Annotated in this window: 41 protein-coding genes and 1 riboswitch (1 of these 42 running past the window's edge); of the genes, 27 read left to right on the forward strand and 14 right to left on the reverse strand. The window is 75.2% G+C overall.

What is annotated here, in order from left to right:
* Nucleotides 1-447: 447 nt before the first annotated feature.
* The 4 genes from ABZ714_RS26795 to cobM all read left to right on the forward strand — a co-directional run bounded on the left by ABZ714_RS26795 (nucleotide 448) and on the right by cobM (nucleotide 3,548).
* Nucleotides 448-927, forward strand: coding sequence for an STAS domain-containing protein (locus tag ABZ714_RS26795; RefSeq protein WP_358827902.1), 480 nt, complete (start codon nucleotides 448-450; stop codon nucleotides 925-927).
* A gap of 140 nt (nucleotides 928-1,067) precedes the next feature.
* Entirely contained in the window at nucleotides 1,068-1,283 is a 216-nt protein-coding gene (locus tag ABZ714_RS26800) for a hypothetical protein (RefSeq protein ID WP_358827903.1), read from the forward strand.
* A 229-nt stretch (nucleotides 1,284-1,512) separates the two neighbouring features.
* Nucleotides 1,513-2,802 (forward strand): precorrin-6y C5,15-methyltransferase (decarboxylating) subunit CbiE, encoded by a 1,290-nt coding sequence (gene cbiE, locus ABZ714_RS26805; protein ID WP_358827939.1) that lies wholly within the window; start codon nucleotides 1,513-1,515, stop codon nucleotides 2,800-2,802.
* Nucleotides 2,799-3,548: a precorrin-4 C(11)-methyltransferase gene (gene cobM / locus ABZ714_RS26810; RefSeq protein ID WP_358827904.1), complete on the forward strand. Its 750-nt coding sequence runs from the start codon at nucleotides 2,799-2,801 to the stop codon at nucleotides 3,546-3,548. Before cbiE ends, cobM begins: the two co-directional genes overlap by 4 nt.
* Before the next feature lie 280 nt (nucleotides 3,549-3,828).
* Here the strand turns inward: cobM and ABZ714_RS26815 are convergent, their stop codons facing one another.
* The gene (locus ABZ714_RS26815; RefSeq protein WP_358827905.1) at nucleotides 3,829-4,947 is read right to left on the reverse strand and encodes a cobalt-precorrin-5B (C(1))-methyltransferase; all 1,119 of its coding nucleotides are present in this window, start codon (nucleotides 4,945-4,947) and stop codon (nucleotides 3,829-3,831) included.
* Nucleotides 4,948-4,994: 47 nt separating this feature from the next.
* On the opposite strand from ABZ714_RS26815, the gene ABZ714_RS26820 reads away from it, so the two are divergent.
* Nucleotides 4,995-5,756: a cobalt-precorrin-6A reductase gene (locus ABZ714_RS26820; RefSeq protein ID WP_358827906.1), complete on the forward strand. Its 762-nt coding sequence runs from the start codon at nucleotides 4,995-4,997 to the stop codon at nucleotides 5,754-5,756.
* Nucleotides 5,757-5,863: 107 nt separating this feature from the next.
* On the opposite strand, the gene ABZ714_RS26825 is transcribed toward ABZ714_RS26820, so the two are convergent.
* From ABZ714_RS26825 to ABZ714_RS26835, 3 genes are read right to left on the reverse strand one after another with little or no spacing between them, the layout of a single operon-like run.
* Nucleotides 5,864-7,381 (reverse strand): precorrin-2 C(20)-methyltransferase, encoded by a 1,518-nt coding sequence (locus tag ABZ714_RS26825; protein WP_358827907.1) that lies wholly within the window; start codon nucleotides 7,379-7,381, stop codon nucleotides 5,864-5,866.
* On the reverse strand, nucleotides 7,378-8,049 hold the full coding sequence (locus ABZ714_RS26830) for a precorrin-8X methylmutase (RefSeq protein ID WP_358827908.1): 672 nt from the start codon (nucleotides 8,047-8,049) through the stop codon (nucleotides 7,378-7,380). Before ABZ714_RS26830 ends, ABZ714_RS26825 begins: the two co-directional genes overlap by 4 nt.
* Nucleotides 8,046-9,341 (reverse strand): cobalamin biosynthesis protein CobG, encoded by a 1,296-nt coding sequence (locus ABZ714_RS26835; protein ID WP_358827909.1) that lies wholly within the window; start codon nucleotides 9,339-9,341, stop codon nucleotides 8,046-8,048. Before ABZ714_RS26835 ends, ABZ714_RS26830 begins: the two co-directional genes overlap by 4 nt.
* Before the next feature lie 115 nt (nucleotides 9,342-9,456).
* Nucleotides 9,457-9,534, forward strand: a riboswitch (cobalamin riboswitch).
* 52 nt (nucleotides 9,535-9,586) lie between these two features.
* Here ABZ714_RS26835 and cobN point away from each other — a divergent pair.
* From cobN to ABZ714_RS26875, 8 genes are all read left to right on the forward strand, one after another.
* On the forward strand, nucleotides 9,587-13,180 hold the full coding sequence (gene cobN / locus ABZ714_RS26840; RefSeq protein WP_358827910.1) for a cobaltochelatase subunit CobN: 3,594 nt from the start codon (nucleotides 9,587-9,589) through the stop codon (nucleotides 13,178-13,180).
* Between the two features lie 215 nt (nucleotides 13,181-13,395).
* Nucleotides 13,396-13,623, forward strand: coding sequence for a hypothetical protein (locus ABZ714_RS26845; protein WP_358827943.1), 228 nt, complete (start codon nucleotides 13,396-13,398; stop codon nucleotides 13,621-13,623).
* A gap of 229 nt (nucleotides 13,624-13,852) precedes the next feature.
* Nucleotides 13,853-15,160 (forward strand): hypothetical protein, encoded by a 1,308-nt coding sequence (locus tag ABZ714_RS26850; protein WP_358827940.1) that lies wholly within the window; start codon nucleotides 13,853-13,855, stop codon nucleotides 15,158-15,160.
* 41 nt (nucleotides 15,161-15,201) lie between these two features.
* Nucleotides 15,202-15,726, forward strand: a complete 525-nt coding sequence (locus ABZ714_RS26855; protein WP_358827911.1) for a hypothetical protein — start codon at nucleotides 15,202-15,204, stop codon at nucleotides 15,724-15,726.
* Between the two features lie 204 nt (nucleotides 15,727-15,930).
* Nucleotides 15,931-17,361: an MFS transporter gene (locus ABZ714_RS26860; RefSeq protein WP_358827912.1), complete on the forward strand. Its 1,431-nt coding sequence runs from the start codon at nucleotides 15,931-15,933 to the stop codon at nucleotides 17,359-17,361.
* A 367-nt stretch (nucleotides 17,362-17,728) separates the two neighbouring features.
* A complete protein-coding gene (locus ABZ714_RS26865) occupies nucleotides 17,729-18,862 on the forward strand; it encodes an acyl-CoA dehydrogenase family protein (protein WP_358827913.1) in 1,134 nt (377 codons plus the stop codon).
* A complete protein-coding gene (locus ABZ714_RS26870; protein WP_358827914.1) occupies nucleotides 18,859-20,373 on the forward strand; it encodes an amino acid adenylation domain-containing protein in 1,515 nt (504 codons plus the stop codon). The genes ABZ714_RS26865 and ABZ714_RS26870 overlap by 4 nt, the downstream gene beginning before the upstream one ends.
* Nucleotides 20,374-20,720: 347 nt before the next feature.
* Nucleotides 20,721-20,993, forward strand: a complete 273-nt coding sequence (locus ABZ714_RS26875) for an acyl carrier protein (RefSeq protein ID WP_358827915.1) — start codon at nucleotides 20,721-20,723, stop codon at nucleotides 20,991-20,993.
* A 65-nt stretch (nucleotides 20,994-21,058) separates the two neighbouring features.
* Here the strand turns inward: ABZ714_RS26875 and ABZ714_RS26880 are convergent, their stop codons facing one another.
* Genes ABZ714_RS26880 through ABZ714_RS26905 form a run of 6 tightly spaced genes read right to left on the reverse strand, consistent with a single transcriptional unit; the run spans nucleotide 21,059 to nucleotide 27,193 of the window.
* Nucleotides 21,059-22,849 (reverse strand): gamma-glutamyltransferase, encoded by a 1,791-nt coding sequence (locus ABZ714_RS26880; protein ID WP_358827916.1) that lies wholly within the window; start codon nucleotides 22,847-22,849, stop codon nucleotides 21,059-21,061.
* A gap of 23 nt (nucleotides 22,850-22,872) precedes the next feature.
* Nucleotides 22,873-23,811 (reverse strand): PhzF family phenazine biosynthesis protein, encoded by a 939-nt coding sequence (locus ABZ714_RS26885; protein ID WP_358827917.1) that lies wholly within the window; start codon nucleotides 23,809-23,811, stop codon nucleotides 22,873-22,875.
* Nucleotides 23,808-24,686 carry an LLM class flavin-dependent oxidoreductase gene (locus tag ABZ714_RS26890; protein WP_358827918.1) on the reverse strand — a complete coding sequence of 293 codons (879 nt, stop codon included), beginning with the start codon at nucleotides 24,684-24,686 and terminating at the stop codon, nucleotides 23,808-23,810. Before ABZ714_RS26890 ends, ABZ714_RS26885 begins: the two co-directional genes overlap by 4 nt.
* 20 nt (nucleotides 24,687-24,706) lie before the next feature.
* Entirely contained in the window at nucleotides 24,707-25,726 is a 1,020-nt protein-coding gene (locus ABZ714_RS26895; protein WP_358827919.1) for a hypothetical protein, read from the reverse strand.
* Complete coding sequence (locus tag ABZ714_RS26900; RefSeq protein WP_358827920.1) at nucleotides 25,723-26,190, reverse strand: VOC family protein; 468 nt, start codon at nucleotides 26,188-26,190, stop codon at nucleotides 25,723-25,725. The genes ABZ714_RS26895 and ABZ714_RS26900 overlap by 4 nt, the downstream gene beginning before the upstream one ends.
* A gap of 31 nt (nucleotides 26,191-26,221) precedes the next feature.
* Nucleotides 26,222-27,193, reverse strand: a complete 972-nt coding sequence (locus ABZ714_RS26905; RefSeq protein ID WP_358827921.1) for a class I SAM-dependent methyltransferase — start codon at nucleotides 27,191-27,193, stop codon at nucleotides 26,222-26,224.
* Between the two features lie 831 nt (nucleotides 27,194-28,024).
* On the opposite strand from ABZ714_RS26905, the gene ABZ714_RS26910 reads away from it, so the two are divergent.
* Both ABZ714_RS26910 and ABZ714_RS26915 read left to right on the forward strand, forming a co-directional pair.
* Nucleotides 28,025-34,522 (forward strand): amino acid adenylation domain-containing protein, encoded by a 6,498-nt coding sequence (locus ABZ714_RS26910; protein WP_358827922.1) that lies wholly within the window; start codon nucleotides 28,025-28,027, stop codon nucleotides 34,520-34,522.
* Nucleotides 34,519-38,460 carry an amino acid adenylation domain-containing protein gene (locus ABZ714_RS26915; RefSeq protein WP_358827923.1) on the forward strand — a complete coding sequence of 1,314 codons (3,942 nt, stop codon included), beginning with the start codon at nucleotides 34,519-34,521 and terminating at the stop codon, nucleotides 38,458-38,460. Before ABZ714_RS26910 ends, ABZ714_RS26915 begins: the two co-directional genes overlap by 4 nt.
* A gap of 36 nt (nucleotides 38,461-38,496) precedes the next feature.
* Here ABZ714_RS26915 and ABZ714_RS26920 read toward each other — a convergent pair whose 3' ends face one another.
* Nucleotides 38,497-39,150, reverse strand: a complete 654-nt coding sequence (locus ABZ714_RS26920; protein WP_358827924.1) for a hypothetical protein — start codon at nucleotides 39,148-39,150, stop codon at nucleotides 38,497-38,499.
* Between the two features lie 133 nt (nucleotides 39,151-39,283).
* Here ABZ714_RS26920 and ABZ714_RS26925 point away from each other — a divergent pair, with 133 nt between their 5' ends.
* From ABZ714_RS26925 to ABZ714_RS26940, 4 genes are all read left to right on the forward strand, one after another.
* Nucleotides 39,284-39,973, forward strand: coding sequence for a response regulator transcription factor (locus ABZ714_RS26925; RefSeq protein ID WP_358827925.1), 690 nt, complete (start codon nucleotides 39,284-39,286; stop codon nucleotides 39,971-39,973).
* 335 nt (nucleotides 39,974-40,308) lie between these two features.
* Nucleotides 40,309-41,799 (forward strand): HAMP domain-containing sensor histidine kinase, encoded by a 1,491-nt coding sequence (locus ABZ714_RS26930; RefSeq protein WP_358827926.1) that lies wholly within the window; start codon nucleotides 40,309-40,311, stop codon nucleotides 41,797-41,799.
* Nucleotides 41,796-42,413, forward strand: a complete 618-nt coding sequence (locus ABZ714_RS26935) for a hypothetical protein (protein ID WP_358827927.1) — start codon at nucleotides 41,796-41,798, stop codon at nucleotides 42,411-42,413. Before ABZ714_RS26930 ends, ABZ714_RS26935 begins: the two co-directional genes overlap by 4 nt.
* A 117-nt stretch (nucleotides 42,414-42,530) precedes the next feature.
* Nucleotides 42,531-43,577, forward strand: a complete 1,047-nt coding sequence (locus ABZ714_RS26940; protein WP_358827928.1) for an ArsR family transcriptional regulator — start codon at nucleotides 42,531-42,533, stop codon at nucleotides 43,575-43,577.
* A gap of 41 nt (nucleotides 43,578-43,618) precedes the next feature.
* Here the strand turns inward: ABZ714_RS26940 and ABZ714_RS26945 are convergent, their stop codons facing one another.
* Nucleotides 43,619-44,962 (reverse strand): DUF6596 domain-containing protein, encoded by a 1,344-nt coding sequence (locus ABZ714_RS26945; RefSeq protein WP_358827929.1) that lies wholly within the window; start codon nucleotides 44,960-44,962, stop codon nucleotides 43,619-43,621.
* Nucleotides 44,935-45,354, reverse strand: a complete 420-nt coding sequence (locus tag ABZ714_RS26950; protein ID WP_358827930.1) for a YciI family protein — start codon at nucleotides 45,352-45,354, stop codon at nucleotides 44,935-44,937. The genes ABZ714_RS26945 and ABZ714_RS26950 overlap by 28 nt, the downstream gene beginning before the upstream one ends.
* Before the next feature lie 481 nt (nucleotides 45,355-45,835).
* On the opposite strand from ABZ714_RS26950, the gene ABZ714_RS26955 reads away from it, so the two are divergent.
* From ABZ714_RS26955 to ABZ714_RS26975, 5 genes are all read left to right on the forward strand, one after another.
* A complete protein-coding gene (locus tag ABZ714_RS26955; protein ID WP_358827931.1) occupies nucleotides 45,836-46,702 on the forward strand; it encodes a thiopeptide-type bacteriocin biosynthesis protein in 867 nt (288 codons plus the stop codon).
* Between the two features lie 430 nt (nucleotides 46,703-47,132).
* On the forward strand, nucleotides 47,133-50,405 hold the full coding sequence (locus ABZ714_RS26960) for a lantibiotic dehydratase (RefSeq protein WP_358827932.1): 3,273 nt from the start codon (nucleotides 47,133-47,135) through the stop codon (nucleotides 50,403-50,405).
* Entirely contained in the window at nucleotides 50,387-50,560 is a 174-nt protein-coding gene (locus ABZ714_RS26965; RefSeq protein WP_358827933.1) for a hypothetical protein, read from the forward strand. The genes ABZ714_RS26960 and ABZ714_RS26965 overlap by 19 nt, the downstream gene beginning before the upstream one ends.
* A 128-nt stretch (nucleotides 50,561-50,688) precedes the next feature.
* Nucleotides 50,689-51,888: a lanthionine synthetase LanC family protein gene (locus ABZ714_RS26970; protein WP_358827934.1), complete on the forward strand. Its 1,200-nt coding sequence runs from the start codon at nucleotides 50,689-50,691 to the stop codon at nucleotides 51,886-51,888.
* A 192-nt stretch (nucleotides 51,889-52,080) separates the two neighbouring features.
* Entirely contained in the window at nucleotides 52,081-53,301 is a 1,221-nt protein-coding gene (locus ABZ714_RS26975; protein WP_358827935.1) for a glycosyltransferase, read from the forward strand.
* A gap of 76 nt (nucleotides 53,302-53,377) precedes the next feature.
* On the opposite strand, the gene ABZ714_RS26980 is transcribed toward ABZ714_RS26975, so the two are convergent.
* Nucleotides 53,378-54,679 (reverse strand): hypothetical protein, encoded by a 1,302-nt coding sequence (locus tag ABZ714_RS26980; RefSeq protein WP_358827936.1) that lies wholly within the window; start codon nucleotides 54,677-54,679, stop codon nucleotides 53,378-53,380.
* A 158-nt stretch (nucleotides 54,680-54,837) separates the two neighbouring features.
* On the opposite strand from ABZ714_RS26980, the gene ABZ714_RS26985 reads away from it, so the two are divergent.
* The 3 genes in view from ABZ714_RS26985 to ABZ714_RS26995 are tightly spaced (at most 59 nt apart) and all read left to right on the forward strand, a layout consistent with a single transcriptional unit that may run on beyond the window.
* The gene (locus ABZ714_RS26985) at nucleotides 54,838-55,833 is read left to right on the forward strand and encodes an ABC transporter substrate-binding protein (RefSeq protein ID WP_358827941.1); all 996 of its coding nucleotides are present in this window, start codon (nucleotides 54,838-54,840) and stop codon (nucleotides 55,831-55,833) included.
* A gap of 59 nt (nucleotides 55,834-55,892) precedes the next feature.
* Nucleotides 55,893-57,023, forward strand: a complete 1,131-nt coding sequence (locus ABZ714_RS26990) for an iron ABC transporter permease (protein ID WP_358827942.1) — start codon at nucleotides 55,893-55,895, stop codon at nucleotides 57,021-57,023.
* A protein-coding gene (locus ABZ714_RS26995; protein ID WP_358827937.1) for an iron ABC transporter permease crosses the window boundary here: on the forward strand, nucleotides 57,020-57,671 show its 5' portion. The gene runs 353 nt beyond the window's last position; the window shows 652 of its 1,005 coding nt (coding positions 1-652); it begins with the start codon at nucleotides 57,020-57,022; its stop codon lies off the right edge, out of view. The genes ABZ714_RS26990 and ABZ714_RS26995 overlap by 4 nt, the downstream gene beginning before the upstream one ends.

The following is a 57,671-nucleotide window of genomic DNA, read 5'->3' on the forward strand; positions in this document are numbered from 1 at the left end:
AAGGTGGCGTCGAAGACCCAGTCGGGGTCGTACGGGAAGACCTCGGTGCGCTCGTAGGCGCGGACGCGGTCCGCGGACCGCGGACGGCCTACGCCTGCCGTCGGCCACTCGAAGCATCGATTACCGGCCAACATCTCCCCTGCGCCCGCCCCCGCGTTTGCCCCCGCGGGGGAAGGGCACACGCGCAACACGTGCTTCGGAATGCAGGCACGACGCCCGATACGCGGTGCCCGACTCCGTCGGCCCGTCCGTCGGCGCATGCCCACGCTTCCCCCTTCGCGCGTGGCCGTGCCCGTCCCGGCGCCGTACCGCCCGGCCTCGTCCGAGGAGCAGTTCCATGAGCACATCCGTCCCCCACGTCCGACGACCCGGCCGTTCCCGGTGCCACGTCCCCGGCACCACCGCCGCCGCCCTGCCGTGCCGGCGCGTCCTCGCCCGGGACTCCGGGTGACCCCGCCGCGCCGCCGGTTCGGTCATCGCACCGTCTTCACCGGCCCGGCGGGCGACGGCACCGCCTGGGCCGAGGTCCGGCTCTGGGGCGAGGTGGACCTGGAGACCGGGGCGGAGCTGGACGCCCTCCTCGATCTCTGTCTCGCCTGCCGTCCGGCGGGCATCCGGATCGACGTCACCGCCGTCGGACTGCTGGACTGCGCCGGGCTGCGCCATCTGGAGCGGGTGGCCGAGACGGCGGCCCGGGCCGGGGTCTCCCTCGTCCTCGGCGGCACCCCGCAGCCCCTGGTCGCCCGGCTCCTGGCCCTCACCGGCACCCGGCTCGCCCGGCCGGACGCGGCCCAGGAAGCCACCGTCCCGGGCCGCCACCCGGGAGAGGGCCGCCGGGAGCGGCTGCTCCGGTTCTCCATGCTCACCATCGCGGGCTCCACCGTCCTCGGCTCGCTCCTCTTCGCCACCCTCGCCCAGACCGGCTGACCACCGCTCACCCCGCATTCCCCATGCGCCTCGTCCGCCCCGGCCCTCCCGGCTCGGGCGGACGAGGCGTGTCCGGGCCCGGAACGGGTAGCCGCCCCTTGGAAGGACGCGAATCGACGAGACGACAGAGGAGTCCGATCGTGTACGCCTCCAAGTTCCTGACCCGTTCCGGCGCCCACCCTCTCGCCACGGTCCTCGCCCTCACCAGCGTGATCTGCGGAGTCCTGGGCTTCTTCCTGCTCACCCCGCTGCTGGGACCGCTGGCCCTGCTCACCGGCTACCTGGCGCTGCGGCAGCGGGGCTCGCACGCCGAGCCCCGGCCCGGGCGGGCATCGTCCTGGGCGCCGCCGTACTGATCCTCTACGCGGTCCTGCTGGCCGCCCGCGCCTGACCCGCCCGGCCCCGGACCCGGACGCGCTCCGACCTCGGACGACGCCATCGGGACACCCGGCAGGACCCTGATCGCCGACGCCCCGTAAAGTGCCTCTCCGTCGCCCTTCCCGAGCCCGAGGTACCGCGTACGTGACGTCCGATCCAGCCGCACCGGCCGCCGCCGCGCCCGACCTCGACCCCGCTCCCGTGACCGTGACCGTCGTCGGGATCGGCGCCGACGGCTGGGCCGGACTGACCGCCCCGGCCCGGGCCGCGCTCGGCGGCGCCGAGGTCGTCATCGGCGGACCGCGACAGCTCGCTCTGCTGCCGGGCGAGTGCGCCGGGGAGCGCATGGCCTGGCCCTCGCCGCTGCGGCCCGCCGTACCCGGACTGCTCGCCGCGCACACCGGCCGCCGGATCGCCGTACTGGCCAGCGGCGACCCCATGTTCTACGGGATCGGACGCGCCCTCACCGAGATCCTCGGCGCCGGGGCCGTACACGTACTGCCCCATCCGTCCTCCGTCTCCCACGCCTGCGCCCGGCTCGGCTGGCCGCAGGAGGACGTCGAGGTCGTCACCGTCGTGGGCCGCCCGGTGGCCCGGGTCGCCGCCGCCCTGCACCACGGGCGGCGGCTGCTGGTGCTGAGCGCCGACGCCACCACCCCCGACGCGGTCGCCGCCCTGCTGCGGGACCGGGGCTTCGGACCGAGCCGGATCCGGGTCCTGGAGCGGCTCGGCGCGCGGGAGGAGCGGATCACCGGCCCCGTCACGGCCGACGACCGGCCGTCCGGCACGGCACCCGGCGATCCGCTGAACATCGTCGCCGTCGAGTGCGAAGCGGCCCCCGGCGCCCTCCGGCTCGGCGCCGTACCCGGGCTCCCCGACGACGCCTACGAGCACGACGGCCAGCTCACCAAGCGCCATGTCCGGGCCGCCACCCTCGGCGTCCTCGCCCCGGCGCCCGGCGAACTCCTGTGGGACGTCGGCGGCGGCTCGGGCTCGATCGCCGTGGAGTGGGCCAGGACCCACCCCGCCTGCCGCGCCGTCGTCGTCGAACGCGACCCGGCGCGCGCCGCGCGGATATCCCGCAACACCGACCGGCTCGGCGTCCCCGGGATACGGGTGGTGACCGGCGCCGCGCCCGCCGCGCTCACCGGACTCCCGCGCCCGGACGCCGTCTTCATCGGCGGCGGGCTGACCGCCCCCGGGCTGTTGGCCGCCTGCTGGGAGGCGCTGCCCGTCGGCGGCCGGCTGGTCGCCAACACCGTCACGCTGGAATCCGAGGCCCTGCTCGCCGACGCCTACCGCCGCCACGGCGGCGAACTGGTCCGGCTCGCCGTGGCCCACGCCGTCCCCGTGGGCGGCTTCACCGGCTGGCGGCAGACGATGCCCGTCACCCAGTGGTCCGTCCGGAAACCCGAGGGCCCGGCCCCGGCCCCGGCCGCCCCCGGATCCGCCGACCCCCTCGATCCCCCCGCAGCGACCGCAGGAGCCGACAGATGACCGTGTACTTCATCGGAGCCGGGCCCGGCGCCGCCGATCTGATCACGGTGCGCGGCGCCCGGACGCTCGCCGCCTGCCGGGTCTGCCTCTACGCGGGCAGCCTCGTCCCCACCGAGCTGCTGGCCGAATGCCCGCCGGACGCCCGGCTGGTGGACACCGCCCGGCTGGATCTGGACCGGATCACCGAGGAGTTCGTCCGCGCCCACGAGGCCGGGCACGACGTGGCCCGGCTGCACTCCGGCGACCCGTCGGTGTTCAGCGCCGTCGCCGAGCAGATGCGGCGGCTCGACGCGGCCGGGATCCCGTACGAGGTCGTCCCCGGGGTCCCCGCCTTCGCCGCCGCCGCGGCGGCCCTGAAGCGGGAGCTGACCGTGCCCACGGTCGGCCAGACCGTCGTCCTCACCCGGATCGCCCAGCGGGCCACCGCCATGCCGGACGGCGAGGACCTGGACACCCTGGGCCGCAGCGGGGCCCTGATCGTGCTCCACCTGGCCGCCTCCTACGTGGACCGGGTGGTGGCCGAACTGCTGCCGAGGTACGGCGCCGACTGCCCCGCCGCCGTGGTGGCCTACGCCTCCCGCCCCGACGAGCTGATCATCCGCGGCACGCTCGACGAGATCGCCGGGAAGGTGAAGGCGGCGGGTGTCGTCAGGACCGCGGTCATCATGGTCGGGCGGACCCTCGGCGCCGAGCACTTCCGCGACAGCCACCTCTACTCGCCCGAACGGGACCGGCACGACTGCTGACCCGGCCCGGGTGCGGGCCGAGGGCGTGTCCGGAAAGTCCCGCCCGGCCCGCGGCGTCCGGCCCGCGCACTCGGCCCCGTAGCGCTTCGGGCACGGGAGGGGCCTCCGGCGTTGCCGGGGTTCCCGAGTACGTCCGGTACGAGGGAGACCGCCCCCTGGCTCGGCCGGGGGGACCCGACCTCCGGGCGGGCGGCGCTGTTCTCCGGACACGGGCCGAGCGGCCCGCCGCCGTGACCCCCGTACGTCCGTAAGGCCGGGACCCGGGTGCTCGTACGGCCGCTCAGAGCACCGGACTGCGGCCCACGACCGTTCCGGCCCGGTCGATACAGATCACATCGACCGCGACCGGCGCCCCCCGCAGTACCGCCCTGGCCTCGTCCCGGGCCTTCACCGCCACCAGATCGCCCAGCGGCACCCCGGCGGCGCGGCAGAGCTGGAGGGCGGCGAGCCCCGTATTGGCGTCCGCGATCTCCGCCGTCAGCGCCTCGTCGGCACCGCCGGACCGGGCGAGCGCCGCGAGAAAGCCCTTGTCGACCTGGGAACGGGCGGAGTGGAGATCGAGATGGCCCGCGGCGAGCTTGGAGAGCTTGGCGAACCCGCCGCAGATCGTCAGCCGGTCCACCGGATGGCGGCGGACGTACTTCAGTACGGCGCCCGCGAAGTCGCCCATGTCGAGCAGGGCGTCCTCGGGCAGCCCGTACTCGGCGACCACCGTCCGCTCCGACGTCGAACCGGTGCATCCGGCGACATGGGTCCGGCCCGCCGCCCTCGCCACGTCCACCCCGCGCCGGATCGAGTCGATCCACGCCGAGCAGGAGTACGGCACCACGATCCCCGTCGTCCCCAGGACCGAGAGCCCGCCGACGATGCCCAGCCGGGGGTTCCAGGTGGAGCGGGCGATCTCCTCGCCGTGGTCCACCGAGATCGTGATCTCCACATCGCCGTCGCCGCCGCAGCGCGCGGCCACCTCGGCGACATGGTCGCGCATCATCCGCCGGGGCACCGGGTTCACGGCGGGCTCGCCGACCGGCAGCGGCAGCCCCGGCCGGGTCACGGTCCCCACCCCGGGACCCGCCCGGAACACCACCCCGGACCCGGCGGGCAGCCGCCGTACCGTCGCCCGGATCAGCGCCCCGTGGGTGACGTCCGGATCGTCACCGGCGTCCTTCACCACCCCCGCCATGGCCCGGCCGTCCCCCAGCTCCTCGACCGCGAGGGCGAACGACGGGGTCTGCCCCCGGGGCAGGGTGATCGTCACCGGGTCGGGGAAGTCGCCGGTGAGCAGCGCCGTGTACGCGGCGGTCGTGGCGGCCGTCGCGCAGGCGCCGGTCGTCCACCCCGGCCGCAGACCGGTGTGCTTGAGTTGGGCGTCGCGGCCCCCCTCGGCCTTGCTGTTCATGAGGGGCTCACAGGAAAGGGCGACGCCATGCCGGAAACGGGACCGAAGTGCACATTCTGATTCTGGGCGGTACCACCGAGGCCCGCCGTCTGGCCGAGCTGCTGACGGCCGTCGATCCGCCGTCGGGGCCACGGGTCACCAGCTCCCTGGCGGGACGGGTGGCCACCCCCCGGCTGCCGCCCGGCGAGGTCCGGATCGGCGGCTTCGGCGGCGCCGACGGTCTCGCCGACTGGCTCCGTGAGCACACCGTGGATCTGCTGGTCGACGCCACCCACCCCTTCGCCGGAACGATCAGCTTCAACGCGGCCCTGGCGGCCGCCACCGCCCATGTTCCCCTGCTGGCGCTGCGGCGCCCCGGCTGGGGTCCGGTCGACGGCGACGACTGGCACGAGGCCGGATCGCTCGCCGGGGCCGCCGCGCTGCTGCCGGGGCTCGGCCGCCGGATCTTCCTCACGACCGGCCGGATGGGGCTCGCGGCCTTCGCCCACCTGGACGACCCGTGGTTCCTGGTCCGCTCGGTCGACCCGCCCGAGCCGCCGTGCCCGGCCCGGACCGAGGTCGTGCTCGACCGGGGCCCCTTCACCCTCGACGGGGAACGGGCCCTGCTGCGGGATCACCGGATCGACGTCCTGGTCACCAAGGACAGCGGGGGAGCGGCCACCGCGCCCAAACTGACGGCCGCCCGCGAGGCGGGGCTGCCGGTGGTCGTGGTCCGCAGACCGCCGGTGCCCGCGGGGGTGCCGGTCGTGCCCGGTCCGGCCGAGGCCGTCGAGTGGATCCGTACGGCGTACGGACCCCTGACGCGCTGAACCGGCCCCGCCGGGCCCCGCCGGCCGGCCTGCCGCCCCGAAGGCGGCCGGGCCGACGGCGGCGGGGTCCGGGGACAGCGGGCCGACAGCCGTCCGGCTCCGAGGGCTCACGCCTCCGGATAGCGGCGGGGCGTCCAGACGACCTCCTCGCCGTCACCCCGCCGTACCACCCGGGTCTGCGACGAGCCGACGAGCAGGATCGTCCGCATATCGACCTCGGCCGGGTCCAGCTCCGCGAGCCGGACGATCCGCACCCGCTCACCCGGGCCGCCGACGTCCCGCGCCACGACCACCGGCGTTTCCGGGGCCCGGTGCTCCAGCAGCAGCTCACGGGCCTTCGCCACCTGCCAGGTACGGCTGCGGGAACCCGGGTTGTAGAGCGCCAGCACCAGATCGGCCCCGGCCGCCGCGCGCAGCCGCTCCGCGATCACCTCCCAGGGCTTCAGCCGGTCCGACAGGGAGACCGTCGCGTAGTCGTGCCCCAGCGGCGCACCGGCCCGGGCGGCGGCCGCGTTGGCGGCGGTCACCCCGGGCAGCACCCGGACCGGGACGTTCGCGTACTCCGGCGCCGACGCCGCCTCCAGCACCGCCGTGGCCATCGCGAAGATCCCCGGATCGCCCCCGGAGACCACCGCCACCCGCCGGCCCGACCCGGCCAGTTCCAGGGCGAACTCGGCGCGCTCGGCCTCGACCCGGTTGTCCGAGCCGTGGCGGCGCTGCCCCGGACGGACCGGCACCCGGTCCAGATAGGTGGTGTAGCCGACCAGATCGTCGGCGGCGGCCAGCGCGCCCCGGGACTCCGGCGTCAGCCAGAGCGGCCCGGCGGGCCCGGTACCGACCACGACGACTTCCCCGGCGGAACCGTTCGGCTCGTGCGCCCCGGCCGTCCCCGGCTCCGGGCGGACCGCGTCCACCCGGCTCGGCAGTACCGCCACCGAGAAGTACGGCACCGACTCCGGGTCCACGCCGGCGAGATCCGCCAGCCGCTCCCCGGCCATCGTGGCCCGCTCCGCGTACCGGGCGTCCGCCAGCCTGCCCGCGCCCTCCAGCGCCGTACGCACCTTGGCGAACGTCCGGCCCAGCTTCATCACCACGGCCGCGTCGGTCGCGGCGAGCCGGGCCGTCAGCTCCTCCTCGGGCAGGGTGCCCGGCAGGATCGTCAGCACCTCCTCGCCCTCGACGAGCGGCGTCCCCAGCCGGGCCGCCGCCGCCGACACCGATGTCACCCCGGGGATCACCTCGGTGTCGTAGCGGTCCGCCAGCCGCTTGTGCATATGCATGTAGGAGCCGTAGAAGAGGGGATCGCCCTCCGCGAGGACCGCGACCGTACGGCCCGCGTCGAGATGGACGGCGAGCCGGGCCGCCGCCTCCGTGTAGAAGTCCTCCATCGCGCCCCGGTAGCCGCCGGGATGGTCCGTGGTCTCCGTGGTGAGCGGATAGACCAGCGGCTCCTCGACATGGTCGGCGCGCAGATGCCGGGCCGCGATGGAGCGGGCGATGGACCGCCCGTGCCGGGCGCTGTGATAGGCGATCACATCGGCCTCGGCGATCACCTCGACCGCCCGGACCGTCATCAGCGACGGATCGCCGGGACCGAGCCCGACCCCGTACAGCTTGCCGCTCATTCTTCCTCGCTCGCGATCGCGTTGAGGGCCGCGGCGGCGATGGCGCTGCCGCCGCGCCGGCCCCGGACCACCAGGTGTTCCAGCCCCGAGGGGTGGGCGGCCAGGGCCTCCTTGGACTCCATCGCGCCGACGAAGCCGACCGGGACGCCGATCACGGCGGCGGGCCTGGGCGCGCCCTCCTCGATCATCTCCAGCAGCCGGAAGAGGGCGGTCGGCGCGTTGCCGACGGCGACCACGGAGCCTTCGAGCCGGTCCCGCCACAGCTCCATGGCGGCGGCGCTGCGGGTGGTGCCGAGCTTCGCGGCCAGCTCCGGAACGGCCGGGTCGGAGAGCGTGCAGACCACGTCGTTCCCGGCGGGCAGCCGCTTGCGGGTCACGCCGCTGGCGACCATCTGGACGTCGCAGAGGATCGGCGCGCCGGCGAGCAGGGCGGCGCGGGCGCTCGCCACCGCCCCGGGCGAGTAGGCGATATCGCGTACCAGGTCGACCATGCCGCAGGCGTGGATCATCCGGACCGCGACCCGGCTGACGTCGGCGGGCAGATCCGCCAGGTCCGCCTCCGCGCGGATGGTGGCGAAGGACTGACGGTAGATGGCCGCCCCGTCCTTCTCGTAGTCGTACGGGGTCACGGTGTTCTCGCTGCTCTCGGTCGTCGTCGTACGGGTCATGGGGCGATCGCCGCCAGGGCGGCGGCGAGCCGGGTGGGGTCGTCCAGGCGGACGGTGTCCGCGGGCCGGCCCGCGGCGGTGGTGGTCAGGTGGTAGCCGCCGTCCGGGGCCGCGACCGCGTCGATCCGGTCGCCCGGGGGGCGGCCGCAGCGGCGCTCGCAGCCGGACCAGTACAGCGGCAGCGGCGACCGGGCCGCGTCGGCGAGGGTACGGGCCGCGTCCGCCCGTACGTCGGACCGCGACTTGGCGCAGCCGGGGCGGCCGATACAGGCGCCGACCCGGGGCCACGGCGACCCGGCGTCGGTGACCAGTCCGGTACGGGCCAGCCGGCCGAGGGCGTCGGCGGTCTCCCGCGGACCCAGTCCGCGCACCGGCACCACGACCCCCCGCCAGGGTGTCAGCCGCAGCTCGGCGCCGGGGGCCGCGGCGGCGGTGGCGGTCAGTTCCCGCCACTGCCCGGCGGTGATCGTGCCCAGCGGGGCGTGGACGGCGAGGGCGTCGCCGGTGATCCCCGGCGGCGGGGGAGCCGTCACCGGCGCGTCCCCGGAAGCGGGCCGGGCGTCGATCCCGGCCGCCGTCAGACCCGCACCGATGGCACGTGTCAATTCATCAGGCGGTACGGGGAGTTCCGCGATCCGCCAGACCCGCGCGCCGCACTCCGCCGCCAGCGCCAGGAACACCTCGGCCGCCAGCAGCGCCGCCCGCGCCGCGTCCCCGCCCGGCACCAGCAGGCCCCGGGCCGAAGCGCCCGCGGTCAGCAGGGCCGCGCCGCCGGGCACCGCCCGTACCGTCAGATCGGCGCCGAGCGCCGCCACGTCCCCCCGGCCGTCGTCGAGGGCGAACAGGAACCGGCCCGAGAGCTCCCGGGCCCGGTCGCTGCCGCAGAGCGCCGCGTCCAGCGCCACCAGCCAGTCGCGGACGTCCCGGACGCCGAGCCCGTCGAGCCCGGCGAGCGGCGACGCCACCACGTTGCGGACCCGCTCGTGGCCGTACGAGGGCAGCAGCCCGGCCGCCGCCAGGGCCGCCGCGAGTTCACCGGCGCAGCCGTCGGACAACCCCCGCAGCTGCACATTGCCCCGGGAGGTCAGATACAGCGCGCCGTCGCCCCACCGCCCGGCCGCGTCCGCCAGGGCCGCCACCTGCCGGGCGGTCAGCACACCCCCCGGGATCCGGACCCGAGCCAGGGCGCCGTCATCGGCCGCGTGCAGCCTCAGCGTCCCCGGGCAGGCGTCGCCCCGGTCCCGTGAGACCGCTGTGGCCTGGGACGACGAAGGAGGAGGGGGCGTGGGCATGCCGGCGAGCATACCGACCATCACACCGGACACGCCCTCCACCCTTCGTGGACTCGACCCTTACTATGCTCATCGGCGGATCATCCGGTCCGCCATCGCCACGACGGCGACAGGGGAGGAAGCCCGGTGCGAATCCGGCGCGGTCCCGCCACTGTGAACCCGGCCCTCACGGAGCCGGGCGAGCCAGGAACTCCCGCCGTCCGACACCACCCGGGGCGCGGACCCCGAGGAAGGCCAGGCGCCGCATGATCCTGCTCCTGTCGACGTCCGACACCGACCTGTTGAGCGCCCGTGCGGCGGCCGGTCCGGTGCCCTACCGGTTCGCCAACCCCGCCCGGCTCCCGCTCGACGACCTGCCCGCGCTCCTCGACGGCGCCGACCTCGTCGTCGTCCGCCTCCTCGGCGGCGTACGCGCCTGGCAGGACGGCCTCGACCTGCTGCTCGCCGGGGACCGGCCCGTCGTCGTCCTCACCGGCGAGCAGGCTCCCGACGCCCAGCTCATGGCCGCGTCCACGGTGCCCGTCGGGATCGCCGCCGAGGCCCACGCCTATCTCGCCCACGGCGGCCCCGCCAATCTGGAGCAGCTCGCCCGCTTCCTCTCCGACACCGTGCTCCTGACCGGACACGGCTTCGACGCTCCCGCGCCCGCACCCTCCTGGGGGCCGCTGGAGCGGACCGCGCGGACCGTCCCGGCCGGGGCGCCGACGATCGCCGTGCTCTACTACCGGGCCCACCACATGAGCGGCAACACCGGCTTCGTGGACACCCTGTGCACGGCCGTCGAGGACGCGGGCGCCCGCCCCCTGCCGCTCTACGTGGCATCCCTGCGGGCCCCCGAACCCGAGCTGATCGAGACGCTGCGGGCCGCGGACGCCATCGTCACCACGGTGCTCGCCGCGGGCGGCACCAAGCCCGCCGAGGCGTCCGCGGGCGGCGACGACGAGTCCTGGGACGCGGGCGCCCTCACCCGGCTCGACGTACCGATCCTCCAGGCCCTGTGTCTGACCGGCCCCCGCAGCGTCTGGGAGGAGAACGACGAGGGCGTCTCCCCGCTGGACGCCGCCAGCCAGATCGCCGTCCCCGAGTTCGACGGCCGGCTGATCACCGTCCCGTTCTCCTTCAAGGAGATCGACGCCGACGGGCTCCCCGCCTACGTCGCCGACCCCGAGCGGGCCGCCCGGGTCGCCGGAATCGCCGTCCGGCACGCCCGGCTCCGCCACATCCCCGCCGCCGGGAAGCGGATCGCGCTCGTCCTCTCCGCGTATCCGACCAAGCACTCCCGGATCGGCAACGCCGTCGGCCTCGACACCCCCGCCAGCGCCGTCGCCCTGCTGCGCCGACTGCGCGAGGAGGGCTACGACTTCGGCGGCGCCGACATTCCGGGACTGGCCTCCGGCGACGGCGACGAGCTGATCCGGGCGCTGATCGACGCGGGCGGCCACGACCAGGACTGGCTCACCGAGGAGCAGCTCGCCCGCAACCCGGTCCGGGTCCCCGCCGCCGACTACCGGCGCTGGTTCGCCGCCCTCCCCGAGGAGCTGCGGACCGCCGTCGAGGAGCACTGGGGCCCCGCGCCCGGCGAGATGTTCGTCGACCGCTCCGCCAACCCGGAGGGCGACATCGTGCTCGCCGCCCTCCGCTACGGCAATCTCCTCGTCCTGATCCAGCCGCCGCGCGGCTTCGGCGAGAACCCGATCGCGATCTACCACGACCCCGATCTGCCGCCGTCCCACCACTATCTGGCCGCCTACCGCTGGATCGCTGCCTCCCGCGCCGACGGCGGCTTCGGCGCCGACGCCATGATCCACCTCGGCAAGCACGGCAATCTGGAGTGGCTGCCCGGCAAGAACGCCGGACTCTCCGCCGCCTGCGGCCCCGACGCGGCCCTCGGCGATCTGCCGCTGGTCTACCCCTTCCTGGTCAACGACCCGGGCGAGGGCACCCAGGCCAAGCGGCGGGTGCACGCCACCCTGATCGACCATCTGGTGCCGCCGATGGCCCGGGCCGACTCCTACGGCGATATCGCCAGGCTCGAACAGCTCCTCGACGAGTACGCCCAGATCTCCGCCATGGACCCGGCGAAGCTGCCCGCGATCCGGGCCCAGATCTGGACCCTGATCCAGGCCGCGAAGCTCGACCACGACCTGGGTCTCGCCGACCGCCCCGACGACGAAGGCTTCGACGACTTCCTGCTCCATGTCGACGGCTGGCTCTGCGAGGTCAAGGACGCCCAGATCCGCGACGGACTGCACGTCCTGGGCGCCCCGCCGGCCGGGCCCGACCGGGTCAACCTCGTCCTGGCCATCCTGCGGGCCCGGCAGATCTGGGGCGGCACGACGGCCCTGCCCGGGCTCCGCGAGGCCCTCGGCCTGGACGAGTCCGCCGCCACCCGGACCACCGCCGACGCGGCGGAGGCCAAGGCCCGCGCCCTGGTCGAGGCCATGGAGGCGGCGGACTGGGACCCGGCCGCGGTCCCCGCCGAACACGGCGACGAGGTCGCCGCCGTCCTCGACTTCGCCGCCCGCGAGGTCGTCCCCCGGCTCGCCGGGACCACCGCCGAACTCGACCACGCCGTGCACGCCCTGGCGGGCGGCTTCGTCCCCGCCGGACCCTCGGGCTCGCCGCTGCGCGGACTGGTCAACGTCCTTCCGACCGGCCGCAACTTCTACTCCGTCGACCCCAAGGCCGTCCCCTCCCGGCTGGCCTGGGAGACCGGCCAGGCGCTCGCCGAATCGCTCCTGGAGCGCTACCGCGCCGACAACGGCGAATGGCCCACCTCGGTCGGACTGTCCCTGTGGGGCACCAGCGCCATGCGTACGGCGGGCGACGACGTCGCCGAGGCCCTGGCCCTGCTGGGCGTCCGCCCCGTCTGGGACGACGCCTCGCGCCGGGTCACCGGCCTGGAGGCCGTACCGTACGAGGAACTCGGCCGCCCCCGGGTCGACGTCACACTCCGGATCTCCGGCTTCTTCCGCGACGCCTTCCCGCACACCATCGGCCTCCTCGACGACGCGGTCCGCCTGGTCGCCGCGCTCGACGAGCCCGCCGAGATCAACCATGTCCGCGCCCATGTCCGGGCCGACCTGGCCGAACACGGCGACGAACGGCGCGCCACCACCCGGATCTTCGGCTCCCGGCCCGGGACCTACGGCGCCGGACTCCTCCAGCTCATCGACTCCCGCGACTGGCGCACCGACGCCGACCTCGCCGAGGTCTACACGGTCTGGGGCGGCTACGCCTACGGCCGGGAGCTCGACGGCCGTCCGGCCCGGGAGGAGATGGAGACGGCGTACCGCCGGATCGCGGTCGCGGCGAAGAACACCGACACCCGCGAACACGACATCGCCGACTCCGACGACTACTTCCAGTACCACGGCGGAATGGTCGCCACCGTCCGCGCCCTGCGCGGCACCGCCCCCGAGGCGTACATCGGCGACTCCACCCGCCCCGAGACGGTCCGCACCCGCACCCTGGTCGAAGAGGTCTCCCGGGTCTTCCGGGCCCGGGTGGTCAACCCCAAGTGGATCGAGGCGATGCGCCGCCACGGCTACAAGGGCGCCTTCGAACTCGCCGCCACCGTCGACTACCTCTTCGGCTACGACGCCACCACGGGCGTCGTCGCCGACTGGATGTACGACAAGCTCACCGAGACGTACGTGCTCGACCCCACGAACCGCGCCTTCCTCCAGGAGGCCAACCCCTGGGCCCTCCACGGCATCGCGGAACGCCTGCTGGAGGCCGAGTCCCGCGGCCTCTGGGAGAAGCCGGACCCGGCGGTCCTGGCCGCGCTCCGCGAGGCGTACCTGGAGACCGAGGGCGATCTGGAGGACGAGGACTGAGTCCGGGAGCGGCACCGGCCGGGGGGATTCCCCCGGCCGGTGCCGCTCCCTCTTTTCACGCGCCCTTTTCGCCCGCTTGGTCCGTCCGGATCCGGCGGGCTCGGCGCGTATCAGGGCCGGTTCCGGGACGGCGTCGGATGAGAAACATGAGAACTCTCCCATGAAGTAAGGCTTCTCGATGAGGGGACTCTCATACAAGATCCATTGACGAGATCATGGCGAAGATCTTAATTTTCCTTACGGAAGTGCGGCCCGCCGGCCGCAGCCCCGATTACCGGAGGTCCGAAATGGAAAAGCTCATCAAGAAGATGGCCCAGGACGACGTCTGGCGGGCCTGGAATTCCGCCAATTCGGCCGCGGCCGGTGAGAAGAACGGTTGCATCAGCGCGACCGCGAAGGCCGGCTGCATCAGCGCCGCGCCGAAGGCCGGCTGTATTTCCTGACGTACCACACCTCGCCGCGGATCCCCGTCGGGTACGGCTGAACGAGCCGCGCCGGACCGGACGGAGATCCCGCGGAACGGTCCGGGCGGCGGACTTCCCCCACCGCCGCCCGGCTCCTGCTCCACGGCCCCAACCCCGGTCCCCCCTGCGCCCGGAACCGCCCATGGCACCCCCGTGGGCGGGCCCGGCCGGACCGGGTCCCTCCCGCCGACGGAAGGTCACTGTGGACATCACCGCGGACGGTCAGCCGGGCCCCGGCACCATCGAACTCGTCCGGGACATCCCCCTCTACCGGGACTCCGTCGCCCGGGGACACTTCCCCGTACTGGAGAAGCCGGAGATCGCCCGGGACTTCCCCCGCAACTGGACGACCCCGGCGCTCACCGCCGCGCTGGAGCGCGGCGAGGCCGAGTTCGTGCTCTCCACCGGTACGAACCACGCCCGGATGCAGATCATCCGGCCCCCGTACTTCCTGCTCACCTCCTACTACCGGCTCTGGAGCGAGCATCCCGAGATCTCCGGCACCTGGCACGACGGCTGCCGCCGGGTCTCGCTGACCACGGTCCTCGCCACCGAGCACGTCGCCCGGGTCAACGCCCGTGCCCGGGAGACCGCCCGCACCGGCCGCCCGGCGCCGCAGCCCGCCGTCCCGCGGTCCGCCGTCCCGCGGGGCCCCGGGGCGGCCCGGCCCGTGCCCTCGCTGGACGACCGCCGCCTCGACGAGCGGACCGTCTACCTCAACCTCCGGCTCGACCCGGCGCTCTGGAGCCGGGAGGAGGTGGAGCGGATGATCGCGGAGATCCGCGCGGAGCGCTCCGCGCACCCCGGAGGCCGCTACCACCTGGACTGCTCGGGACCCCATCTCGCCCACCTGGTCCGCAAGGCGGTCGCCTGGGGCCTGTGGGCCGACTTCCCCCGGCCCGCCAGTGTCATCACGGCGTACGAGTACACCCCGGTCAATGTGCGCCGCTATCTGGAGAGCCGGCTCGACTGCCCGGTGGTGGACCTCTTCGGCAGTACGGAGCTGGGCTATCTCTCCTACAGCGACCTGGGCGGCCGCTACCACCCGTATCTCGACCGGATGCATCTGGAGCTGATCCCGGTCGCCCCCGGCGTCAATCTCCACAGCCTGATCGTCACCAGCGTCCGCAACCCCTGGATGCCGCTGATCCGCTACCGCTCCGGGGATCTGGTCCGTACCGCCGACGGCTCGCCGGACCCGGCCCGGATCACCCGCTTCTGCGGCCGGGAGAAGGAAGTGTTCACGGCCCCGCACGGGCCCGTCTCCCAGGGCGACCTGGACGACTGTCTGGCCGCCGCGTCGCCCCGGGTCTTCCTGGGGCAGCTGAACACCGGCGACCCGAGGGGCCCTCGCCTGGCGTATACGACCTTCGACGGCGCCCCGCTCGACCCGTCCGAGCGGACCGCCCTGGAGAAGCACCTCGGCGAACTCCTCGGCGCCCCCTGCGCCGCCCGCCACCGGACGCACATCCCGATCGGAGCCTCCGGGAAGTACGCCTGGCTCACCGCCGGGTGACCACCGCCCCGCCCCCGCACCCGAGAACCCCGGGAGAGCATATGACCACCGCCGCCCAGACCCATACGACGATGAGCCCCGCCGAACTCCGCGAACTGCTCGGCGAGATGCTGCATACCGAGGTCGTCGACTACTTCGTCGGGCAGACCGGGAAATCGCGGGAGGACATCGAGCGGGAAGTGCTCGAATGTCTTCGGTATCTCTATCTCGTCTCGCGGCACCGGGATCAACTCGGCGGTCTATTCCTTCCGGTGGACCAGCATATCGACGAGATCTGGCACTATCTGATTCTGCAGACCCGGGAATACCGGGACTTCTGTGAGAACCGGCTGCCCGGCGGATTCTTCATCGAACACCGCAGCATCGGGTACGAGGAGTACCAGCAGGAGCCCGGCCGGGAGCGCACCATCGAGGAGGCGCTGCGCTGGATCCCGCTCTACTGCTGGGAGTTCGGGGCGTACGACGAGGGCGCGCTGCCGCACTGGACCATCGTCCGCTTCCTCCACGAGCGGCTGGAGATGCCGCTGACGGAGATCGCCGACCTCCAGCCCTACACCCCGGCCTGACCGTCCCGGTCCCGATACCCCGGCCCGACCCGGTACCCGCACCCCGACCCCGGTACCGGGCCGGGTCCGGTCCCGTTCCGGCCCCGGTTCCCGTCCGGTTCACGCCCGGTTCCGGAGGTCCGGTTCCGGAACCGCCCGAGAAGGCCCGTCCCGCCCCCCGCCGGGGCGGGTCCGGGCAGATCCACCGACGCGAGGAGCGCCGCCATGAGGTCCCGGTCCCGTACGCCCGCCCCGGCACCGCAGTCCGGGCGGGACGGGAGCCGGACGGTCCCGGCCCGGTCCGTTCCGCGGGCGGAGGGAGACCATCCCGCCCAGCGCCGGGTCCTGGTGGTGCTGACCGTCGCCCAGGTACTCAGCGGAGCCGCGCTCGCCGCCGGGTTCACCATCGGGCCGGTACTCGCCGAGGCCATGCTGGGCTCCACCTCGCTCGCCGGGGTGCCGAGCGCGCTCTTCGCGGCCGGTGCCGCCCTGGGCGCCCTCGGCATCGGCCGGATCAGCCGGTCCCGGGGCCGGCGCCCCGGACTGGTCGCCGGATACGCGACCGGGGCCGCCGGCAGCCTCGGTACGGTCGCCGCGACCGCCTGGGAGAACGTGCCGCTGCTGCTGGCCGCACTGCTGGTCTACGGCGTGGGCACCGCGTCGATCATGCAGGCCCGGTTCGCCGGGGCCGATCTCGCCGCCCCGGCCCGCCGGGCGCGCGCGGTGGGCACCGTCCTCCTCGCCACCTCCGCCGGGGCCGTCGCCGGACCCAACCTGGTCGGTGTCACCGGTGAGTTCGCCGAGAGCCACGGCATCCCCTCCGTCGGAGGTCCCTTCCTGCTGGCCTTCGCCGGATTCGCCGCGGCCGCCCTGGTCCTCGGGGCGATGCTGCGGCCCGACCCGCTGCTGACCGCCCGTACCGCGCCCGCCGAACCGGACCCGCCCGCCGAACCGGACGCGGACGCCGAACCGGACGCGGACGCGGAACCGGATCCGGAGGCCGCCGAGGACTCCCAGGACGGCACCGGGACCACCGTCCCGGGTGGCCGCGCCACACTGGCCACCGGGGTCGCCCTGATGATCCTCGCCCAGCTCGTGATGATCTCCGTGATGACGATGACCCCGATCCATATGACCGACCACGGACACAGCACCGGGGCCGCCGGACTGGTCATCGGACTCCACCTGGGGGCCATGTATCTGATGTCCCCGGTCTCCGGGATACTCGCCGACCGGGTCGGCCGCCGGATCACCGCCGTACTCTCCGTCGTCGTCCTGATCGGGTCGGCGCTGCTGGCCGCACTGCTCCCGGCGCACTCCGCGACCGCCCTCTCCACCGCGCTGATCCTGCTCGGCGTCGGCTGGAACCTCGCCTTCGTCAGCGGCTCCGCCATGGTCACCGACGCGCTGCCGCCGTCCGCGTGGGCCCGCGGCCAGAGCCTGACGGACGTCGGCATCCTGGTCGTCGGCGCGGGCGGCGGACTGCTCTCCGGAGTGATCATGACGGCGGGCGGCTTCCCCCTGCTGGCGCTCGGCGGCGCGATCCTGCTGCTGATCCCGCTGCCGCCGCTGCTCCTCGGCACGGTCCTGCCCCGGGCCTCCGCCGTCGCCGCGAAGGAGCCCCGGGGCCCGGTCTCCCCGACCCCCGAGTCCTGAACCCCGGTGAGCCCGGCCGGGACCGGGACGCGGACCGCCCCCTCCGACGCGGCCGGGCCCGGGTCCGTACTCCCGGGAACCCGTTACCCCCGCCGGTGAGTACACCGGCCTCCGGCTGGGCATCTCATTGGTCAGCTCTCCGCCGACGGCGGGGAGCCGGCGCGTCCCCGCACGACAGGTCCGTCCCGAGGTCCGTCCCGGTACCGACGAAAGGTTCCGTCCGTGTCCGAGCGGAGTGCCCGGCCCGACCCCGCCGCGGCACCCGCCCGCGCGCCCGGGGAGAACGGAGCGCGCGGCGACCCGCCGTGACCCCGGCCCCGCCCCCGTACCGCAGGCCCCTTCATCCCTTCACCAGCGGCGAGGTGTGATGTTCCTGGAGTGGCAGCAGGCGCAGTCCGACGCGTACGACACCATGCTCGCGACGGTCGAGAAGACCCTCAGGGAGCCCCCCGACGCCCGCTCCGAACGGCGGACCGCCTGGCGGCGCTGCGGGGAGCTGGGGCTGCTGGGGCTCTGCATCCCCGAGTCGTACGGCGGCGGCGGTCTCGGCGCCCTCGACACCGCGCACCTGGTGGAGGCGTTCGGCCGGGGCTGCGAGGACACCGGACTGGTCTTCGCCACCAGCGCCCATCTCCTCGCCTGCGCCGTACCGATCGCCACGTTCGGCTCCCCGGAGCTGCGCGCCCGGCTGCTGCCCGCGATGTGCGCCGGGGACTCCGTCGCCGCCAACGCCATGACCGAGACCGACGCCGGTTCGGACATCGCCGCGATCACCACCCGGGCCGTCCGCGACGGCGACACCTATGTCCTCGACGGCGCCAAGTCCTGGGCCAGCAACGCCCCCGACGCCGATGTCTTCGTCACCTACGCGGTGACCGACCCCACCGCCGGATTCCTCGGCACCTCGGCCTTCGTGGTGGAACGCGGCACCCCCGGCCTCCGGGTCGGCGGGCCGCTGGCCAAGATGGGCCTCGACACCTGCGCCGCCGGGGCCGTCCACTTCGAGGCGTGCCGGATACCCGCCGGAAACCTGCTCGGCGGCGAGGGCGCGGGCGGCGCCGTCTTCCAGCACTCGATGGCCTGGGAACGGGCCTGTCTCTTCGCCGGCTATCTCGGACTGATGGACCGGCTGCTCGACCGCTGTGTCGGCCACGCCCGGCAGCGCCGTCAGTTCGGCCGCCGGATCGCCGACTTCCAGGCCGTCTCCCACCGCATCGCGGAGATGAAGCTCCGGCTCGAAGGCGCCCGGCTGCTGCTCTACCGGGCCTGCTTCCGGCTCGACCGGGGCGACCACACCGCCGCCGACAGCGCCCTGTCGAAACTCGCCGTCTCCGAGGCCGCGGTCCGGGCCGCCTCCGACGCCCTGCGGATCTTCGGCGCCCGGGGCTATCTCGTCGACGAGGGGCTGGAGGCCGCGCTGCGCGACACCGTACCGGCCCGGCTCTTCTCCGGAACCAACGAGATCCAGCACGAGCTGATCGCGAAGGGGCTCGGGCTGTGAACCTGGCGTCCCTCGTGATCGAATCGGCCCGCCGCGCCCCCGGCGACCCCGCCGTCTCGGGCCCGGACGGCGCACTGAGCTACGGCGCCCTCGACCGGGCCGCCGACCGGCTCGCGGCCCGGCTGCGGGCCCGGGGCGCGGGACCCGGCGACCGGGTGGTGATCTGGCTGGAGAAGTCGGTCACCGCGGTCGTCGCCTTCCAGGCCGTCCTGCGGCTCTCCGCCGTCTACGTACCCGTCGACGCGGCCAACCCGCTCCGCCGGGCCGTACTGATCGCCCGGGGCTGCGGCGCCGCCCTCCTCGTCACCGACCGGGACCGGGCCGGAGCGCTGGACGACTCGGGCCTCGGCACGCCCCCCGTCCTCACCGTCGGAGCGGCCGACCTCACACCCGCCGACGAGCCGAGCGGCGGCGGTGACGGAGACCGCGCCGGGCCCGGAACCGTACTCCCGGCTCCGGCTCCGGCTCCGGACGATCTCGCCTACATCCTCTACACCTCGGGATCGACCGGCGAGCCCAAAGGCGTCTGCGTCACCCACCGGAACGCCCTGACCTTCGTCCGCTGGGCCGCCGCCGAACTCGGCGCCACCCGCCACGACCGGTTCGCCAACCACGCGCCCTTCGGCTTCGACCTCTCGGTCCTCGATCTCTACGCCGCGTTCCTGGCGGGCGCCTCGGTCCGGCTGGTCCCCGCCGAACTGGCCTACGCGCCCCGCCAGCTGACCGCGTTCCTCACCGAGGAGCGGATCACGGTCTGGTACTCGGTGCCCTCCGTCCTGGTCCTGATGATGCGTGACGGCGGGCTCTGCGACACCCCGCGCCCGGCCGCGCTCCGGGCGCTGCTCTTCGCGGGGGAGCCGTTCCCCGCCGCCCCGCTGGCCAGGCTGTACGGGCACTGGCCCGGGGTCCGGTTCCTCAATCTCTACGGCCCCACCGAGACCAATGTCTGTACGTTCCACGAGGTCACGGAGGCGGATATCGGCGGGCCCCCGCCGATCGGCCGGGTCTGCGCCGGGAACGAGGCATGGGCGGAGCGGGCCGACGGGGGGCGGGCCGGACCGCTGGAGGACGGTGAACTCGTGGTCGCCGGGCCGACCGTGATGGCCGGGTACTGGGGCCGCCCCGCCCAGCGGGGCCCGTACCGGACCGGGGACCTGGTCCGGGTCAGGGCCGACGGCGGCTTCGACTACCGGGGACGGCTCGACCAGCTCGTGAAGATCCGGGGACACCGGGTCGAACTCGGGGAGATCGAGTCCGTGCTCGCCCGCCATCCGGCGGTCGACGAGGCGGCCGTCCTGGTCGACGGGGAGGGGACCGCCGCCCGGCTGGTCGCCGTCGTCGTCCCCGGCGCCGCCGCGCCGCCGGGACTGCTGGCGGTCAAACGGCACTGTGCCGCCCTGCTGCCCCGCTACATGATCCCGGACGCCGTGGTGTCCGTGCCCGAACTGCCGCGTACCCGCAACGGCAAGACCGACCGGTCACTGCTGCGTACGGCCCTGAGCGGCGGCTAGGCCGTGTCGTCAGAATCCCGCCTGGCCCGCGACGCCCGGTACGCGCACTCTCCCCCTGTGCCCTACGGGCAGGGGAGGTACCCCCGGCGTTGCCGGGATTCCCGAGTACGTCCGGTACGGGGGAAACCGCCCCCTGGCTTCGCCGGGGACCCCCACCGTCGTCGCGAATTCGCACGCACCGGACGCCGCGGGCCCCGCCCTCCGGGCGGACGGCGCCATTTCGACGACACGGCCCAGGACCACGCCACGCCCGAGCATCCGCCGTCCGCGCCGGGACCCGGCACCGCCGCCGCGACCCGCCGCAATGACGACCCGCCGAAATGACGAGGAGAGGACGACCGACGCCCATGGACCAGGCCGTAGCCGCCGAGGAGATCGAGCGGTACATCCGTACGGAATTCCTCGACGGGGACCCCTCCGCCGAACTGGCCGCCGACTCGCCGCTGCTGGAGTGGGGGGTGCTCAACTCGATGAACATCACCCGCCTCGTGGCGTTCCTGGGCGAGCGGTTCGATGCCGAGGTGGGCCCGGGGGACCTCGTCCCGTCGAACTTCCGGGACGTCGACAGTGTGGCGCGACTGGTCGCCCGGCTCGCACCGGAGGGGGCGGAAGCGGACTGAGCGTGCCGATGTGCCGATGTGCCGACGGGGGCGGCCCCACCCGGACCGCCTCCGTCGGCGCGCGGTCAGCGGACCACGGCGTAGGCCTGGCCGCCGCGCGGGCTCGCGGCGGCCAGTACCCCGCCGTCCGCGTCGATCCCGGTGGCACAGACCTTGCCCAGCGAGTACGGCGCCACAAGGCGCAGCTCGTGGCCCCGTTCCCGCAGCCCGGCCAGGGTTCCGGCGGGGAAGGAGTCCTCCAGGGCCAGGGTCAGCGGCCGGGCCGTGCGGGGGGTGAACGACGTCGGTACGTGATCGGTGTGGAACGCCGGGGCCTCCACCGCCGCCTGCGGACCGAGCCCGAAGTCGAGATGGTGGACGAGGAAGTTGAGGGTCCACTGGTCCTGCTGGTCGCCACCGGGAGTGCCGAACGCCAGCCGGGGACGGCCGTCCCGCAGCAGCAGCGACGGACTGAGCGTGGTCCTGGGCCGCTTGCCCGGTGCCAGGGTGTTGTTGTGGCCCTCCTGGAGCCAGGCCATCTGGCCCCGGGTGCCGAGGGGGAAGCCGAGCCCCGGGACCACCGGGGAACTCTTCAGCCAGCCGCCGCTGGGCGTGGCGACGACCATATTGCCGTCCCGGTCGGTGGCGCTGACACAGGTCGTGTCGCCCTTGGCGGCGGTCCGCAGCAGCACCGTGGGGATGCCGTCGCCGAGCTGGGCCAGCCAGTCGGGCCGCCCCGGGACGGGTGTGACGTCCCGGACCGGCGGGATCCACGGCTCGCGGCCGCCCGGCGAGCCGGGCCGCAGCTCCCCGGAGGCCCGGGGCCCGATCAGCGCCCTGCGGTCCGCCGCGTAGGCCGGGTCCAGCAGCTCCCGCAGGGGTACGTCGGCGTGCTCCGGGTCCCCGTACCACGCCTCCCGGTCGGCGAAGGCGAGCTTGGCGGCCTCCACCACGGTATGGAGGTGCTCGGTGCCGCCGGGCTCCATCGCGCCCAGGTCGAACCCTTCCAGCAGGGCCAGTTGCTGGAGGAAGACCGGCCCCTGCGACCAGGGGCCCGGCTTGTGGACCTGGTGGCCCCGGTAGTCGCAGCTCACCGTCGGCTCGGAGCCCGCGCGCCAGGCGGCGAGATCGGCGCCGGTGAGCAGCCCCCGGTGGTGCCGCCCGGTGCAGTCGATCTGCTCGGTGGCGGTGAACCGGTCGATCGCCTCGGCCACGAAACCCTCGTAGAAGGCGCGGGCGGCGGCGTCGGCCTGGCCCTCGCGGTCGGGCGTGGCGGAGCGCGCCTCGGCCAGGATCCGCCGGTACACCTCGGCCAGGGCCGGATTGCGCATCCGGGTCCCGGCGGCCGGGACCCGCCCGCCGGGCAGGAACGTCCGGCCCGACTCGGTCCACTCGTCCCGGAAGAGGGGGGCCATCACCTCGATCATCGCCGCCGCCTTCGGCAGCAGCGGATAGCCGCCGTCCGCATAGCCGATGGCCGGTTCGAGTACGTCCTCGACCCGGAGCCGGCCGTGGTCGCGGAGCAGCCGCATCCAGGCGCCGAACGCGCCGGGGACGGGGGCGGCCAGCAGTCCCGAGCCGGGGACCGTGTCCAGGCCCAGGGCGTGGAAGGCCGCCGGGGTGGCGGCGGCTGGCATCGGGCCCTGACCGCAGATCACCCGGGTCGTACCGGTCGCCGCCTCGTACACCATGATCGGGACGTCGCCCGCCGGGCCGTTCAGATGCGGCTCGACGACCTGGCACACCAGCGCGGCGGCGACCGCCGCGTCGAAGGCGTTGCCGCCTCGGTCGAGCATCGCCATCCCGGTGGCGGAGGCCAGCCAGTGGCTGGCGGAGACGGCGCCCAGGGTGCCGTGGAGTTCGGGGCGGTGCAGCAAGACGGGTCCTTCCGGAGAGTCGGTCAGCGGGCGGGAGGCGGTGATACGGCGACGGTGCTGACGGTGCCGCGGGCGACGGGGGTGACGTCCCCGGCGGCCGAGGCGTGCTCGGGACGGCCGCCGGCGACGGTGACCGCGCACTCCAGCCGGCCGGTGCGGGGGGTTCCGGAGCCCAGGCGGACGGTGTAGCGGTGGACGCCGTCCCCGGCGGGCAGCCGTCCCGTCGCGGCGAGCCAGCGGCCCAGCGCCAGCGCCACCGGGGCGCACGCCGGGTCGTCGGGGATACCGAACCCGGGGGCGAACAGCCGGGCCCGGACGGCCGTCGGACGGTCCGCGCCATTAGTGGTGTGTCCGGTGGCGGGGGCCGGGTCGGCGGCGACGAGACAGAGCGCCTTCAGCCCCTCCGCCGCCATCCGGGCCGGGTCGGGACGGGCCCGGGCGAGGGCGGAGCCCCGTACCGGCAACAGAGGGAAGGGCGCGCCGAATCCGGTCGCCGTCGGGGCGTCTCCGGTGGTGTCGGCGGCGGCGTCGGCCCGGGTGAGACCGGCGGCGGCGAGCAGCGGTCCGGGGTCGAGTCCGGTGCCGGGCAGCGGGTCGCGGCCGAGGAGGACGGCCCCGGTCGCGTCCGCCGTGAGGGTCTGCCGCGCCGGTCCGCAGCCCTGTGCCACGGGCCCGGCCGGGACGATTCCCAGCCTGACCAGGGTGGCCGCGGTGCCGATGGCGCTGTGGCTGCCGAACGGGGTCTCGCCCGTCGGCTGGAAGACCCGTACCCGGTAGTCCTCGCCGGCCGCCCCGGCGGGCCGGACGAACACGGTCTCGGTGGTGCCGAGTCCGGCGGCGACCGCCGCCATGGCGGCCCCGTCGAGTCCGGCCGCGTCCGGGACGACGGCCAGATCCCCGCCCGGGTACGGCCCTTCGGCGCACATCCGGACGATCTCGTACGGGATCTCGTACGGGGTCACGGGCGGGCCCCCGGGTCCAGTACGGCGGCGGCGATCTCGTCGAGGACTTCGGGCCGCCCCTGGTAGGGGAAGCCGGGCCGGGGCCAGTGGGTGACGACATCGGTGAAGCCGGCGGCCGTGAACCGGCCGCAGGCGTCGGCGTAGGACTCCGCCGAGTCGAGGGTGTCGGTGATCATGGCACCGGTGACGACCATCCGGCGGAGCGACGCCGGGTCCCGTCCGACGCCGGCGCAGGCCGCGTCGAGCGCCGCGGACTGGGCCGCGAGCCCGGGCAGGGCCTGTTCGTAGGGGAGTGGTTCGCCCCAGCCGGGGCGGCCCGCCGTGATCCAGATGTCCGCGTAGCGGGCGGCGAGCCGCAGCCCCCGGGGTCCGGTGGCGGCGACGGCGAGGGGGATCCGGGGCCGCTGGAGACAGCCGGGCCGCATGGCCACCTCCTGACAGCGGAAGTAGCGGCCCTCGTAGCTGGTGGCGGGTTTGGTGAGCAGTTGGTCGGTGAGTTCCACGAACTCGGCGAACCGGTCGGCGCGTTCGGCGGGCGCCGGGGTCGGCTCGCCCAGGACCTCGTCGTCGAAGCCGCCCGCGCCCGCGCCGATTCCGCAGATCAGCCGGCCTCCCGCGATATCGTCCAAGGTCATCATCTCCTTGGCGAACGGCACGGGATGGCGGTAGGCGGGGCTGGCGACCAGGGTGCCGACGGTGATCCGGCCGGTGGCCGCGGCGGCGGCCGTCAGGGTCGGGACGATCGAGAACCAGGGGTCGTCCCGGAGCCACCGCCACATCAGATGGTCGTAGGTCCAGACGTGGTCGAAGCCCAGCTCCTCGGCCCGGATCCAGTGGCGGCGGGCGGTCTCCCAGCGGTGTTCGGGGAGGATCACGACCCCGTGCCGGAGCCCGCTCACCGGGCCGCCGGGGCGCCGGACCCCGTGTCGCCGTCGGTTCCGGTACCGGGGTACGGACCGCCGCCGGATCCGGTCACGGTGTCCGGGGCGCGTCCGGCGGCCAGGGCCGCCGTCCGGACCAGGGCCGGGATCAGATCCTTCTCGCATTCGGCGACGGCGGGTTCGCGCAGCTCTTCGGGGACCGGGTCGAGGGCGTCGCCGACGTCCGGATAGAGCCCGTTGGTGGCCAGGTCGATGGCGACGGCCTTCTGGCGGCGCAGGAGTTGTGCCGTCACCTCCTCCCGGTCCACCGGCGCCCGCAGGGTGAGGAAGTAGCAGTCGAAGACGGCACCCCAGCTGCGGTGGGCGGCGATGTTCCCCTCCAGGACCGCGGCCTGCAACAGGGAGCGGCCCCGTTCGACGAGTTTGGAGGCGACACCGAGGTGGATCTGGTTGGTGAGCGCGATCTCGCGCAGCAGCTCCGCCGTCCGGTGCGGGACGACGGGCGGTGGTCTGCGGCCCCGGAAGAGGCTGCGGACGGCCGGGTAGTCGGGGGCCCAGGTGCCGCTGAACTTGTCGTGCTGGCGGTACATGCTGGGGCGGATGGTCCGCTGGTAGATCTCCCGGGTGCTGGAGCCGGTGTACAGCAGCATGCCGCAGTACGCCCGGACGTACTCGGTCAGCCGGACGGCGGCCGCGTCCTGGTCACCGGTGCCCTCGTGGACGTCGGCGAGGGCGTCGGCGATCAGCCGCCAGATCACGAACGAGACATGGTGGCCGATGATCCAGCGGAACCAGAAGAGCCGTTCCAGGGATTCGGCGTCGACCGGATCGGTGGTCCCGAACCCCTCCCGGGCCTCCGCGAGGAAGCGGGTCACCGCGTCCTCGGCCGCCGGGGAGAGCGACCCCGGGGCGAGGGTGACGGGCTCGGGCGGATGGGGCAGGGTCAGCGGCTCCATGGAGTAGGGGTAGTCGCCGAAGTCCCAGCCCCGGTGCCGGGAGAAGCCGAGGGCGGCCTCGGTCGATGTGGCTCTCACGCCGGTCCCTCCGGAATATGGGTGAACTCGAATTCCAGGCCGTTGACGTCGAGGAAGTAGAAGCTCTCCACCCCGTCGTCGTCGACGACGATCTCGGTGGGCTCCTCGTCGTGGGCGAAGACGAAGCGGCCGGAGTCGCGGACGGCGAGCCAGTGCGCGCGCCGCTCCCGCAGTTCGGCGGAGGACTCGGCCGCCAGACAGACGTGCTGGAATCGGGCGCGGTCCGGCGGCGGCCGCCGGCCGTCGGTTCCGGCGTACTCGAAGAGATGGAACCGCATCCCCGCCGCCTCCACCTCGGCCATCACGACGATGCCGGGCAGCCGTTCGCGGGTGAGCGGGGAGAAGACGTCCGTCGACCAGGTGGGGCGGCAGCCGAAGTACTCCCGGTACCAGTCGACGCTGTTGCCGAGGTCGGCGGTCTGGACGGCGATATGGTGCAGCCGGGGCGGGGCGGGCGGGGTCACTGGGTTTCCCTTTCGGTCGGTGCCGGGCCGGTCAGAGCTGTTCCAGCTCGTAGATCACTTCGCCGACCGCGATATCGATCGCGTACTTCCGCCGTACCCGCCAGCCGCCCTCGGTGAAAACGGACTCCCAGTCCTCCGCCCGGGGGATGAAGGTGCCCATGAGGTCATGGGCGACCTCGAAGCCCAGGGTGAAGACCGGCAGATCCCGGTCGGCGACGCCCACCGTGCGGGTGGCGTCGCCGAGCAGGAACCGCCGGGTCCCGGGGAAGAGTTCACGCAGTCTTCGCAATGTGTCGACGCACCGGGGTCTGGGCCAGAAGTCATGGCCCATCATGAAGCAGGTCAGCAGCTCCACCCGGGCGAACTCGGGGCGGGCCGTCATGGTCCGGACATCCGCCTGGACGAAGGAGACCCGCTCGGCGAATCCGGCCCGGTCGGCGGCGTCGGCGGCGACCTCCAGGGAGGGCGCGGCGATATCGATACCGACCCCCCGGGCCCGGGGGTGGCGGCGCAGGACCTGGAGTACGCGCTCACCGCTGCCGCAGCCCAGATCGGCGACGACCCCCGGCTCGAAGCCGAGCCCGTCGAGGGCCTGGTCGAACCAGGGGTCGTAGCAGAAGGAGCTGATCTCCCGGCAGGCGACCGCGATCGCGGCGCTGTCCCGCTGGTAGTAGTCGCCCGTACGGTTGCGTTCGGGAAGCAGCTCGGGCATCCGGCGGAACAGCTCGGCGCTGCCCCGGGAGAGCCAGTGGAAGAAGGAGCGGGTCCGGTACGCCTCGTCGAAGTTTCCGGCCGGGGTCACCTTGTTGTCGGCGCGTTCGACGATGTCCACCGCCGCCAGGGCGCGAAAGAGCCCGGTCGTCGCCGATAAGTCGAGCCGGTGTCCGGTGGCGAAGGCGGCGATGTCGAGTGCGCCCCGCGATTTCAGCTCGTCGAGTGCGCCCAGTTCCCAGGCGGCGCTGATGGCCGAGGCCGCGACGGCCGAATTGTAGATATGTGCCACTGCTCTTTCGGGGTTCTGAAGAGACATGTCCGCTCGCTCCCAGTTGTTCGCTATCCGGATGGGCCCGTGGGGCCGGAGAAAGCACTGTGCGGAGAACTGCCGGGCCGCTCCTGGTACGGAGTCGGCGGACGGCCGGAAACGCGGAACCCGGTTGCCCGGTGCGGGTCGACAGGAATTCTCCCCCGGGGTGTTACACCGGCAAACCGGCGTTTGCCGGTCGAACTCGGCGCCCGGTGCGGCGCTGCCCGTACTCCCTCCGCCCCGGACGGCGAGTGGCCCGAAATCCTGTCGGCAAAGTGCCAGGATGCCCAGCCGACGTGCCCTTGTCGAGAGGGGGGAGGCGCCGGGTGGCGGACCCGGGGTGGCGCGATCTCCATGGTCAGCGGGGGGTCTTGCCCTTTGTTGGGCGTCAGGTGACACTGTGTCCACTTCTCTGCCCGTGACCGCCTCAGGCAGACGGCTGCCGTCGTCACCAGAACGGGGAACGCAGTGAAACGCGAAACACCGTATCGGGGTGGGCGTACACGGGTTCGGGTCCGGTTCCGGCTGCCGCCGGGTGGCCGCAGGATCCTCCGGCGATGTCGGCCGCGCGGCCGGCCTGGCATTTCCCCGAGGTAGCGACGGGGCGGCGGATGTCTCGTACATCCATGCCCGCCGGGGCGGCCGGGACTTCGCCGCGAACGCCGCTTGCCGGGATGTGACCCGTCGTTCCCCCGTCGTTCCTGCGGGCTTCCTCCGCCGTTCTCCGAGCCTTGTTCCGCAGGTCGTCCGTTCTTCCGTGCCGCCGTCCGCCATGTCATGGATTAGAGGTGTGAGTTGCCGGAGCGCCGAGTGGAACGTCTGCGTCTGCTGGCCGGTCAGCAGGGTATGTGGTACGCCCAGAAATTCGATCCGGACAGCTCCGTCCTCAACGTCGGGGAATACCTCGACATCGCCGCTCCGCTCGATACCGGGCTGTTCCGGACGGCGGTACGGCGGCTGACCGCCGAGGCGGAGACCCTGAGACTCCGCTTCCACGAGGAGGACGGCCACCCGGTCCAGTCCGTCGGCCCGCCGCCGGACGACCCCCTGGCCGTCGTGGACGTCCGGGACGAGCCCGACCCCTTCGCGGCGGCCCTGGAGTGGATGCGGGCCGATCTGGCCCGATTAAGGAACCCGCTGACCGGCCCCCTGGTGACCCAGGCGCTCTTCCCCCTCGCCCCGGACCGGTATCTCTTCTACCGGGGCTGCCATCACATCGTCTGCGACGGCCTCGGCTACGCCGCCCTCGGCGACCGGCTGGCCCGGATCTACACCGCGCTCGCCGCGGGCCGCCCCGTACCGGAGCCCGCCCTCTTACCGCTGCGGACCCTCTTCGAGCGGGAGACCGCCTACCGGGAGTCCGAGCGGTTCGCCGAGGACCGGGCCTACTGGCTCGAAGCCCTGGCCGGGCGCCCCGTCCCCCGCAGCCCCAGTGGGCGGCGCCGCCGGGGACCGGCCCGGGACCGCCGCAGACAGGAGAGCGCCGTCGCCCCCGCCGACGCCGCCCGGCTGCGGGACGCCGCCGCGGGACTGCGGACCGGTACGGCCCGGCTGGTGGTCGCCGCCACCGCGCTCTACGTCTCCCGGCTCACCGGCGAACGGGACGTGGTGGTGGGCTTCGCCGTCCCCGGCCGCGACCTCGACACCGCGCCCCCGGGACGGCCCGGTACCCCCGCCGTCCCCGGCATGATGTCGAACGTCGTACCGATCCCGCTCACCGTCCGGCCCGGCACCCCGCTGCGGCAGCTCGTCGCCGAGGCGTCCCGCCGGGTCGGAACCGCCTTCTGGCACCAGCGCTACCGCTCCGAGGACCTCGGCCGCGACCTGGGGACCGTACCCGGCGACGCCCTGTGGTCGATGTCCGTCAATGTCATCCCCTTCACCCGCCACGGCGCCTTCGGACCGGGCCGCTACACCACGCACAACCTCTCCACCGGCCCCTTCCACGACCTCGGACTCACCCTCTGGGACCAGGAGCCCGACGGCGGGATGCGGCTGGTGCTGGACGCCGACCCCCGGCTCCACAGCCGGGCCGAACAACAGGGCCACACCGACCGGCTGACGGGTCTGCTGCACCGGTTCGCCGAACTCCCGCCCGACACCCCCGCCGGCCGGATCGGACTCGTCGCCCCCGCCGAGCGCACCCGGGCCCTGGCCCGGGGCCGGGGCGAGGCGGCGGCACCCGGGGACCTCACCGTCCTGCCGGAACTCCTCGCGGCGGGCGCCGCCCTGGACCCGGACCGCCCCGCCGTCGTCCAGGGCCGGGAGTCCCTGACGTACGCCGCCTTCGAAGCCCGTGCCCACCGGCTCGCCCGCCGGCTGATCGCCCGCGGCGCCGGCCCCGAACGGTATGTCGCCCTGCTGCTGCCCCGGACCCCGGACGCCGTGGCCGCCATGGCCGCCGTCCTCGAATCGGGCGCCGCCCAGGTCCCCCTCGACCCCCGCCATCCCGCCGAGCGGATCGCCCACGCCCTCGACGACTGCGCCCCCGCCGTCGTGGTCACCGTCGCCGCACTCGCCGGCCGGATCACCGCGATCCGGCCGGGAACACCCCTGCTGCTCCTCGACGACCCGGCGGCCGAGGCGGCGGAACCCGCAACCGACACCCCCCTCACGGCCGCCGAGCGGACCACCCCGCTCCGCCCCGGACACCCGGCCTACGCGCTCTACACCTCCGGCTCCACCGGCCGCCCCAAGGCCGTCGTCGTGGCCCACGGCTCCCTCGCACTCTTCGTCCGCGCCACCGCCCGGCACCACGGACTCCGGCCCGACGACCGGGTCCTGGCCTGGCACTCCTTCACCTTCGACGCCTCCGTGATCGGCCTCTTCATCCCGCTCGCCGCGGGCGCGACCGTCGTACTCGCCGACGAGGACCAGCGGGTCGACCCCCATGCCCTCCAGGCCCTGCTCGCCGGGGAACGCGTCACCGTCGCCCATGTCACCCCCGGCGTGCTGCCACCGCTGCGGCCCGAGGAACTGCCCGACCTGCGGCTGATGTCCGCGGGCGGCGAACGGCTGCCCGCCGCCGAGGTCGACCGCTGGGCCACCGGCGACCGCGCGCTGTGGAACGCGTACGGCCCCACCGAGGCCACCGTCGACGCCACCCGCCACCGCTGTACGGCCCCCGCCCGGGGCACCGACCCGCCGATCGGCCGGGCCGTGCCGGGCACCGTGACATACGTCCTCGACGACGGCCTCCAGCCCGTCCCCGACGGGGTCGCGGGCGAGCTGTACCTGGCGGGCGCCGGGCTGGCCCGCGGCTATCTCGGCCGGGCCGCGCTCACCGCCGAACGGTTCACCGCCGACCCCTACGGCCCGCCCGGCACCCGGATGTACCGCACCGGCGACCTGGTCCGGCGGCTGCCCTCCGGAGAGCTGGAGTTCATCGGCCGGGCCGACGGCCAGGTCAAGGTGCGCGGCGTCCGGATCGAACTCGGCGAGATCGAGTCAGCCCTGACCGGCTGCCGGGGCGTGGCCCGCGCGGCGGCCGTCGCCCGCGACGACGGTACGGGTACCCGGCTCACCGGATTCGTGGTGCCGGCCCCCGGCACCGACCCCGATCCGGCGGCCGTCCGCGACGAGATCGCCGCCGTCCTGCCCGCCGCCATGGTCCCGGCCCGGATCGTGGTCGTCGCCGAACTCCCCCTCACCCCCAACGGCAAGGTCGACCGGGCCGCCCTGACGGTACCCGCGCCCGACCCCGGCGACGGCCCGGCGGTACGGCCGCCCTCAGGGCCCGCCGAAGAGACCCTGTGCGCCGTCTTCGCCGAGGTCCTCGGCGTCGAACCGGAACGGATCGGCGGCGACGGCGACTTCTTCGCCCTCGGCGGTCACTCCCTGTCCGCCGGGCGGCTGCTGGGCCGGATCCGGACCGCGTTCGGCCTGGAGACCGGCATCCGCACGGTCTACGAATCACCCACCGTCGCCGCCCTCGCCGCCCGGCTCGACGACCTGCGCCGCACCGGCCCCGAGCGGAACGCGCCACCAGGGTCTGTCGGAACCGGCCCGGACACCCGGGCGCCGTCCGGACCCGTCCGCGCCGTCCGCCCCGAACGGATCCCCCTCTCGTACGCCCAGTCCCGGCTCTGGTTCCTGCACCAGCTCGGCGGCGACGAGGCCACCTACCACCAGCCGATGGCGCTCCGGCTCACCGGCCCCCTCGACGTCCCCGCCCTCCGGGCCGCCCTCCGCGACCTCGTCGCCCGGCACGAGGCGCTGCGTACCGTCTTCCCCGCCACCGACGGCGAACCCCGCCAGCACGTCCTCGACCCCGCCGAGGCCGAACCCCCGCTCCCCGTACTCCCCGTCCCCCCGGAAGGGCTCGCGGCGGCCCTGACCCGGCTCACCCGGCTCCCGTTCGCCCTCGACCGCGACCTCCCGCTCCGGGCCACCCTCTTCGCCGAAGCCCCGGACGAGCACGTCCTGCTGCTGGTGATCCATCACATCGCCGGGGACGGCTCGTCCCACCGGCCCATGCTCCGCGACCTCTCCGAGGCGTACACGGCCCGCCGCGAGGGGCGCGCCCCCGCCCTGCCGCCGCTGCCCGTGCAGTACCCCGACTACGCCCTCTGGCAGCGGAAGCTGCTGGGCGCCGCCACCGACCCCGGCAGCGTCACGGCGCGCCAGCTCGCCCACTGGCGGACGGCCCTCGCCGGACTCCCCGACGAGATCGACCTGCCGGTCGACCGGCTCCGCCCGGCGACCGCCGGCTCCCGGGGCGCCTCGATCCCCCTCACCGTCCCCGCCGCGCTCCACCGCGCCCTCGACGAACTGGCCAGGGACCGGGGCGCCAGCCTCTTCATGGTGGTCCAGGCCGCGCTCGCCGCCCTGCTGGGCAGGCTCGGCGCCGGGGCCGACATCCCCATCGGCTTCCCCACCGCCGGACGCGGCGACGACGCGCTCGAAGAACTCGTCGGCTTCTTCAGCAACACCCTCGTCCTGCGGACCGACCTCACCGGCGACCCCGCCTTCACCGAACTCCTCGACCGGGTACGGGAGGCCGCCCTCGACGCCCTCTCCCACCAGGACGTCCCGTTCGAAACCCTGGTCGAAGACCTGGTCCGGGACCGCACCCCGGCCCGCCACCCCCTCTTCCAGGTCATGCTGGTCCTCCAGAACACCCGCGCCGGACGGCTCGACCTGCCCGGCGTCACCGCCCGCCGGGAACCCGTCGAGAAGGGCACCACCCCCTTCGACCTGGTGATCGAACTCGACGACACCTCACCCGCCGCCGACGGACCCGCCGGACTCGGCGGCGCCGTCCACTTCAGTACCGAACTCTTCGACACCGCCACGATCCACGCCGTCGCCGAACGGCTGCTCCTGCTGCTGCGCGCCGTCACCGAACGCCCGGACACCCGGCTCAGCGCCCTCGACCTCTTCCGGCCGGGCGAACGGGACCGCGTCCTCACCCGGTGGAACGCCACCGAGCACCCCGTCCCCGCCACGACACTCCCCGCCATGCTGGAGTCCTGGGCCGCCCGCGACCCCGGGCGGACCGCCGTCACCGCCGCCGGTGAACGGCTCTCGTACGCCGCGCTCAACGCCCGGGCCAACCGGCTCGCCCGGGAACTCATCGCCCACGGAGCGGGCCCCGAACAGGTCGTCGCCATCGCCCTGCCCCGGTCGCCCGACCTGATCGCCGCGGTCTGGGCCGTCCTCAAGGCCGGTGCCGCCTATCTGCCGCTCGACCCCGGCTACCCCGCCGAACGCGTCGCGTTCCTGCTCGCCGACGTCCGCCCCACCGCCCTGCTCACCACCGGCGCCACCCCCGTCACCGCACCCGGCGGGACACCCCGGATCGACCTCGACGACCCCGCCGTACGGAACCGGATCGACGCCCGCCCGGCCGACGACGTCCCGGACGCCGAACGGACCTCGCCGCTGCGCCCCGACACCCCCGTCTACACCATCCACACCTCGGGCTCCACCGGCACCCCCAAGGGCGTGACGATGGTCTCCGGCGCCATGGTCAACCTGGTGCACTGCCACACCGAATGGATCGCCCGGGACCAGGAGAGTCCCCCCGCGGGGCCGGTCGCCCAGTTCTCCGCCTTCAGCTTCGACGTCTCCGCCTGGGAGATCATCGAACCCCTCACCGCGGGCAAACAGGTCGCCGTACCCGACGCCGACGTACGCCGCGACGCCGCCGCGCTCACCCGCTGGCTGGACGAACACGCCGTACACGAGATCTGCGCCCCCCAGGTGATGGTGGAGGCCATCGCCGACGCCGCCCTCGAACAGGGTCTCGACCTGCCCGCCTTGCGCGACCTCAGCCAGGGCGGCGAAGCCCTCCGGCTCACCCCCCGGCTGCGCGCCTTCCTCGCCCGGCGGCCCGGCCGGCGGCTGCACAACCTCTACGGCCCCACCGAGACCCATCTGGTGACCGCCTTCGCGCTCCCCGCCGAGGCCCTGCCCGGGTGGGAGTCCACCACGGCCCCCATCGGCGGCCCGATCTGGAACACCCGCCTTCATGTGCTGGACCCGTGGCTGCGGCCCGTACCACCCGGCGTCAAGGGCGAGCTGTACATCGCCGGGACCGCCCTGGCCCGCGGCTACTGGGCCCGCCCCGGCCTGACCTCGGGCCGGTTCGTCGCCGACCCCTTCGGCCCGGCCGGATCCCGGATGTACCGCACCGGCGACGTGGTCCGCTGGACCGAGGACGGTCTGCTGGCCTTCGCCGGACGCACCGACGACCAGGTCAAGGTGCGCGGCTTCCGGGTCGAACCCGGCGAGGTCGAATCCGTCATCGCCCGCCACGAACACGTCGCCCAGGTCGCCGTCGTGGTCCGCGACGACGGCACACCCGGCGCGGGCAAACGGCTGGTGGCCTATGTCGTGGCCCGCCCCGGGACCGAACTCGGCGAGGCCGGGCTACGGGCCTTCGCCGCCGCGTCGCTGCCCGACTTCATGCTGCCGTCCGCCACCGTCTTCCTCGACCGGATGCCGCTGACCCTCAGCGGCAAGGTCCACCGCAGGGCGCTGCCCGTACCCGACTTCTCCCGCCGGACCGGAGTGCTGGAACCCCGCACCCCCCGCGAGAAGGCCCTCTGCGGACTCTTCGCCGAACTCCTCGGCCTCGACCGGGTCGGCGCCGACGAGTCCTTCTTCGAACTCGGCGGCCACTCCCTGCTCGCGACCCGGCTCACCAGCCGGATCCGTACCGTCCTCGACATCGAGGTCGCCGTACGCGCCGTCTTCGAGGCCCCGACCCCGGCCGCGCTGGCCGCCGCCCTCCCCGAACCGGGCGCCGGCGGACCGCGCCGCCCCGTACTGCGCCGCCGGGACCGGACGGAGGACGGCCGGTGACCCCCCTCTCCGACGCCCAGGCCCGGATCCTGTTCCTCGACCGGCTCGACGGCGGTACGGGCTACCGCATCGCCCTCGGCTACCGGCTCCGCGGCCCTCTGGACCGGGCCGCGCTCGCCGACGCGCTCGCCGACCTCGTCACCCGCCACGAAAGCCTGCGGACCGTCTTCCCCGACCCCGAGGACCCGGAGGCGGAGCCGTACCAGCACATCCTCGAACCCGCCGAGGCCCGCCCCGAACTCCGCACCACCACCGTCACCGAGGCCGGACTGCGCGCCGCCCTCGATACGGCCCTGCACCGGCCGTTCGACCTCACCCGGCGGCCCCCGGTCCACACCGACCTGTTCGTCCTCGGCGAGCGGGAACACGTCCTGCTGATCCTGCTCCACCACATCGCCGCCGACGGCTGGTCCGTGGCACCCCTGCTGAGCGACCTCGCCCGCGCCTACACGGCCCGGACCCGGGGCCGCGCCCCCGACCTCGAACCCCTCCCGGTGCAGTACGCCGACTACACCCTCTGGCAGCGGGAACTCCTCGGCGACGAGAACGACCCCGACAGCCCGGCCCGGCGCCAGCTCGACTACTGGCGGCGGACCCTCCACGGCCTCCCCGACCGGCTGGAACTCCCCGCCGACCGGCCCCGGCCCGCCGCCGCGAGCTACCGCGGCGGCTCCGTCCCCCTCACCATCGGCCCCGGCACCCACCGCGCGGCGCTGGCCCTCGCCCGCCGCGAGGGCGCCAGCCTCTACATGGTGCTCCAGGCCGCCCTGGCCGCCCTGCTGACCCGGCACGGCGCCGGTACCGACATCCCGATCGGCTCCGCCGTCGCCGGACGCACCGACGAAGCACTCGACGGCCTCGTCGGCATGTTCGTCAACACCCTCGTCCTGCGGACCGACACCGGCGGCGACCCCACCTTCCGCGAGCTGCTGGCCCGGGTCAGGGAGACCGACCTGTCCGCCTACGCCCACCAGGACGTGCCCTTCGCCCGGCTGGTCGAAGTGCTCCGCCCGGTCCGCTCCGCCGCCTGGAACCCCCTCTTCCAGGCCGGACTCAGCCTGGTCGACGACATCGACGCCGTCCCCGAACTCCCCGGGATCGAGGCGGCCGTGGAACCCGTACTCGACGCCGACGCCAAGATGGACCTCTCCGTCCACCTCCGGCAGCGCCGGGCCGGGGACCGCGACCGGGCCGCCGGAATGACCGGATCGGTGGAGTTCTCCCGCGACCTCTTCGACCCGCCGACCGTACGAAGGCTCGCCGACCGGTACGTCCGGCTGCTGACCGCCTGCACCGCCGAACCCGACACCCGGATCGGCGCCGTCGAACTGCTCACCCCGGCCGAACGGGCCGAACTGCTCACCGGCGGACCGCCCGCCGCGCCGGAGGGCCCGCTGCTCCCCGAACTCCTCGCCGACCAGGCGGCCCGTACCCCCGAGGCCCCGGCCGTCGAACGCGGCGCCGACCGGCTCACCTACGGCGAACTGGACGCCCGCGCCGAACGGCTGGCCCGGGAGCTGACCCGGCGCGGCATCGGACCCGAGGACCGGGTGGTGGTCCTGCTGCCGCCCGGTACCGACCTGGTCGTGGCGCTCGTCGCGGTCCTCAAGTCGGGCGCCGCCTATGTGCCGCTCGACCCCGGACACCCCGAACGGCGCCTCGCCTTCCTGGTCGGGGACGCCGCGCCCCGGCTGCTGCTGGCCCGGTCCCGGACGTCCGCCGCCGTCCACGGCGGTCTGCCCGTACTGGACCCGGCCGGGCCCCCGCCCGGGACTCCTCCCGGAGCCGACGCCGCCGACGCCGACGGTGCCCCGGGCGCCGCCGCGCCGCGCCCGTACGGCCCCGACCCGGCGAAGACCCTGCGACCCGGCCACCCGGCGTACGTCGTCTACACCTCGGGCTCCACCGGCCGCCCCAAGGGCGTCGTGGTCGAACACGGCGCCATCGCGGCGTACATCCGCAACTGCCGGGACCGCTACCCCGCGGCGTCCGGAGTGAGCCTGGCCGGACTCTCCGTCGCCTTCGACGGCGCTCTGCCCGGTCTCCTCACCCCGCTGATCAGCGGCGGGCTGGTCCGGTTCGGCGACCCCCTGCGGCCCGGCGACGGCGGATCCGGCACACCACCGACCCTGATGACCGTCACCCCCGGCCATCTGGAGCTGCTGAACCAGCTCCCCGGGGCCCTCGCGCCCGCCCACGCCCTGCTGATCGGCGGCGAGGCCCTGCGCGGCCCGGCACTCGACCGCTGGCGCGCCCGCCACCCGGGGGTACGGGTGCACAATCTCTACGGACCCACCGAGACCACCGTCACCTGCGCCGAGTTCCGGCTGGAGCCCGGCGAGCCCACACCGGCCGGAGCGGTCCCCTTCGGCCGCCCGGTCGAAGGGGTCCGCCTCCTCGTCCTCGACCCGTGGCTGAACCTCCTCCCGCCGGGCGTCACGGGCGAGCTGTACGTGGCCGGGCAGGGCCTCGCCCGGGGCTACCACGGACGGCACGCCCTCACCGCCGAACGCTTCACCCCCGACCCGTTCGGCCCGCCGGGCGCGCGGATGTACCGCACCGGCGACCTGGCCCGACGGCTGCCCTCCGGGGAGCTGGAGTTCATCGGCCGGGCCGACGGCCAGGTCAAGATCCGGGGCCACCGGATCGAACTCGGCGAGATCGAGGCCGCGCTCGGCGCGCTGCCCGGTGTCGCCCGGGGCGCCGCCACCGTCGTCGAACACTCCGCCGACGACCGCCGGATCGTGGCCTACGCGGTGCCCTCCGGCGGCGACCCGGCCGCACTCGACCCCGTCCGGCTGCGGAGCGCGCTCGCCGGGACCCTGCCCGCGCCCATGGTCCCCTCGGTGGTGGTGATCCTCGCCGGACTGCCGCTCACCGCCAACGGGAAGACCGACCGGGCGGCCCTGCCCCCGCCGCCGTCCGGCGGACCCGCCCCGGACGGGGGACCGGCCCCGGACACCGGTCCGCGCACCCCGCTGACCCCGGAGCAGTCGGCGCTCCGCGCGGTCTTCGCGGAGGTCCTCGGCGTCCCCGAGGAACGGGTGGGCGCCGACGACAACTTCTTCGAACTCGGCGGCCACTCCCTCCTCGTACCGCGGCTCGTCCGCCGGGCCCGGGAATCCGCCGGGGTCGGCCTCACCGTCCAGCGGATCTTCCTCCGCCCCACGGTCGCGGGCCTGCTGGACGGCCCGGCGGCGGGCCGGACCGCCCTCGGCCCGCTGCTGCGGCTGCGGGAGGGCGCCGGGCCGCCGCTGTGGTGCGTCCATCCGGGCAGCGGCGTCGGCTGGAGCTATACGGGACTGCTGCCGTACGTCCCCCGGGAGCATCCGGTCCTCGCCCTCCAGGCGCGCGGTCTCGACGGCACGGACGATCTCGCCGAAAGCTACGACGCGCTGGTCGCCGACTATCTGCGGCGGATCACCGGCGAACAGCCCGCCGGGCCCTATCTGCTGACCGGCTGGTCATTCGGCGGTACGGTCGCGCACTCCCTCGCGGTACGGCTCCGTACGCTCGGCCACCGGGTGGCGCTGCTCGCCGCGATCGACTCCTGGCCGGTCGGCGCCGGACGCGGTGAACCGGCGGCCGGACCGGCCGACGTCCACGCGGTGGCCCGGGACGGCGGCGCGGCGGAGCGGGCGGAGACGGCGGGCGCGGGGGACCGGGTCCTGGACGTCACCCGCAATCTGTTCCGGCTGATGGCCGAGGCGAGTACGCCCGCCGGGGTCTTCGACGGGCCGCTGCTGGCGTTCGCCTCGGCCGAGGGCGATACGGGGCCCGGGATGACGGCCCGGTGGCGCCCCCGTGTCACCGGGGAGATCACCGTGGTACCGGTGGACTTCGACCATCTCGCCCTGATGACCCCGGCGTCCCTCGCGGTGATCGGCCCGGCTCTGGCGCGGGCGCTGCGGGCGGCGGACATCCCGGGACCCGGCTGACGGGGCGCCGGGGCGGAGGCGGGGCAGCCGCCGGGGCTACTGCGCCCCGCCGAGCCCGTCGATCAGCTTCTTCGCACAGAGGTCGCGGGCCCGTTCGTAGCCGGGCGGCTCCGCGCCGGGCAGCGCCTTCCCGGTGCGCGGCAGGCCGCCGGGGATCACCTCGCCGCCGGAGAGCGTGGGATCGGTGAACTCCGGCACCCCGTTGGCCCGCACGCACCCGGCGTGGGACAGCAGCGACGCGTAGTCCTGCCGGGCGTCCCGCGCCGGGGCCAGCGCCGTCGCGGCCCGCAGCTCCGGGAGGCAGACCGCGTTCCGGCCGCCCTGGTACTCCTCGCCCCGGCGCCCGGGGTCCACCAGGTCGTCGATCTGCGGATAGTCGAGATGGCCGCCGGGGCGGGGGTCGGGGAAGTCCGCCACCCCGCCCTTGGCCCGCATGCACCGCACATAGACGAGCTGCGCTTCGTAGAAGGCGCTCCGGTCCCCGGCGGCCGGCCGGGGCGACGGCCCGCCCGGAACGGCCGCCGCCGTGGCCGGGGCCGGTGCGGCGGGCAGGGAGGCGAACTCCCCGCCGTCGTGGACGCGGACCCCCTCCCCGCCTCCGCAGGCGACGGAGAGCGCGAGCAGGGGAACGGCGACGAGCACGGCGAGCCGGTCCCAGGCGGCGCCGCGGCCGGGGGTGTGGTGGTTCATGGCATCAACCTCGGCCCCGTGGATGGCGGCCGTTCCCCTGCCGCATGATGAACGCGTAACAATCTCCGGGTCCGGGCTCCCGACCGGCTCCCACCGGCCTGAACTGGGGAAACCGTCGCGCATAATCGGCCCCATGGCCCATGTACTGCTGATCGAGGACGATGTCTCCGTACGCGACGGCATGGAGCTGGTGCTGCGCAGGCACGGCTACGACGTCGCCACGGCCGCCACCGGCGAGGACGGCCTCGCCCTGCTGACCGGCCCGGCGGGCGCGGAGGTCGAACTCGCCGTCCTCGATCTGATGCTGCCCGGCATCGACGGCTTCGAGGTCTGCCGGCGGCTGCGGGCCACCGGCTCCACCGTCCCCGTGATCATGCTCACCGCGCGCGGCGACGACTCCGACATCGTCGGCGGACTGGAGGCGGGCGCCGACGACTACGTGGTCAAGCCGGTGACCGCGCCCGTCCTGGAGGCCCGGATCAGGGCGGCGCTTCGGCGCGCCGAACCCGTCGGATCGGCCCGTGGCGAGAACCACGCGGGCCTCGTCCTGGACCGCGCCGGGCTCACCGTCACCAAGAACGGCACCCCGATCGCGCTGCCCCCGACCGAGTTGCGGCTGCTCCTCGAACTCTCCGCGTCCCCGGCCCGGGTATTCAGCCGGGAACAACTGCTCCAGTCGGTCTGGGACCACGGCTTCCTCGGGGACTCCCGGCTGGTCGACGCGGCCGTCGGCCGGCTGCGCGCCAAGATCGAGGACATCCCCGCCCGGCCCCGCTTCATCCAGACCGTACGGGGCTTCGGCTACCGCTTCGGGCCGCTGTGAGGCCCCGAGCGTCCCGGCGGAGCGGCGTACGGGGGCCCGGCGCGCCGGATCCCGGGCCGCGCGCCCGGTCCGGCGCGCCGGTACCGGCCCGGCCGGAGACCGGTGGTCCGGGCGGCGAGGGGCCGGCGGAAGACGGGATACCGGCGCCGGACGCGCCGGGCGACGGGGCACGGACGGGGGCCGACACGCGGGCGCCGGGCGGGGCGGCGGACGCCGTCGTACCGGATACCGCCCGGCGGAAGCGGCGCCCACCACCCGGTGCCGACGGCCGACCGGGGCCGGACAGCGGACCGGACACGCCGGAGACCGGCGGCCGGACGGCGCCCGGCGCGCCGGTGTCCACCGCTCCACCCGGTACCGGGAAGGGCCGTACCGGAGCCCGGCGCTCCAGGCCGCCCCGGCCGCGCCGGTTCGGCGGGCTGCGGATCAGGCTCGTCGTCGCCTTCGTACTGGTCGCCCTGGTCAGCGGGCTGACCGCGACCGCGTTCGCCTACCGGGAGTCCCGCGACGCCGTACTCGACCGTAAGCAGCACGCGGTCCTCACGGACTTCCGCAACCGGGTGGAACAGGCCGCGGCCGACTTCGACATCCCGGCCGACGAGGTCTCCCTCGCCCGGCTCGCGGGCCGCCTCGCCGACGGGCTCGGCGACGACGCGCTCGTCGTGACCCAGTACCGGTCGCAGTCCGCGTCGTCCGACACGGCCGCCGACCGGACCCGGATCACCCCCGAGATCCGCGAAGCGGTCCGCACCCGGGACCGGATCAGCTTCCAGCGGGTCGAATGGCGCGGCGGCCCGTATCTCGTCGTCGGGACCCCCGTCACGGCCGACGGCGCCCGCCCCTCCGGCCTCGACGTCTTCGCCGTCGTCTCGCTGCGGGCCGAACTGGAGGACACCACGGGGGTGCTCGACGCGGTCCGGGACGCGATGGTGCCGGTGGTTTTGCTCGCCGTGGCCCTCGCCCTGCTGGCCGCCGGAACCGTACTGCGCCCGGTCCGCGCCCTCGTCCGGGCCACCCGGCGGCACGCCGCGGGCGACCTGTCGTCCCGGGTCCGGGTCCGGGGCCGGGACGAACTCGCCGACCTGGCCAGGGACTTCAACGAGACGGCGGACGCGCTGGAGGCGTCCGTCACCGAGCTGCGCGAACAGGACGCCCGGGCCAAGCGCTTCGTCGCCGACGTGTCGCACGAACTGCGCACCCCGCTCGCCGCGATGACGATGGTCGCCACCGTCCTCGACGAGGACGCCGCCTCCCTGCCCCCGGACACCGCGCGCGCCGCCCGTACCGTCTCCGAGGAGACCGCCCGGCTCGCCCGGCTGGTGGAGGACCTCATGGAGATGTCGCGGTTCGACTCGGGCGCGGCCCGGCTCAACGTCACCGAGACCGATCTCGCCGAAGCCGTCCGCGCCACCCTGTCCCTGCGGGGCTGGACCGGCCGCGTCGCCGTCGAACCCGGACCCGGCATCGTGCTGCCGGTGGACCGGCGACGGCTCGACGTGATCGTCGCCAACCTCGTCGGCAACGCGCTGCGGCACGGGGCCGAGCCCGTCACGGTCACCCTGGCCGCCGAACCCGGCGGGGTGACCGTCACGGTCGCCGACCGGGGTCCGGGACTGCCGCCCGACGTCCTGCCCCATGTCTTCGACCGCTTCTACAAGGCGGACAGCGCCCGTACCCGCTCCGAGGGCAGCGGTCTCGGTACCGCCATCGCCCTGGAGAACGCCCGGCTGCACGGCGGTACCGTCACCGCCGCCGACCGCCCCGGCGGGGGAGCCGTGTTCACCCTGCGACTGCCCCGGCCCGCCGCCGGAGAGGAACGACGATGACGACGGCGACAGCGGCCCCGCCGCCGCGCGAACCGGAGGCGGCGGTACGAGCCACCGCCCGGCGCCGGACCCGGGGGAGCGCCGCGCGACCGGCGGCCCGGCTCGGGCTGCTCGCCCTCGCGGTGGTCCTGCTGGCCGGCTGCGGGGTGCGCCCCACCGGCGTACTCGACGGCGGCGAGGCCCCGGGCGGACTGACCAAGGGGATGCGGCTCTACTTCGTCTCGCCGACCGGGCGGCTGGAGGCGGTACCGCGCCCCGAACTGACCGCCGAGGAGCTGTCCTTCCCCGGGACCGTCATCAAGATGCTGACGATCGGGCCGGTCGGGGCGGAGCGGCAGGCCGGACTGGTGACCCTGGTCCGGCCGGACAGTTACGAGGGCCGGTACGACGCCCGGTTCGACGGGGAATCGGTGACGATCGACATCCCCGAGCCCGATCTGTCGCCCACGGACGCCCGGGACCGGAACCTGATGGGCCAGCTGGTGTGCAGCTTCGCCCGGGCCAGGGCCGTGACCGAGGGCCGCGGGGCGAAACGGACGGACGACATCCGGGTCACCGTGCGCTCCCCGGACTCCCGGTTCGGGCCCTATGTGTGTTCCGACTTCCTGGGCTGACCCGGGCCGGGCGGCGAGTTCACGCCGTGTTGCGGTGATCGCGATAGCGGTCGTGCCACCGGTGGGAAGACCGTAGACGTCACGGACGACCCGACCGGAACGGACGACACCTTCCCTATGAACGACACGGAGATCGCGCGAGGCTCGACGGCGGAGCGGCCCCATGGCGTGGCCGACGGCACAGGGCTGATCGACGAGGCGCTGGCCTACGCGGCCCCGGCCGCGCTGCGGGCGGTCGCCGCCTGCGGAGTGGCGGATCATCTCGCGGACGGCCCGCGCACCGCCCGCGAACTCGCCGGGACCACCGGCCTGGACGCCGGAGCCCTGCACCGGGTGCTGCGACTGCTCGTCACCCGCGGGCTGTTCACCGAGGACCCCGAGGGCCGGTTCGCCCTCACCACCCGGGGCGCGCTGCTCCGGGGCGGGGTCCCCGGCTCCCTGCGGGACGCCGTGCTGATGCTGACCGACCCCACGTTCTGGGGCCCGGCGGCCCGGCTGGACCACTGCCTGCGGACCGGCGAATCGGTCTTCACGGAGGTCTTCGGCGTGCCGTTCTTCGACCACTTCGCCCGGGATCCCGCGACGGCGGCCGTCTTCCACGACGGCATGGCGGCCATGTCCTCCGTCGAGGACGAGCCGATCGCCCGCGCCTACGGCTTCCCCGCCACCGGGACCGTGGTCGACATCGGCGGCGGCCGGGGCGGCTTCCTCGCCGCCGCCCTGCGTACCGCCCCCGGCCTGACCGGGGTGCTCTACGACCGGCCGCACGTCCTCGCCGGACACGTCCTCGGCCCGGCGGCCGATCTCGCGGGCCGCTGGACCATCGCCGAGGGAGACTTCTTCGAGAAGGTGCCGACCGGGGACTTCCTCGTTCTGAAGCGCATCCTGCACGACTGGACCGACGAGCAGAGCGTGACCCTGCTGCGCAACTGCCGTCGCGCCCTGGCCCCCGGCGGCCGGGTCCTGGTCGTCGACGCCGTGATCACCCCGGATGCCCGCCCCCACCAGGGCAAGACGCTCGATCTGCTGATGATGGCGTCCCTGGTGGGCCGGGAACGCACCGAGGACGAGTTCCGCGCCCTGTTCACGGCGGCCGGCCTGCGCCTGACCCGGATCGTCCCGACCCCGGCGGTCCTCGGCGTCGTGGAGGGAGTGGCCGACTGACGGGGTCGCGCTCAGCCGGTACCGATCCGGACCACCCGGGCTCAGGCCGGTTCGTCCAGCTCCGCGATGCGGCGCTCCAGAACGGCCCGTTCGCGGGCGTTGCCGCACAGGTCCGCCGCCCGGGCGAACTCGGCGCGGGCCTCGGCGGCGCGGCCCAGGCGGGCGAGGAGTTCGGCGCGGACCGTGGGCAGGAGCCGGGAGCCCGTCAGCGCGCCGTCGGCGGCGAGCCGGTCGACGAGGGGCAGTGCCTCAGCCGGGCCCCGGGCCATGGAGACGGCGACGGCGCGGTTCAACTCGACCACCGGTGACGGGGCGAGCCGCGCCAAGGCGTCGTAGAGGCGTACGATCCGCTCCCAGTCCGTCCCGGCGACCGACGGGGCGACGGCATGGCATTCGGCGATCGCGGCTTGCAGGCCGTAGGCGCCCGGGCCGTGGCCGAGGTGTTCGGCCCGGGCCAGGGCGGCCCGGCCGCGGTGGATCGCCGAGCGGTCCCAGCGCCGCCGGTCCTGACGCTCCAGCAGGACCGCCTCGCCGTCGGGGCCGACCCGGGCGGGGAACCGGGCCGCCGTCAGTTCCAGCAGCGCCAGCAGGCCGTGCGCCTCGGGTTCGCCGGGGACGAGGCGGCTCAGTACCCGGGCCAGCCGCTGCGCCTCGCCCGCCAGGTCGTAGCGGATCACCCGGTCCCCGGTGGCGGCGGACGAACCCTGGGTGAAGATCAGATAGATCACGCCGAGGACCGCGCCGAGCCGTTCCGCGCGTTCGGCCGCCGAAGGTACGGCGAACGGCACCCCGGCCGCCCGCAGCGCCTTCTTCGCCCGGGTGATCCGCGCCTGCACGGTCGCCGTCGGCACCAGGAAGGCCCGGGCGATCTCGTCGCTGGTCAGCCCGCCGACCACGCGCAGTGTCAGGGCCACCCCGGCCTCCCGCGACAGCGCCGGATGGCAGGCGGTGAACATCAGCGCCAGCACGTCGTCGTCGACCCGGTCCGGATCCCACGGCACGTCCCCGTCGTCCGGCGCGGCGACGGCCGGGCCGCCCGTGACGGCGCCGCCCTCCGGGAGCTCGCGGGCGAGGGCCGCGTACCGCCGGTCGAGGGCGGCCCGGCGGCGGAAGGCGTCGATCGCCCGCCGACGCCCCACGGTCAGCAGCCAGCCCGCGGGGTGCCGGGGCACGCCCTCCCGGGGCCAGACCACCAGCGCCTCGGCGAGGGCCTCCTGGGCGACATCCTCGGCCAGCGCGAAATCGCCGGTGTAGCGGGTGAGCGCGCCGACGATCCGCGCCGACTCGATCCGCCAGACGGCGGCCACGGCGTCCCGGCCCGTCCGCCCGGCGGGAGCGGGCGGGCCGGGCGCACCGCTCAGAGCTGGCCCGTGGCCTCCCGCCACGCCCGTTCCTTCCGTACCCATTCGTTGTCCTGGGGGAACTCGTCGATGGTGGTGACCCGGCGGATCTCCGTCTTGAATCCGGCGCCGGTCATCGGTGAGCGCCTGGCCCACTCGACGGCCTCCTCCTTCGACGCCACATTGAGGATGTAGAACCCGCCGAACAACTCCTTGGTCTCCCCGTAGGGGCCGTCGGTGACCAGCGGCGGTTCCGTCGCGTAGTCGACCACGACCCCGTCGGCGGCCGAGTCGAGACCCTCGGCCGCGACCAGAACCCCGGCCCGGATCATCTCGTCGTTGTACCGGCCGACGGCCGACAGCACCTCGTCGAAGTCGGCTCCCGCGAGCTTCGCGAACGCCTCGTCGGTGGCCCTCATGATCAGCATGTACTTCATGGTCCGGCTCCTCGGACGATCCGGGTCCGCGGTTCGGACCCTCTCGTCCCTAGGTCGTACGGGGGCGCCGCGGATCGACACGGGCACCGATCCGCCGTCCGGGAGACTGTAGCCGCGCCCGGCGGACCGGGGCCGTACGTGCCCGGGCGCGTGTCGGGACGTAGGGCGCCGCTACCGGTGTCACCCCGGTGTACGGGGACCCGGCCGCGCCCGGGGGAGCGCCGGACGGCCTCGGGGCAGACGCCCGCGATTCCCGCTCGACCCGTCGTCGTACGCCTCCGGACCTGCTGATACGCGGTACGCCGAGGTGTCGTACGGCCCGGGCCGCCGCCGTCCGGGCGGTCAACTCCCGGGTCCGGTCATACTGTTCGCATCATACGACTAAATCCGACATCCGTTTGAATGCTGCGGATATCAGGAAATTAACTCTATGGGAAGGAACGACACGCGGACGGCGACCACGAGATCGAGGGGGTGGGCCATGACGGGCACGGCGCCGGGGACGAAGGTGTATCCCGAAGACAGCTGGGTCCAGCTCAATCTGCCCCTCTCCGGCTACCCGGTGCCGCCGCCGCTGTACGGCGGACTCGCCGACCTCGCCCGGGAGGTACTGGCCGCCGGGGCGCGGGAGTTCTTCTTCATGCACAAGCCCCCCGGGCTGCGGATCCGGTTCCAGACCGCCGACCCGGCGGATACCCCGGCGCTCCGCTCCGAACTGCTGGCCAGGGCCCGCGCCCTGTACGACCGGGGCCTGCTGGCGGCCCCGCCCCTCGGCACGGTCTACGAGCCCGAGAGCTATCTCTTCGGCGGCGAAGCGGCCATGCCCTGGGTCCACCGGCTCTTCACCGCCGACGCGCTGGCCTGGCTCGACTGCCACCGGGCGGCGGGCTCGCCGTCCGCGGGGACGGACCGGCCGCCCGCCGGGTGGCGGATCTCCCTGCTGCTGCTCCGCGAACTCCTCGCCGGACTGCACATCGTGGGCTGGGAGCACCGCGGCGTCTGGGAGGCGGTCCGGTCCGACACGGGCCGCGCCCTCACGCCCGCCGACCCGGCCGACACCGAACGGCGCCGTGCCGAACAGGGCATCCGGGCCTGGTGGGCCCGGCCCCGGGACGAGGCGCTCGCCGCCCTCCCGGACGGCTGGCGGGAACCCCTCGACCGGCACCGGGCCGCCGTGCGCCGGGCCGCCGACGACTGGCGTACCGGCTACTTCGAGGCCGGTACGGCGGTCCGGGGGCCCCGGCGGGCCGCCGCGTACGCGGTGATCTTCCACTGGAACCGGGGAGCGCTTCCGGCGGGCCGTCAGTGCCTGCTGACCGAGGCCCTCGCGGCGGACGGGGCGGCGTGAGATGACCCGGTACGAACAGCGGGCGGGTGGTGGGGCGTCCGGCGACGACGCGCCGGGCGGCTGTCGGCCCGGCGAGCCCCCGGCCCCGGCACCCGGGGCCGGTACGGAGACGGCCACCGCCCCCGCCGCCGAAGGATGTACCCGGAACACGGCCGAACCAGGAGCGCCGGGTTCCGGCGCCGCTCATGAGGAGACGACCGGCGCCGTCGCGCCGGAGGAGGAGTGTGCCGTGGCGGTGCCTTCGCCCGACGGGGATACCGGCGAAGGGCGCTCCGCGCCGACGGGCCGTGACCGTGACCGGGCCGCGGCCGGGCCGACGGGGAGCGGTCCCGCGAGCGGCGCGGGGACCGCGTCGGCCGGGCGGGTCACGGACGCTCCGGCGCCCGGCCGACCCGCGGGCGGCGCGGGGACCGCGCCGGAGGGCGAGGAGGTGTCCGCGGGACACGGGCACTCCGCGCCCGGCCCGGTGGGGACGGGGGACACGGGGCGGCGGCACCCCGCGTCCCCCGCGTCACCCACGCCCCCCACCGGGCACGGGGCCCCGGCGGCGCAAGGGCCCGACGGCGGCCCGTGCTCCGGCGGCAGCACCGGCCGCGACGGCGGGACCGGGCCCGAGGACGGGACAGGATCCGGCGGCGGGACCGGTTCCGCCGGCCCCGGAGCCGTACCGCCGCTCGACGGGACGGCGCTGCTCCGGATCGCCGGGGTGCCGTGCGCCCTGTGGACCGCCGCGGGCAACCCCCGGCTCACCGAACGCCTCGCCGACCACGCGGAGGCCGCCGACCGCCGCGCGGCCCGGGCCGGGTCGCTCGCCGCCGGACTCGGCGCGGTCGTCCCCGACCCCGGTCTCACCGACGCCGAACGCCATGCCGTGCTGGCCCTGCGCAGGCGGCTGCACTCCGGAGCCGCCCCGAGGCCGGGGGAGTGCGGACTGCTCAACCGGCTGCCCGCCGTCCCCGAACGCCTCGCCCGGGAAGCCGGTGAACTGCTCCGCGCCACCCGGGCGGCGACCGCCGCCCAGTCGGCCCTCGAACGCGAACTCGCCGCGGAACGGGAGCGCGCGGGCGCGCTGGCCTGGCGGCTGCTCGACGAGAGCCCCGTACTGCGGGCCTTCGTCGACACCGCCACCCCCGGGCTCACCACCGATATCGCCCGCATCCTGGCCGAGGGCGAGACCTGGACCGGGAAGCGGCTGCGCAAGCGGTCCGGCTATCTGTGGCGGGCCATCGCCCGGGCCGCCGTGAAGACCACGCCCCGGGGCTGGGCCTGCCACATCGCCACGATCCCGGTCGAACAGCCCCCGCCGTCCGCGGCCCCTCCGGCCGATGCTCGCGCCGGTACCGGCACCGCTCCCGGCGCGTACGGCGGCACTTCGGGACCCGGAACGCCCGGAGTCCGCGGTCCCGCCCCGGTCCCGACGGCGGCACCGACGCCGACGGCGGCCGGAGGACCCGCCTCCGCACGCCCGGCGGGGGAGCCCGCGGCACGGGCCGGCGGCCGTTCCCCGGCGGCCCCCGCCGCCCGGTCAGCCGGTGGGGACGACCCCGGCGCGGGTACGGAAGCCATCGCCCGCCCCGGCCCGGTACCGCACGGTCCGGGCGGTGGGGCAGCGGGCGGCCGGAGCCCGTCGAGCGACGGGAGCAGCGAGGGGCGTACGGCCCTGCTGCCTCCCGGGGCCGTCGTCGGCGCCCTCGCGGCCACCACCGCCGAGAACGTCCATCTGCTGCGCTCCCGGCTCACCGACGCCGACGCCTGGCAGCGGGATCCCGATGTCCTCGTCGCGCCCGCCGCCCTGTACACCACCGACGCCGAGGGGCGGCTCCAGTGCTACGGCGCCGACCCCGACGATCCCGGCCGGGTCCGCCGGGTCGCCGTCCGCCGCACCCCGCCCCTCAACGCCGTACTCGGAATCCTCGCGACCGGCCCCCGGACCCTCGCCGAACTGGAGAACGCCATCGCCGGGCCCGGCGGTTCGCCCGCGCTCCGCGGCTTCGTCGGCCATCTCGTCCGGCTCGGAGTCCTCCAGCCCTGCCTTCCGCCGCGCCGCATCACCGGCGGCTGGATCGCGGCCCGTGACGTCCGCCGCCCCGGCGCCCTGCCGTACCCCGCCGGGACCGGGCGCCCGCACGACTGGTTCACCGACTCCTACCGCACCGTCGACGCCACCGTCCCGGCCGCCGCAGCCGACCGGGTCAGGCACGGTCTGGTCGTCGCCGCCCGGGTCGACGCCCTCCGCAAGGCCGACCTCGCCGCGGGCCCCGCCACGGCACCCCCGTACGGCCACGTCCTGGACGCCGTCGGCACCGCGCCGCGCCCGGCCGACGCCCTGCTCCTGGAACTGCTCGCCGCCGACGCCGCCGAGCCCGCCGCCGTACCGGTCCGGCGGTACGAGGGCTGGCACCCGGCCCACGACCCCGGCTCCGGCTACGCCCGGCTGCTCGCCCGGATCGACCACCACCGCGACACCGGACCGGACGGCGGTACCGACCTCTCCGACCTCTCCGACCTCTCCGACACCTTCGACACCTTCGACATCGACCACGCCCTCCTCGACGCCCTCGGCGCGCCCCCGGCGGACCAGGTCCTGCCCGCCTGGCCGCTGGACTGTCTGCTGCGGCCCCTGCCGGGCCCGGCGGGACCCGTCGCCGTCCTGGAGACCGCGTCCGCCGCCCGCGTACTGGACGCCCGGTTCGCCGAGGCGCTGCACACCCTGCACGGCCGCCACGACGCCGTCGACGCGTACCGCGCCTTCCTCGCCGCCGTCGAGCGCCACTCCGGCGCCCGCTTCGTGGAGCTGTTGCTGCCCCCGGCGGGCGAACGGGCCGCCAACGCCGTCCGACGGCCCGTCACCACCGGCTGGTGGACCGGCGACCCCAACCATCCGGCGTACTGCGCCCCCGGCGGCCCGCCGCAGCGCTATCTCCCGCTCGGCCGGATCACCCTGCGCCGCCCGCCGGGACCCGACGGCACGCCCGGCCCCCAGGTGATCGCCGAGGCGGACGGGGTCCGGGTGCTCCCGGTCCACCACGCCACCCGGGTCCCCGCGCCGCCGTACGACACCCTCGCCGCGCTGCTCCTGCGGGCGGGGCACCCGGCCGCGACGGCCGCCGTCCAACTCGGCGGAGTCGCCCACGCCTTCCCCGCGTCCGCCGGGATCACCAGGACCCCACGGCTCACCGCCGGCGGCGATCTCGTGATCGCCCCCGCCACCTGGCGCGTACCGCGGTCACGGCTGTGGCCGCCGAGAGCCGGTGACCTCGCCAAGGCCCGGGCCCTGGCCGTGCTGACCCGTACCGCCCGGCTGCCCCGCTGCGTCCTGGTCCGGCCGTCCGCCGCCGCGAAGCCCGTCCCCGTCGATCTGGCCGCGTCGTCCGCGACGACGCTGATCGAACGGCTCTGCGCGGCGATACCCGGCGACGAGCTGCTGATCGAGGAGATGCTGCCGGACCCCGGCCGGCTCACCCTGCGCGACGCGGCCCACCACGGCGCCGCCGTCGCCGGACAACTCCAGCTCACCGTCGTCCCCGTACGGGACCCCGACGAGCTGGCGGCGCTCGCCGCCGCCGCGCTCGCCCCCGGCGTTCCCGGTCCGCCCGCCTCCGGCGCCGCGGCCACCGGGACGGTCACCACCCAACAGGAAGAAGGAGCCCGGAGATCCCGGGCCGGAAGAAAGCAGGAGTTCCCATGCCCGTCGCCGAACTGACCGACACCACCGCCGTCGACCTGACCGACCTGGACCAGCTCATCGACCAGCTCGACGAGCGCGTCACCACCGAGGGCACCGTCGAGGCCAACGCCCCGATGACCATCGGCATCTGCACCCTGCTGATCTGCACGGCCGTCGTCGGCATCTGCTGACGTACGGACCGGCCGAGCTGCCCGGTCACGCACCGGGCAGCTCACCCGCGCGGTTCGCACCCGGCGTGCCGCGCGGTGCGCCCGGCCCGGGCCGGACGAGACCCGCCGCGGACCCCGGAGAGAGATCCATGCCCCCCACCCCCCGCGACACCCCCGTCCCCCTCGACTCGTCGCACGCCCTCGACCGGGCCGTACGGCTGCTCGCCGGCTACCGGGCCGACGACACCGGCGTCTGCGACCCCGGTGTCCCGGTACTCTCCGCCCTCGTCGCCGACACCGGGACGGCCGCCGCCGCGACCGCCGCGCACCGCGCCACCGCCGCGTGGTCGCGCACCGTCGGCCGGGGCCCCTCCCACCACGCCCTGTACGACGGCGGGCTCGCCGGATCCCTCGTCGGAGTGCACCACGCGGCCCGGCTCCATCCACCGCTGCACCGCCTCGCGGACCGGCTCCGGGACCACCTGCTGACCGGTGCCGACGGCCGCCCCCGGCGTACCGAGGCCGTCGCCCTCACCGACTACGACCTCATCAGCGGTCCCGCGGGCACCCTGCTCGCCCTCTACGCGGCCTCCCCGGCGCCGCCCGAGCGGGCCGCGCCCATCGCCCGCCGTCTCGCGGCGTTCTGCGACGAGCCGGAACTGCCCCGGCTCCGTACCGGCCCCTACGCCGACGACCCCAACCTGTCCTGGCTGCACGGCCGGATCAACACCGGGATGGGCCACGGCGTCGCCGGTCTCGTCACCGCCCTCACCGCTGCCCTCCGCAGGACCGGACCCGACCCGGAGCTGACCGGCGCCCTGGGCCGCGCCGTGCCGTGGCTGGTCCGGCAGTCGTTCGACGACGCCCGCTCCATCCGCAGCTGGGACGGCGCCGGACTGGACGCCCCGCCGGCGCCCGGCGCCCGGGCCCGCCAGGCCTGGTGCTACGGCAACCCCGGGGTCAGCTGGGCGGTCTGGGACGCCGCCGACGCCGTCGGCGACCGCGAGACGGCGGCCTGGGCGGCCGAAGCCTTCACCGGGCTCGCCGACCGCTACGACGAGGACTTCCACCTCTTCGGCGAACTGCCCGGCGACCGGCTGGGGCTCTGCCACGGCGCGGCCGGGGTACTCGTCGTCGCCGACGCCTTCGCCCGGCACGCCCGGCTCTCCGCCGCCGCCACCCTGCGCGCCCGGCTGCTGCGGCATCTGGAGCGGGGTCTCGCGGAGTTCGACGACACGGAGCGGTGGCACCACGGCCTGCTGGGCGGGACGACCGGGGTCCTGGCCGCCCTGCTGACGGCCGGTCACGGCGGCTCCCGGGGCTGGCTGGCCTGTCTCGGCCTGCGCTGAACCGGTAGCCGTTATCCGGTACGCCCGGGGCGGGCCGGATACGGCGACGGCGAGGGGAACCGTCCCTCGCCGTGCTCAAGGTATAGCGCGCGGGGGGCATTGCGGCAAGCCCCCCGTGGTGCCGCAGAATCGTCGGCCCGGGCCGGGACAACGGCCCGGAATCCAACGATTCGGGAGACGTACGACGTGCGTGTGCTGCTGTCGACCTATGGGTCACGGGGAGATGTCGAGCCGCTGGCGGGGCTGGCCGCGGAGTTACGGAGGCTCGGTGCCGAGGTGCGGGTGTGCGCGCCGCCGGACGGGGACTTCGAGCGGCGGCTGGCCGATGTCGGGGTGGCGCTGGTGCCGGTCGGGATGCCCGCGCGGGCGCTGACGAGGGCGGCGCCGCCGCCGTCGGCGCTGCCCGAGCGGGCCGCCGAGGTGATCGCCGACCAGTTCGAGACCGTCGCCGCGGCGGCCGAGGGTTGCGATGTGCTGGTGGCGACCGGCATGATGCCCGCCGCGGCCGGTGCGCTGTCGGTGGCCGAACTGCTGGGCGTCCGTTCGGTGTCCGTGACCTTCCAGCAGCTCACCCTTCCGTCGCCGGACCGGGGGCCGCTGGCGTACCAGGGCCGCCCCTTTCCGCCGGGGACGACCGACAACGGTGTGCTGTGGAAGCTGGACGCCGGGATCAACAACGAGTTGTTCGGGGCGGCGCTCAACACCAGCCGGACGGCGGCCGGTCTGCCGCCGGTCGACGACGTCCGCGGCTATGTCACGGGCCGTCGGCCGTGGCTCGCCACGGACCCGGTCCTGGATCCGTGGCGGCGGGCCCCCGGGTTCACGGACCCGGACTTCGACGTCGTACAGACGGGGGCGTGGTTCGTGCCCGGCACCCGCCCGCTGCCGCCCGGTCTGGTGGCGTTCCTGGAGGCCGGTCCGCCGCCGGTGTACGTGGGCTTCGGCAGCATGCCGGTCTTCGCGGCGGGCGATGTGACCCGGGCGGCCCTGGCGGCCGTCCGGGCCCACGGCCGCCGGGTCGTGATGGCCCGGGGCTGGGCGGATCTGGAGGCGCTGGACGACCGGGACGACTGCTTCGTCGTCGGCGAGGTCGACCAGCGGGCGCTGTTCCCCCGGACGGCCGCCGTCGTCCACCACGGCGGGGCGGGCACGACGACGACGGCCACCCGGTCCGGCGTACCGCAGGTGGTACTGCCGCAGGCGGCCGACCAGCCGTACTGGGCGGGCCGGGTGGCCGAGCTGGGTATCGGCGTCGACCACGGCGGTCCGGTACCGACCGCCGATTCGCTGTCGGCGGCGCTGGCGACGGCCCTGGACCCCGTCACCCGCGCGCTCGCCGGGGCCGTGGCCGGGGAGATCCGGACCGACGGGGCGGCGGTCGCCGCGCGACTCCTGCTCGACGCGAGCGGCTGAGCGGGCGGCCGGTACGGCACAGGCGCCCTGACGGGTGTCCGGGCCGTAACCCGCCGCGCCCGGCGCGGACTTCCCGTCAGCGGCCCACCGGATCGGCCTCGGCGCCGTCGTCCGGGGCCGTCATGGCGAGCCGCCCCCCTTCGTCGAGCCGTGTCGGCAGGTTCAGGGTGCGGAAGAGCGTCCCCGTCGTCGTGTCGACCAGATGGACCTCGCCGTGGCCGCCCCGGCTGACCGCGACCAGGCCGTGTCCGGGTGACGCGGCCACCGCGCGCCGCTGGACCCCGTCCCAGGGGGTTTCGCCGGGCCGGGGGGCGCCGGACATCGGGGGCAGCGGCACCCGGGCGGTGACCGCGCCGGCGGCCGGGTCGACCAGGACCAGTTCGTCGCCGTCGGGGTGGACCCGGGCGAAGGCGATGTGCCGGGCCGCGACGGCGAACCGGAACATCAGCCCGGGGCCGAGCGGGATCCGGCCCGAGCGCCCCGAGTCCAGCCCGTACCACCAGGCGCAGTTGGTCCACTCGGGCCAGCGGCGTGGATCGGCCGGGCCGCCGCGGACATTGGACCACAGGGCGCGGCGTACCGGATCGAGCCGCAGATAGTAGCCCCGGCCCGGACCGTCCCAGGGCAGCGGGGGCTCGGCGATCAGCCCGTCGGCGGTCGTCCGGGCCCGGTGGACGCCCGTACCCGTCGCGGCGAACAGGCCCCCGGTGAGCGGGTCGTAGGCGTCGCCGTGCCCGTCGCCGGGGAGCGGCAGTTCCCGGTACGGCGCCACGGCGGGGCAGCCCGCGGGCGCCGCCAGCAGATCGCCCCAGCGGTACGAGGAGAGCGCCCCGGGCTCGCGTCGGCGCAGTACCACCGCCGTGGCGGCCGGGTCCGGGGCACCTCCGTCCCGGGCGTCCGGCGGCGGTACGAGCAGCACCCCCGGCTCCCCGGGGCCGCCGGTACGGACCCGGACCGCGCGGGGCCCGCCGTCCGCGTACGGCTCCACCGCCGTGAGCAGATCGCTCCACGGCGCTTCGGCGTGCCCGAGCCCGGTGGTGACCGCGAAGAGCCGCCCCGCCGGATCGGCGGCCAGATGTTCGGCGGGTATCGCCACCGGCACGGCGGCCACCACCAAAGGCCGGCCGCGTCCGGAGCCGCAGGGGTCCAGGACCACCAACTCGCCCGCCCGGTCGTCGACGAAGGCGGTCCGGCCCCCGGACAGGGCGAGGAAACCGGCGTGCTCGGACGGGTATCGGCCCGGCAGCCGGGCCGTCCGCGCGCCGTCGGGGAGGGCGAACACCCCTATGCCACCGGCGACATGGTCGGCGACGAGCAGTCGGGGCGCACGGGCTGAGGGCGGGGACACGGGCGGCTCCTCGGGGAAAGTGGCGAACATGATTACTGAAAATGATTATCATGTGGCTCGTATCGTGCGCCGCCGGAGGTGGCGCGCGCAAGCGACCGGAGCCCGGGCGAACGAGATCCGCGGCTCATCGATATCGGAAAAATCCGAAGAAATACCAGAAACTTAAGAAAAGGGGAGGGATCGTGCAGTTGACTGGCTACGGCCGCCGCGTCCCGGTACTGCGCCGACTGGCCGCCGCCGCACTGGCGGGCGCCCTGCTGGCGGGATGCGGGACCACCGGCGACGACGGCAAGGAGGGAGACGGCGGCGCCGGGGGAGCGGGCGGGGCCACGGACGTACGGGTGGCACCGATCACGGCGGCGCGCACCGTCACCGACGTCCACGGGGTGAAGGTCACCACCCCCGAGCCGCCGCGGCGGGTGGTCTGCCTGGTGGCCCTCTGCGACGACATGCTGACCGAACTGGGCATGGAGCCCGTCGCCACCAACGCGTCGCTGCTCGCCCACCCCCGCTTCCTCGGCAAGGAGCGGGCCGCCCGGATCCCCGTGGTCCCCGGCGGCTTCATCAGCCCCGAGACCGAGGCGATCCTCGGCCACGAGCCCGATCTGGTGATCGGCCTGGAGGACACCCACGGCAAGCTCGCCCCCGCCCTGAAGGGCGCCACCGTCTTCTGGCCGGTCCAGCCCGGCGACTGGCAGGACAGCGTCCGGTATCTGCGGGATCTGGCCGCGCTCACCGGCCGTACCGAACAGGGCGAACGGGCCGAACGCGCCTTCCGGCAGAAACTGGCGGCGGCCGAGAAGAACCGGAGCGACCTGACCAGCCTGATCGTCTTCGGCAGCGACGAGAACTTCGGGGTCGCCACCCCCGGTACCGACGTCACGGCCGGACTCTTCCCCAAGCTCTCCCGCTACCCCTGGAAGAGCCGGGGCGTGGAGGGGAGTTACAGCCTGGAGGAGATCCTCGCCCGCGAGGTCGACGTCCTCTTCGTCGAAACGCTCTCCTTCGGCGGCTCCCCGAAGGAATCCCTGTCGCGGAAACTGGCCGAGAACCCCCTGTGGTCCCGGATCCCCGCCGTCCGCGACGGACGGGTCCACGAGGTCGACGCCGAGGTGTGGGCGAAGGGCCGGGGCACCCGGTCCCTGGGGATCGTGCTGGACGAGGCGACGGCGAAACTGCGGTGAACCGGCGTACCGCCGTCGCGGCGGGCGCGCTGGCGGCGGCCGTCTGCGGCGGACTCGCCCTGGGGACACCCGTGGTGGCCCCGGCCGGGTTCGCCGACTCCTTCGTGGTGACCGAACTGCGGCTGCCCCGGCTGGTGCTCGCGCTCGTCGCGGGCGCCTGCCTGGGCGCCGCCGGACTCGTCCTCCAAGAGGCGCTGCGCAATCCGCTCGCCGTACCGGAACTCCTCGGCGTCTCCTCCGGCGCCGCCCTCGGGGTCGCCGCCCCGCTCGTCCTCGCCGTCTCCGTACCCCTGGCGGTCCAGCCGTTCCTCGCCATCGGCGGCGCCGCCGTCGGCGGGGCGCTCACCCTGCTGGCCGCCGGTGCCGCCCGGGGCCCGTCAGCCGTCCTGCTCTGCGGAGCGGCCGTCGCCGCCGCCCTCCAGTCGGGCCTGCTGGTGCTGATGGTCCTCGCCGACCAGTTGGACCTCCAGCTGATCCATCGCTATCTCCTCGGCAGCCTCTCCGCCCGGACCTGGGACGACGTCACCGGGCTCGGGCCCTGGCTGGCCGTCGCCGTCCCGGCGCTGGTGCTCTGCGCCCCGGTGCTGTCGGTGCTCCGGCTCGGCGACGACGACGCCCGCGCCCTGGGGGTACGGGTCCACCGGGCGCGGGCCGCCGCGCTCGCCGTCGCCGTGGTGCTGATCGCGCCCGTCGTCGCGGTCTGCGGACCGGTGGCCTGGGTCGGCTTCCTCGCCCCGCACATCGCCCGGCGGCTGGCGCCCGGCGGCGACGCCGTACGGTGGCTGCCCTGGTCCGCCGTCTGGGGCGCGCTCGTGGTGGCCTGGGCGGATCTGCCCGCCCGGCTCGCCCTCGCGCCCGTCGAGACCCCGGTCGGCGCGTGGACCGCGCTGCTCGGGGTCCCCGCGGGCGTACTGCTGCTCCGGCGCCGCCGGACCGTACCGGCCGCCGACGGCGGTACCGCGGAACCCGGTTCGCCGGGCGGTCCCGGCGGCGGTGATCCGGCCACGGGGCGCGGCGGGGGAGCGAGTCCGGGGCCGCCCGCCGGGCCGCCCGCCGCCCTCGGCAGGGGATCGGATCAGGGGCCGCCCGCCGCGAGGCGTGGCGGCTCGGGCCCCGGAGCCGCCGGGACGACGACCGGGCGGCAAGCCGCCGACAACATCCCCCGGACCCGTTTCGGAGGTGCCGGATGAGACGGCTGCTGCTGATGGCCGCCCTCCTGATCGCCGCGGGCTGCGCCGGCCTGATCGCCGGACGGGCCCTCGGTCCGGCCGGGGTGTGGGAGGTCCTGCGGGGCGACGGCACCCCGCTCGCCCGCCATATCGTGCTCGAACTCCGGCTGCCCCGCACCCTGGTGGCGCTGGTCGCGGGCGCGAGCCTCGGCGTCGCGGGCATCGTGCTCCAGTCGGCGCTGCGCAATCCGCTCGCGGGCCCCGAGGTCACCGGGGTCGCCCCGGGCGCCGTACTCGGCGCGGTCGTCGCCTCCGGCGCCGGGCTGGCGGGCTGGCAGTCGCCGGGCGCCGTGGTGGTCTCCGCCGTGATCGGCGGATTCCTCGGGGCCGGACTGCTGTGGCTGCTCGCGGGACGGGACCGCGCCGACCCCTTCGACGCCGCCGTCTACGGAGTCCTGGTCTCCGCCGTCCTGTCCGGGGCGACCGCCATGGTGCTGCTGGTCGCCCCCGGCGAACTCGGGAGCGTCGTCCAGTGGCTGGTCGGCTCCACCGAAGGCCGGGTGTGGCAGCACTGGAACCTGCTGTGGCCCTGGGCGCTCTGCTGGCTTTTCGCCGCCTGGGCGCTGGCCGCGCCGCTGACCCTGCTGCGGTGCGGCGACGAACAGGCCG

Source organism: Streptomyces sp. NPDC006798 (assembly GCF_040635975.1).
Taxonomy (GTDB): domain Bacteria; phylum Actinomycetota; class Actinomycetes; order Streptomycetales; family Streptomycetaceae; genus Streptomyces.

Excerpts from the sequence above, each read along its gene's own strand:
- cobM (WP_358827904.1), top strand. The coding sequence starts at position 2,799 with ATGACCGTGTACTTCATCGGAGCCGGGCCCGGCGCCGCCGATCTGATC.
- ABZ714_RS26925 (WP_358827925.1), top strand. The coding sequence starts at position 39,284 with ATGGCCCATGTACTGCTGATCGAGGACGATGTCTCCGTACGCGACGGC.
- ABZ714_RS26815 (WP_358827905.1), bottom strand. The coding sequence starts at position 4,947 with ATGAACAGCAAGGCCGAGGGGGGCCGCGACGCCCAACTCAAGCACACC.
- ABZ714_RS26965 (WP_358827933.1), top strand. The coding sequence starts at position 50,387 with ATGCCCGTCGCCGAACTGACCGACACCACCGCCGTCGACCTGACCGAC.
- ABZ714_RS26955 (WP_358827931.1), top strand. The coding sequence starts at position 45,836 with ATGACGGGCACGGCGCCGGGGACGAAGGTGTATCCCGAAGACAGCTGG.
- ABZ714_RS26865 (WP_358827913.1), top strand. The coding sequence starts at position 17,729 with ATGTTCCTGGAGTGGCAGCAGGCGCAGTCCGACGCGTACGACACCATG.
- ABZ714_RS26935 (WP_358827927.1), top strand. The coding sequence starts at position 41,796 with ATGACGACGGCGACAGCGGCCCCGCCGCCGCGCGAACCGGAGGCGGCG.
- ABZ714_RS26855 (WP_358827911.1), top strand. The coding sequence starts at position 15,202 with ATGACCACCGCCGCCCAGACCCATACGACGATGAGCCCCGCCGAACTC.
- ABZ714_RS26825 (WP_358827907.1), bottom strand. The coding sequence starts at position 7,381 with ATGAGCGGCAAGCTGTACGGGGTCGGGCTCGGTCCCGGCGATCCGTCG.
- ABZ714_RS26830 (WP_358827908.1), bottom strand. The coding sequence starts at position 8,049 with ATGACCCGTACGACGACGACCGAGAGCAGCGAGAACACCGTGACCCCG.
- ABZ714_RS26845 (WP_358827943.1), top strand. The coding sequence starts at position 13,396 with ATGGCGAAGATCTTAATTTTCCTTACGGAAGTGCGGCCCGCCGGCCGC.
- ABZ714_RS26860 (WP_358827912.1), top strand. The coding sequence starts at position 15,931 with ATGAGGTCCCGGTCCCGTACGCCCGCCCCGGCACCGCAGTCCGGGCGG.
- cobN (WP_358827910.1), top strand. The coding sequence starts at position 9,587 with ATGATCCTGCTCCTGTCGACGTCCGACACCGACCTGTTGAGCGCCCGT.
- ABZ714_RS26970 (WP_358827934.1), top strand. The coding sequence starts at position 50,689 with ATGCCCCCCACCCCCCGCGACACCCCCGTCCCCCTCGACTCGTCGCAC.
- ABZ714_RS26835 (WP_358827909.1), bottom strand. The coding sequence starts at position 9,341 with ATGCCCACGCCCCCTCCTCCTTCGTCGTCCCAGGCCACAGCGGTCTCA.
- ABZ714_RS26920 (WP_358827924.1), bottom strand. The coding sequence starts at position 39,150 with ATGAACCACCACACCCCCGGCCGCGGCGCCGCCTGGGACCGGCTCGCC.
- ABZ714_RS26940 (WP_358827928.1), top strand. The coding sequence starts at position 42,531 with ATGAACGACACGGAGATCGCGCGAGGCTCGACGGCGGAGCGGCCCCAT.
- ABZ714_RS26950 (WP_358827930.1), bottom strand. The coding sequence starts at position 45,354 with ATGAAGTACATGCTGATCATGAGGGCCACCGACGAGGCGTTCGCGAAG.
- ABZ714_RS26875 (WP_358827915.1), top strand. The coding sequence starts at position 20,721 with ATGGACCAGGCCGTAGCCGCCGAGGAGATCGAGCGGTACATCCGTACG.
- ABZ714_RS26980 (WP_358827936.1), bottom strand. The coding sequence starts at position 54,679 with ATGTTCGCCACTTTCCCCGAGGAGCCGCCCGTGTCCCCGCCCTCAGCC.